Here is a 51,235-nt window from a genome sequence, read left to right on the forward strand (position 1 = left end):
GGTCTAGATACGCAGTCATTTATGACGAAAGTCATTTTTGTATTCTTGTCGAATCGAAGTTGCTTGATTCTAATCGTTTTTATAGTATATGGTAACCGAGTTTTTTGAGGCCGGTCAATATGAATCCCACTGATTCTTGCGCAAAAAAATGGCGGAACCGAGGAGTTCTTTCACATGGCGAAATACGGCGTGTTTTTTGAAAATAATCAAATTTTCAATTCAAGTGTTCCCTTACATCGTGATGGAGCGTGTGGGGCCAGTCTGATCGCCCATATATTGATCAGTCAGTTTCTGGTTTCCTATACAACTAACCGTTCAGGTGATACGTTGATATTGGAACCTGAGCAAATACTACAATTCTTAAACACGGATTCAATTAATTTTTTGCTATAGCTTGAAAAGCTATCGTTTACCCACAGGTAGACAAGCGCTTGCCTAACGCCAGCAACTCTACAAACAAAAGCTGTATTTGGATCTGTCTTTACGCAGAATAGCTATACACTTTTTGAGACTAACAGCAGATTAACTATACACCTTTTTTTTTAAACGTCGATTATGCTATACAGGCTTGAATTTTCGACTTTACAGTTTCATCGTGGATTTTCATCTGGTTTCCTCTCGCGCTTGTATATCTTCCAACGTTTCCGCAAAATGACATCTAACTGGTGGGCTTTTTCCGGAGTTAGAAAATCGCAACTAGCGTGCGGCCTATGATTGTTGTAAATTGGGATAATCCGGTTTACGGCAACCAATGCTTGCTGATGATATTCGAAGACCTTATCCAGCTCGAACTCGTCCTTCAATATCCCATTTACCCTTTCCGCTATCGCATTTTCGTAAGGATCACCCTTTTCGGTCATGCTGATCATGAAATTAGCCTCTCGAAGACATTTGATGTAGTCTCCACAGCAGTACTGAATTCCTGTCAGACCGGGTCGCCGGAGCGATGATGGATGATCTGCTTTTCCGGATACTGGCGCTGAGCAATTGCATCTTTTAGCGCTTTGAGCGGGCCACAATGCTCTAAGTTCGGGTGTAAGCAATAGCCCACAATTTTGCGTGAGTAGGCGTCTGTTATCAATGACAGATAGGAGAAGCCATTTCTTAACGCCACATAGGTTATGTCTGCCACCGCCCGGCGGCCCGGCCAAACTTCCTCTGGCGACTGAATATCGACTTCCTTGATCAAATTCGAGTACTTTTTCAGCCAATGCTTCGAAAAAGTGGTTATAGTTTTTCTCCTTTTTCGCCGAACTGTTAACCCGTATTCTGCTAACAGATCATGCAGCTTTTTAACACCAATTTTAATCTTATGCTGTGATAATGAGCTTTGAATCAGGCTAAGCATCTTTGGTGTCCCAGCTCAGGGCATTAACCGACGCTGCTGCTCAACAAGCTTCAAAACAATGGCATACTCGGCTGTTTGAGCTTTCAGATTCCATTCTTGGTCGTAGTAGGCGTGAAGGGTTTTACCAAACAGACCACAGAGCGTTTTAATGCCTATGTTAAACTCCTGGTGCATTATTCGGACTGTTTGGTGCCAGACTTTTTTCGAATATCAATTTTGAACTGTCCCTCTGCCAGGGTTATCATCGTTTACAGGGCAACAATTTTGAGCTGGGCGTCTTGCAAAGCCTTTTGAAGGGCTTCCTTCTCGCCGTCCGTTCTATCAAATTTCATTTTTGTCAAGGTCACAATAATATTCTTTTTCATATGTGACTTTTATCACTTTCCAGACAGACGAAGATTCTGAGCTTTGTATCATAATTGATTTAAAATGGAAATTGCAGCTTATATAGCATCTGTATTTATTGGTGTTTCACTTGGTTTGATCGGAGGAGGAGGATCCATACTGACCGTTCCGGTTCTGGTATACCTGTTTGGGATTAGTCCTCTCGTTTCAACATCTTATTCTCTTTTTATTGTGGGGTCGACCAGTCTTGTCGGAGCTTATAACAATTACCGGAAAGGTGCTGTGAAAATTAAAACTGCGCTACTGTTTGGGAGCACATCGATCACAACGGTTTTTCTAACGCGTAAATTTCTGATCCCGATGATCCCGAGAGATCTTTTTCAAATTGGAGGATTCCAGATTACTGAACCGTTGGTGACGATGATTCTTTTCGCAGTATTGATGGTAGCTGCATCCGTTGGTATGATTAAAAGTAGGGAAAGGAAACCAGGGTGCCTTGAATGTGATTTAAAAGGCAATATAATCAGGATGTTACTGAGCGGTGTAGGAATCGGACTGACCACCGGGATCCTTGGTGCAGGCGGCGGATTTCTTTTGATTCCAACCCTGGTACTAGTCCTTGGTATGCCAATGAAAGAAGCAGTCGGCACATCACTTCTGATTATCGCGCTGAATTCGCTGATCGGTTTTGCTGGCGATATGGGTCATTTTGAGATTGACTGGATATTTCTGCTAAAAATTACCGCCATCTCCATGGCTGGGATCCTGATCGGAGGCGCAGTCGCCAAAAGGTTAAATGCTGCTTATCTGAAAAAAGGTTTTGGCTGGTTTGTACTGGTAATGGGAGTTTATATTATATCAACCGAGCTAATGCATCTGAAATAAATTGCATGCGTTAAACAAAAACTATCTGTATGATGTACAGGAGAAAAAAGAAAGATCTGATTTTCGTGGGCATTCAAGTAGTGATGTTTATAGGTTATATGTCAGTGCCGTCTTTTTTAAATGCGACAGTAAATCAAATTATCAGGATGGTTGGCCTAGTTTTACTTGTCATTGGAACAGGTATTTTTCTGGCCGGGTTATTTAAGCTAAGAAAAAGCCTGACTCCTTTTCCGTCAGTTCGTTCTGATGGTCATCTGGTCACAAATGGTATTTACTACTTTATCCGCCATCCGCTTTACACAGGCATCATAGCTGGTCTGTTTGGTTATGGATTGTACCGCGGCCATACCGGTAAGTTAATTATTGTGGTGCTGCTTGCCGTGCTTTTTTATTTTAAATCCATCTATGAAGAGCGGATGCTTCTAACTGCATATCCGGATTATAAACAATACAGCCTGCAAACCGGAATGTTTCTGCCTAAATGGAAAAATGTTATTGATGTTTTGTTGGTGCGTGACAAATATCACTGACCAGCTGCCCTGACATGCCGAACTTTGCATAGTTAATTCAAATAGAACTTCAAATTTTGAGACTACAAGATATGGTAATCGAACAAATATATACTGGCTGCCTTTCACAAGGCGCGTATTATATCGAAAGTAATGGTGAGGCGGTCGTGATTGATCCACTTCGTGAGGTTGAACCTTACATCAACCGAGCTGAAAAAGACGGAGCCAAAATAAAGTACGTGCTCGAAACACATTTTCATGCTGACTTTGTATCAGGCCATATTGACCTTGCCAAAAAAACAGGTGCACAAATCGTGTTCGGGCCGACAGCTAAACCAGGCTTTGATGCACTTGTAGCCCAGGACGGTCAGGTTCTTGAAGTAGGAGATGTTTCCCTTAAAGTGCTACATACTCCTGGGCACACCATGGAAAGCACCTGTTATCTCTTAAAGGATGAGCAGGGCAAGGAAGTCGGAATCTTCACAGGTGATACGCTTTTTATTGGTGATGTAGGACGCCCGGACCTGGCGCAAAAAGTATCAGCCGATTTAACACAGCAAAAACTGGCAGAACACCTTTTTGATTCTTTACGGGAGAAAATTATGCCTTTGCCTGATGATATTATCGTGTATCCGGCTCACGGAGCAGGAAGTGCCTGTGGGAAAAATATGAGCAAGGAAACCACCGACACCCTGGGCAACCAGAAAATGTTCAACTATGCGTTGCGGGCTGATATGACCAAAGTGGAATTTGTAAAAGAGGTTACCAATGGCCTGATGCCGCCCCCGGCTTATTTTCCTGAAAATGTGATGATGAATATCAGGGGATATGAAAGTATTGATACGATACTTGAACGCGGAACGCATGCGCTGGATCCGGCTGCTTTTGAAGCGGCGGCTAATGAAACGGACGCGGTCATGATCGATACCAGGGATGCTGAGATTTTTGCAAAAGGTTTCATACCCAATTCCATCAACATAGGAATCAATGGAGGTTTCGCGCCGTGGGTGGGAACATTGGTACCGGACATTAAGCAGAGAATATTATTGGTGACCGATCCGGGTAGGGAGGAGGAAGTGGTGACCCGTCTTGCGCGCGTTGGCTATGACCATACCATCGGGTATTTGCAAGGTGGAGTAAGTGCCTGGATCACAGCTGGTAAAGAAGTAGATCAAATCGAATCGGTGAATGCCGATCATTTGAGCGAGCGTTTGAAAAATGATCCTTCCCTGATAGTTCTGGATGTTCGCAAAGCCAGTGAATTTGATTCAGAACATGTGATTGGTGCCGAAAATGTCCCGCTTGATTACCTCAATGATCAACTGGCTCAGATCGATAAAAACAAAACATACGCAGTGCACTGTGCGGGTGGTTACCGGTCGATGATCTTTAATTCCATTTTGAAAGCAAGAGGTTATGATAACCTGATCGATGTAAAAGGAGGGTTTAAGGCAATAAAAGAATCAGGCAAGTTTGAAGTGAGCAATTATGTTTGTCCAAGTACACTACTTTAAAAGATGATTATGGGTATTATATCGGCATTATTCGGAAATGACAAAACAGACTTCAAAAGCCTTATTGATAACGGCGCGCTTATCGTTGACGTACGCAGCGCGCAGGAATTTGCAACCGGGCACATTGATGGGAGCGTTAATATGCCACTTGATACGATCGGCTCCAAATCTGCGTTTTTGAAAAAAGAGGGAAAGCCAGTGATTACCTGCTGCCGGAGCGGAGCTCGCAGCGAGATTGCAGAAGAGGTTTTGAAAAAGGCTGGAATAGAGGTTTATAACGGGGGAGCCTGGGATAAACTTAGACAAAAAATTCAATAGAGACATTCTTAAAATTATGCTTGAAATAATAAGACAGCCCTGGCCCTGGTATGTGGCCGGGCCGCTGATCGGGCTTACCGTGCCTGCACTTTTGATATTGGGCAATAAATCCTTTGGGATTTCATCATCGCTCCGGCATGTTTGCGCCATGTGTGTCCCAGGGCAAATACCGTTTTTTCAATACGATTGGAAAAAGGAGTTGTGGAATATGTTTTTTGTGCTGGGTATCCTTTTAGGAGGGGTAATAGCGGTGACATTTCTTGCCAATCCCGAACCTATGCAGCTCAATCCAACGCTGGTAAAAGAATTAAGCGTATATGGCATAACAGATTTTTCATCGCTGGTGCCGGTTGATCTGGTGAGTTGGGAAAGGCTTATGACAATTCCGGGAGTGATCATGATGGTCGGTGGTGGTTTTCTGGTAGGATTTGGGGCACGTTATGCGGGCGGGTGCACAAGTGGGCACGCGATCATGGGGCTTTCAACACTGCAATGGCCTTCGCTGGTAGCAACATTCTGTTTTATGGTTGGGGGATTTGCGATGGCTAATTGGATATTGCCTTTGATATTAACGCTTTAAACAAATGGAAAAACAATTAAAAACCCATTGGGAAGATGTTTATAACACCAGAACATCCTATCAGGTAAGCTGGACGGAGCTCAAACCAGAGAATTCTCTTAGAATGATCCGGAATACTCGGGCACCCAAAAACAGCCCGGTAATCGATATTGGAGGAGGCGAAAGCATGCTCGTAGATTATATGTTAGACGAAGGTTATTCGAATATCACAGTTCTGGATATTTCGGAAGCAGCGATACAACGAGCTAAAATAAGATTAGGAGAGAAAGCGGAAAAAGTTACCTGGCTAGTAAGGGACATTCTGGATTTTAAACCAGAAACGAATTATACGATCTGGCACGATAGGGCCACCTTTCATTTTTTGACGACAGCGCAGCAAAAAGAAAAATATAGAAGCCTTGTTGAAAATATAACAACAAATGGCCACCTGATTTTGGGAACGTTTTCAATGTCCGGTCCCGAGAAATGCAGCGGATTGCCTGTATGTAGATACGATATGCCTACAATGGCCGACGTCTTCAAAGATTCGTTTGAGGTGAAAAACCATTTTTACGCAGATCATATTACCCCTTTTCAAACAATTCAAAATTTTCTTTTTGCACATTTTATCAAAACAAAAGATTAAAAAAAATATGTCATATTCATTAACAAGCCCAATTAAACAAAGCGAACATGATATCCGGGCCACGGATTCAATGTGTATTAATGAAAGTGAAAAGCAGCACAAATGGTATTACAATTTGAAATATCTTGTGGTAGGAATATTCTTTGGGGTATTATTTGTCAAGGCAGAAGTGATAAGCTGGTTCAGGATCCAGGAAATGTTCCGGCTGCAATCTTTTCATATGTATGGCATTATAGGCAGTGCAGTGGTGGTTGGGATGGTTTCCGTTTGGCTTATTAAGCGGTTTGATATCAAAACCCTTGCGGGGGAGCGTATTGCTTTTTCAGATAAGAAGTTTAATAAGGGACAGATATACGGAGGATTACTGTTCGGGCTGGGCTGGGGTTTGACCGGTGCTTGTCCGGGGCCGTTGTTTGCACAGATCGGAATGGGCGCAACTGTTGTCGTCGTCACTTTGGTGAGTGCAATTACAGGTACATGGGTTTATGGCAAATTCAGGAATCAACTACCTCACTAAGTGGCTAACACCATCAGTGAAGTAGCTTTCTAATCATTTTTTTACTGCCAATGGAATTGATTAGTGTTTAGATAACCTAAGTGAAAAGATATCGGTCTTGCCAGGGCACCTGTACTGGTCAAAAACCTGGTTCATCTTGACAAGGCAACGCTTTGGATAGGGTATGGTTCTTGTGGGTTGGCTAAAAATCTATGTTAGGCTCCAACTTCCCGAATTCGACTACAACAACAATCCCATGGAAGCCTTCCCTTTTAATCAGGCTAAGGAAAGATATAGTATGTGGAGTCTGAAGATCAAAGTGCTTCCATGGCCTTACTGGAATAAAATTCAAAAAGGAATAGCTTAATTGCTAAAAAGAGTATTTTATGAAGATCCAACAGTTTGAAGATAAATTTCTGGCGCATTACAGTTATGCCATTCTGAGCGAGTGTGAATCAAAAGTGGTATTGATCGATCCGGGGCGTAACCCGGAGCCGTATTATGATTTTGCAAAAGAGCATTATGCTAAGATTATCGCCGTTATTGAAACACATTCCCATGCTGATTTTGTGAGCAGTCATCTGGAGATTGCTCAGACGACCGGTGCTGCCGTTTATGCGAGTAAAAAAATCGAGGCTAAATATGAACTGACGTCCTTCGATGAGGGAGATGCGATAGCCTTTGGAAAGATTGTCTTGAAGGCCATCAACACGCCCGGCCATTCGGATGACAGCATATCGGTTCTTTTAGAGCATGATGGTAAACCCAAATATTTGTTCAGCGGGGACACCCTGTTCATTGGAGATTGTGGCCGACCGGATTTGAGAGAGTCTGGCGGAAACATGGACGCGCAAAGAGAAAAGTTGGCGGCCAAAATGTATTATTCGCTTCGAGATAAACTGATGCTTTTGCCTGATGATGTGATCCTGTATCCGGCGCATGGAGCTGGCACTTTATGCGGAAAAGCTTTGAGTGATGCGGCAAGCAGCACGATGGGAGAGCAAAAGGCAGAAAACTGGTCACTTCAACCCATGAGCGAAGAGGCTTTTGTAAAGGAACTGACATCTGACCAGCCTTTTATCCCGGCCTATTTTCCTTTTGATGTTGAATTGAATAAAAAAGGGGCATCCGGATTTGTTGATAGTACCGCTCAGGTAAAGGTTTCGGATTCAAAAACTAATCAGCTGGAAACTGGTATATGGATTGTAGACAGCCGCAGCCAGCAGGATTTTAAGGAGGGACATCTGGCCGGATCGATTAATATCATGGATGCAGCCAAGTTTGAGACCTGGCTGGGAAGCATGATAGATCCTTCGGAGGAATTTTATCTGGCTGCACAGGATACAGAAACTTTGGAGAGGCTTATAGGGCGCACGGCATCCATCGGGTACGAAACCAAAATCCGGGAAGCTTTTGTGTTAACAAGTGGAGAGCAAATCATGCAGCCCTTGGATCTGGAAAATTTTAAAAAAAACCAGGAACAGTATACGATTGTTGATATACGAAACGCCTCGGAAGTATCGGCGAATAAAATTTTCAGCAGTAGTATCCAGGTTCCGTTGGCTGATTTAAGAAGCAGGATTGACGAAATACCTCTTGATAAACCGATTGCTGTACATTGTGCGGGCGGATACCGGAGTGCGATCGGCAGTTCGTTGATCGCTTCTTTGGTCGGGGCGCATATCCCCGTATTTGACATCGGTGAGCACATTAAAGAATTTGATCAGCAGCCAGCAGCTCATTAATGATCATGTTTTTCAGGAATTTTTTCTATAAAAAACTGTTTTGATTCACTAAAAACCGATCGTTTGCGTTAATATGATTAAAGCAAACGGTCGGGCGGTGTAATCAGATACTTTTTCGTCTTGCATTATCAATTTTTACAGTGAAACAATACGATAAAAAGCATGAGATAAAGGGATGCAAGCCTGTCAGGGCGGTTATCTTTTTGTTTTTTGCTTTGTTTTTGTTGTCTAACTGTCAGATCAAGAAAACGCTGAGTATTGCGCTTTTAAATCATTCGGGAGCAGGGCAGACATCGGAAAGAATTGATAAGGGATTACCGGTTTCAGTAAAACTTTTAGAAAATGAGCCCTGTGCTTATCAAAAAAGCTCAGCCTATTCTGATCAGGATCTTCATACTGTATCAGAGACTGTCACGCTGCCGTCCGCTTCGATTTTTTTACTTTCCTATTTACCATTTCTGCTGATTTTTGACGGATTTTCAGGTGACGACCATGTCCCTTTGGCAAATCTGTTTAAAGTTTTACCTGCCGTTAGCGGCAGTCCTATCTACATCAAAAACAGATATCTTCTGATTTGAGCCTTTTTGTTTTTTCTGATTTTAATACGCATGTCCGGGTTGTCTAAGCCCGTGCCTGTTGTCGTTACATTTTAAACAGATTAAATATGATAAGGCATAAGCTTTGTCTGTCAGGCCTTTTACTGGTGCTTGTCAGTTCTTCTTTGCATGCACAAATCGGTCTGAGACTCTCCGAAATCTGGGACATGACTCTTTCGGACTACCCTGGGATCGATTTGAAAGAGGCGCAGCTGGAAGAGTCCCGGGTTGTAAAGCAGCTTACCAGAAATAATAACTTTTTGCCCTCCGTGCAATTGCAGCTCCAGAATTCTATGGGAAGCTACAAGAGCAGCAGCGGCTCCTTTTTTCCATTGCCGGGCGTGATCAACACCAATGGCAGGGCTTCCACGCTGCCCGGACAACCTGTGGCAGCTTTCAATACCTTCGGTTCGGTAGTGGCCGACTGGAAATTTTTTGAATTCGGCAGGAAAAGATTGGCCACGAAGGCTGCGGATCAGGGGATTGAGCGTGCAACAAGCGATCTGGATGCGCAGCAGCTGAAACTCAGAGCCCGGTCTACACAGCTGTATCTGAATATACTAAACAGTAAAGTTAATTTGATCTGGGCCTTAGAAAACGCAGCGCGGACAAAACAGATTTTCGAATTGTCAGCAAGTTTATCAGCAGCCGGCTTAAAACCGGGGGCGGATAGTTCTCTGGCGCTTTCATCGTATCTGCAGACACTTTCTGCTCAGGAGCAGTGGACGGCAAAGCTTGGATCGGATCTGACGGAGCTGACAGCGCTTGCGCAGAAAGCCGATACTGCGCAGGGGCTGGCTTATGGACCCTACTTAAATGCTGCGACTTTCAGAGATGACCAGATTCAAATTAGCGCGAATCACCCGTATTTGCAGGTGCTGGAAAGTACTGTCGAATATGGCCGGACCCAGGCAGCACTGGCGGGTCGCCGGGCACTTCCGACGGTTTCAGCAATCGGAGGACTTGCCCTCAGAGGCAGTGGCATTGCGCCAGATGGGCTCGTCGACAACCGCCTGGCAGCAGGCTATAACAACGGGTCTGCGAATTATCTGGTCGGTCTTGCCGTAACTTTTAATATTACTGGCGCATTTAACAGCAGTCTTGAAAGGGAACGTATAGTGCAGAAAGTCAGGGCTGATCAGGCAAATTATGCCATGCAGAAACTGGATATGGAAACAAATCTGAGTTCGGTAACCAAGCGTATCGCGGGGCAAAAGAAGCAGATTGTCAACGTTACGGCAGCGGTCAAAAATGCCCGGCTTGCTTACGATCTGTATATGTCAAGATACGAAAGCGGACTGATCAGCCTTACCCAATTGTTACAGATACAGTCTATTTTACAATTGGCCGAAAAAAACAATATAGATGCCCATCAGCAGCTGTGGGAACAGATTCTGGTGGAATCAGAAGCAACCGGCGATTTTTCCTATCTGCAAAACCAATTTAATTAGATACTATGAACCTTATAAGGCTTGCTTTGCGAAGACCTTTATCAATAATGGTAGCTGTTATTGGTATTGCCTATTTTTCGTTCACTGCGATCAGAAAGATCAATGTGGATATTTTCCCGAGCATCGAACTTCCGGCGATATACGTTGCCATGCCCTATGGAGGGCTGTCGCCAGCCTACATGGATGGTTTTATGGCCAATGAATTTCAGAAAGTCCTGATTTTTGTCAGCGGGGTAAAGGATATAGATTTTAAAAGTATTCAGGGATTTACGCTTATGAAGCTTACTTTTTACCCTGGTACAGATATGGCGCAGGCCTCGGGTGAGGTTTCCACGCAGGTATCCAGGGCGATGGGGTTTCTGCCGCCGGGCGCGGTCCCTCCCCAGGTGGTGCGTTTTGATGGCAGCTCAATCCCGATCGGACAGTTGGTTTTTGAAAGTCCGCAAAGATCGATCACGGAACTTCAAACGATGGCTCTGACCAAGATCAGGCCTATGTTTGTTTCCATTCCGGGCGTAACTGCCCCCGCGCCATTCGGAGGAAATATCAGAACGATGGTCGTCAAGGTCAATGCGGATCTTATGCAGTCTTATGGTCTTTCTGCGGAAGAGGTGACAACAGCCATTGCAAAGAATAATTTTCCTGCCCCGGCGGGAAATATCCGTATAGGCAACCAGAATCTGATGAGCCCGCTTAACTCGATTGCCAATGATCCGCAGGAGTTTTTAGATATTCCAATCCGGAAAGGTTCCGGAACCAATGTGTATGTAAAAGATATTGCCAGCGTGGAAGACGCAGCCGACATCACGACGGGTTATGCCATCATCAATGGAAAGCGTTCAGTGTATTTGCCTGTGATCAAAAAAGCAGATGCGTCTACGCTGAAAGTGGTGGAAAACCTGAAAGCGGCCATACCCATGCTTAAAGCGGCATTGCCGGAAGATGTGGATATACGATATGTTTTTGACCAGTCGGGTTATATCGAGCGTTCGCTTGAAAATCTGATCCATGAAGGCATATTGGGTGCCCTTCTGACCGGACTGATGGTGTTTCTTTTTCTGGGTGATTCCCGCGGTTCGCTGATCGTGGTGATGACCATCCCGATCGCGATTCTCTCCGCGGTGATCATGCTATATATGCTCGGGCAGACGATCAATGTGATGACTTTGAGCGGACTTGCGCTGGCTATCGGTATTCTGGTAGATGAAGCTACGGTAACCATTGAAAATATTCACCAGCATTTTGAAATGGATAAACCCAAGAAAAGGGCTATTCTGGATGCACTGCTGGAAATATCGGTTCCAAAGCTTCTGATCCTGTTATGTATCCTGGCAGTTCTGATCCCTTCTTTTATGATGAGCGGTATTCCAAAAGATATGTTCATGCCACTGTCGCTCGCTGTTGCTTTTGCGATGATTGCATCCTTTGTGGCTTCTCAAACCTTTGTGCCGATCATGGCCAACTGGATGATGAAACCGGAAAATTTAAAGAGCCATAAAAAGGTAAGAGGAGCAAAGCGGGCACGGTTTGGCTCTTTCAAGACCCACTATTTATCGCTGACCCGGCGCTTGCAAACAAGACCAACAGCGGTTATTATGGTTTATGCAATTCTGGTTGTCGTTATGGTAACGGGATCCTTTTTGACAGTCGGTACTGATATTCTGCCAGCCAGTAACAGCGGTGATATCCAGCTCAGGATCGTAGCCCCTGAGGGAAGCAGACTTGAAATGACTGAGGCATATCTTAAAAAAGTGACAGGTATCATTAAGAATGAGCTTCCTGAAAATGCCATTAAAATAAGCTCTGCTTTTGTGGGACTTCAACCTTCAGCCACGGCCATTAATCCGATCTTCCTGTTTACAAGCGGATCGCATGAGGCTGTTTTGCAGGTATCCATTGATCAGAATATTTTCAAAGAGCCCATTGCCGGCTTGAAGGAGCAAATCAGAAATCAGGTAAAAAAGCAGTTGCCTGAGTTGAAAATCAATTTTGAACCCATGGAACTGGTCGAGAAGATCATGAGCCAGGGAGCTATGACACCGATACAGATCAAAGTAGCGGCGGGGCAGTTGAAAGCGGCGAATCAGTATGCGATGAAACTGAAAAGTGAGATGGGCAAAATACCTTTTCTGCGGGATATACGCATTGCTGAGCCAGTCAATTATCCGAGTGTAAAAATCAACGTGAACAGACAACTTGCATCCCAGTTCGGGCTTACCATGGACGATGTTTCCAGGGCCCTGGCGATTGCCACATCATCCACCCGTTTTACAAATAAAAACCTTTGGGTCGATCCCAAATCGGATCTTGTTTTCCAGGTCCAGGTGCAGATTCCCGAATCGGATATGAGCTCGCTGGACAAACTGCGCTCATTACCACTTAAAGCAGGTGAGCCGCGTCCGGTACTGGAAGATGTTGCCACGCTGGAAATGGTCAAGCAGGCAGGCCAGGTGAATCGTCAGGGAGCGAACCGGTATGTGACGATCCTGGCCAATACAGATCACAAAGATCTGGGCGGAGCATCCGCAGCGGTCAGAAAAGTGCTGGCGGATGCTGGTGATGCGCCCCGTGGCGTGATCATTTCGACCGAAGGTCTTATGCAGCTGCTGGATGAGACCATGTCAGGACTTCAGACGGGTCTGGTGGTCGCGGTCGTTGTTATTTTCCTGATGCTTACGGCGTATTATCAGTCCTTTAAAATCTCTGCGCTGATACTTGCGGTGGTGCCGGCAGTGATTGGCGGAAGTATTCTGATGCTTCTTTTATTTGGGAGCACACTTAATTTACAATCTTACATGGGCATTATTATGTCGGTGGGCGTGTCGGTTTCCAATGCGGTGCTTTTGATAAACCAGGCCGAATACAATAGACTGACCCTGGGTATTCAGGCCCGGCAGGCGGGGCTTGCCGCAGCTTCTTCGCGCCTGCGGCCAATCGTGATGACCACACTGGCCATGATTGCTGGTATGGTACCGATGGCTTCCGGAATGGGAGAAGGCGGCGAGCAGGTAGCTCCATTGGGACAGGCTGTTATAGGAGGTCTGCTTCTATCAACACTTACCGTGCTTCTGGTGATGCCGCACCTGTTTACAAGCGTGATGGGCAAAGCAGGCAGGGATAGTCCATCGCTGGATCCGGATGATGTGGATGCCCAATTAATTGAACTTACTAAATGAATCAATCAAAAATGATGCATATAAATAAAAATTCACTGGTTCTTTTTCTAGGCGCGCTGCTCAGCATGGGTATAAATGGCTGTGGGAATAAGCCGGAAACCGAAAATCAGAATACACCAGAGGCGAAAAGGCCTGCGGCAGTACAGGTGGTCATGCCCCTAGAAGACCAGCCCGACTACAAGCTGACGCTGCCAGGCGAGCTCAAACCATATGAACAGGTTAGCTTATTTGCAAAAATCAAAGGGTTTGTAAAAACGATTTCCGTCGATCGGGGCAGTGTAGTAAGAAAGGGTCAGGTGCTGGCTGTTTTGGAAGCACCCGAAGTTTCACAGCGTTTTCAGTCTGCTAGATCGGATCAGCAGAAGTTTTACGAAGATTATATGCTAAGCCGTCAAATGTATGAAAGGATCTTAAAAGCTACCCGTAAGGATGGGTCTGTTGCGGCAATTGAGCTCGACAGGGCTAAAAGCAAATTAAGAAGCGACAGTGCCGCCTATCAGTCAGCTATATCAAATGCACGGTCTTTTGGTCAACTGGAACAATACTTAAAGATCATCTCACCATTTGACGGGGTCGTTGTGGAAAGGAATGTATCGGTCGGAGCGCTTGTCGGAGAAAATAATACCATGCCGCTGCTGGTAGTTGCACAAAACAAAAAACTGAGATTAACCGTGGCAATCCCGGAAAAACATGCACAGTCGCTTCGGAAAAATACCAAAATCGATTTTACTGTTTCCAATCGTCCGGGAAAAATATTTCATTCGGTTCTGTCCCGAAAAAGCCAGGTTCTCGAGCAGCAGAACCGCTCAGTAACAGCAGAATTTGACGTGGATAATAAAGATGGATCGCTCGACGGTGGAGAATATGCACAGGTGACCATGACCCTGCGGCGGCCCGATTCAACCTTATGGGTTCCTGCCAGTAGCGTGGTACACGCGCAGTCAGGTACCTTTGTGCTTGTCGTTGAAAACGACAGCGTAAAAAAAGTAGATGTTTCAGAAGGGACCCGAAAAGATTCACTTCAGGAAGTTTTTGGTTCCCTGACTAAAACAGATAAGGTTGTCAGAAGTGGGAATGAAGAGCTGCTGAATAGCGGGAAAGTTAAAGTCAATTAATGTACCTATTCAAATAAGATAAAATATGAAAAAGAAATGGTTTTCAGTATCCAATATCACTACGGCAGTGATGGTGGTATTTTTAGCTGCCATGGTCATAAGCCCCGAGGTAAAAGCATGGACAATTCAGACGCTGATGAAGGTAGGCCTGTTCCAGCCCAAAATCGACAAACAGCCCGATGCATCTTCGGCGGAAGTTTTACCCAATGTGTTCTTCCGGAAGGGTGATGGTAAAACGGTTGATCTGGCCTCTCTGAAAGGAAAAGTTATATTTATTAATTTCTGGGCCACCTGGTGCCCGCCCTGTATCGCCGAAATGCCCTCAATAAATGCGCTGTATGACAAATTCAAGGATAACGAAAATGTCGTCTTTTTAATGGTTGATGTGGATGGGAATTACCAGAAGTCGGACAGTTTTATGAAAAAGCATCATTACGCTTTGGAAGTCGTTAGCCCGGCTGGCGAGATACCACCCGTTTTTATCCAGGGGGCTGTTCCTACCACGGTGATCCTGGATAAGGATGGCAAAATGGTTTACCGGCAGGAAGGAGCAGCGGATTATAATAGTCCGGAGCTGGTGGACATGATCAGTAAATTGGCTGATTAGTGCTCTGTGACAAATGTCACTAATTTTCTTTACTGATTGGACGAAATTTGAGAACCACTTTGAAACGATTGATTCCCATAATATCTTAGATAAAATTGTAGATTATGAATAATTTACGAAAAAGTAGATCATACGCCGTTTATAGGATGAACCGCACGCTGATGATACTGATCGCATCTTTTTTAGGTAGCGCCGTTTTGGTTGTGATGTCTCCAGGTGTTTTTAGTTCAGATAAGTTTGGTGCAAATCACCTGAAAGCTGACACCCTTGCAGGTGCACAGAAGAAGGTTAACAAGCATACAGCTGGTACAGATGAGATGAAATTGATCTTATATGGTAAAGATTTGATTGCCAATACGTCCGGATATTTGGGCCCGAAGGGCAGTGTCATGCACATATCGAATGGGATGAACTGCCAGAATTGTCATCTGGATGCAGGAACAAGGCCAATGGGCAATAACTATTCGGCAGTTTACTCAACTTATCCCAAGTACCGGGCTAGATCCGCAAGTAAGGAGACAATCGTGAAGCGGATATCGGACTGCTTTGAAAGAAGTCTGAACGGAAAAAAGCCTGATAGCTCCAGTAGAGAAATGAAGGCAATGGTGGCTTATATGAAATGGATAGGAAAGGACGTGCCGAAAGGCGTTGTACCCGAAGGTGCAGGAATCAGTAAACTAGCTTATCTGGATCGGGCGGCCAACCCAAATACAGGTGGCGTGCTTTATAAAGAAAAGTGTGCGGTTTGCCATGGCGCCAAAGGGCAGGGCATCATCAATCCGGATGGAAAGTCGTTTATCTATCCGCCTCTTTGGGGAAACCGAAGCTACAACGATGGGGCAGGGCTATATAGAATTTCTACCTTTGCTGGTTTTGTGAAATACAATATGCCGTTTGGTGCAAGTCATGAAAATCCCATTCTGACCGATGAGCAGGCCTGGGATCTGGCAGCATTTGTAAACGCTCAGCCGCGGCCCCATAAAGATCAGGTAAACGACTGGAAGAACGTTTCTGAGAAACCAATAGATTTTCCATTTGGGCCTTACGCAGATACCTTCCCCGAAAAGCAGCATAAATATGGCCCCTTCAAGCCCATTGTTTCGGCCAGAACAGCTAAATAACAAACGTTTTATTTAAAATTATCCAAAAATGAAAAAGATCGCATCCGTTTTATTTGCAGCCTCGTTACTACTTTCGGTTGGTGTCAATGCTCAGATTAAGGCAATTAGCCCCTCCGAATTTCACGGGGCTGTGGCTGATAAAAAATTGTACAAAGTCGTTTACCAGCTCAACAGTGATGATGAGAAAGTCATTAAAGCCACGATGAAAAACATGATGAACGCATTAGAAGATCCGCGCCTGAAAGGGAAATTGGAAGCAGAGCTGGTTGTCCACGGGGGAGGCGTGGCTGTCTTCAAAAAAGATGGTCCGTATGAAGAGCAGTTAAAGGCATTGCAGGCGAAAGGAGTTATTTTGGCAGAATGTGAAAATACTCTCAGAGAGCGCAAGATCAGTAAAGACGAGCTCTTTGATTTCATATCATTTGTTCCCAGTGGCAACGGGGAGCTTATCATCCGTCAGCAGCAGGGATGGGCGATGGTGCACCCGTAATTTCTAATTTTTTATAGATAAATCAGTCGGGCTTATTTGCCTGACTGATTTTTTTGTTTTTATCACAACAAAGGCAGCTGGGTGATCTTGTTTTCACACCCGGCAGATTTCACCCCGGTTGGTACAACCAAATGACAGGTTTTGCCAAAGTGGAGGATTTTTAGCAGCGCATAACACCAGATTGATGGGCCTGAGCATTGATAGTATCCAAATGCACATCGCCTGGTCGAATATTGGATTGAATGGATTCATGGGTTGGGCTTATTCAGGTAAGATCCTGTCAGCAAAGGTGCATGTATTCCAACGGGTAAGTTTATATGCGAAGAGGGATTTGTTGCATGAATAACAGATTTGTTCTTTTCCAAATCATGATTGATTAAAGTGTTAAAAAATCTATAACCTTTAGGAAATGCTTACGATCGGCATGGAGTCGTTACTGGAAGTTGGGACTGTTACCTCCAAACCATTATCTTTCCTTGATGATGGATTACCTTTGCCAGAACACATCACTTTGGTCTTCTGAATCGATGATAGGCAACACGTTGGTGAGCAGTCAGATGATAGACCGGGTAATGGCAAGGGCTGGCAGAAAAGTATATGAAGTACCGGTTGGTTTTAAGTGGTGTGCGGATGGGCTGAGGGCCGGCTTTCTTGCGTTCTGCAGCGAAGAAAAGGCCAGAGCCTTTTTTGCCCGGGTGGATGGTGATGTGTGGACTAACGATAAAGATGGAATGATCGCCGCGCTGTTATCCGCCGAAATGCTGGCCGTTACAAAATAAGATCCGGGTGGTAGATACGATGAACTGAGTTAAGAATTGGTCAACTCTCACTATTGCCGTATTGAAGCGGTTGTCACAACAGCCTAAAAACAGTTGTCCATTTTACATCAGGCATACAATCTCCTACGGGTTAGTTTTTTTATTCTGTTTCAACTTTTTTATAAACAAACCCTTTTAGCTGGTAATTGGAAATGGAGATTTGCGCCGATAAGGCAATTTTTATCCATGAGACCAATTGGTCCTTGGTGATATTTTGAAAACTTATAGACTGCGCACATGCGACAAACCTAGCAGGTAATGCTAACAGCTTATCAAATAAAGCCATGTTTGGATTATCAACATGATACTGAGATTTATATGCAGCATTCGAATAAAATGCTTTCATTGCACCGCCATGTACTACCACGATCACGTCAATCTTATTTTTGGGAACACCGGCAGCAATCGAATCTCCCAATATTAAGGTGTTTATTTTTCGACAATGGTGCCGAGAACGATGCCAATGAGTAATAAGCTTACTTAAGAGATCGATCGTTCCTCTTAATTGTTAAAAATGCCTATAACAGTTTTATATAACCATTTTGAAATAAGGTGGTGTCGATCAAGCTTAAAGTGGATCAGTAAGGCCTCCTTTTGATTTTTCGAGGACCTCAAAATCCCATTAGGTCCTAAAATGGATCTCTCAGAGCTTGTTCTGAGATCAAAACGGATCTTAATTCACTTTCTTGGACTAATTTGCTCTTTTTATCAGTAATGGTCTTCTATGCCCTTACATGCGTCGAACAATCAAGCTCTCGATTGCAAAAGTTAAAAATTGGCTTCGTTTGGCAACGAAAGTTTACAAAAGGCTACAAAAGTTTGTATAAGTTCAAAAAAGTTTATCTGAACGTACGAGGTTAAAAATCAGCTGGTTTGTCCTGATCGCGGGGAGTAATTTGTATATCAAAATAGGTCGTTACGAAGTCCAAATAAACTCCTTTGATCTTTGAAGAGTGTCTTCAACTACCTGTGTTGCCGTGGTTGGCCAGATGTACCGTTGTATCACGGCTTCGACCCCAAAGGGTCTTCGTCGATGATCCAATGGAAGGATCTGGCCACCGAGGGCGGCTTTCCCCACCAGCTCGGAACTCGCGTGGGTGAGAGTCTGGAAAAGTATTAACAGGATTGTGTCAAACGAAAAGGATGGTGATGAAAGAGAACGACAAACGAAGCGAATGGCTGCATATCGGCTGACTGCCGCCAAATTAGAGCAGATCAGATCCGAGTTTAAACGCTGGATATGCCGCATTTTTGAATTTGGGAAGTAGCTTGTTCAAAATCACATTACAGGACTCCTCCATATCAAGAAAAGCGTGGGCTAAAGTTGCGGCCTCGGTTTTTTCATGGGTATTTAACGGATTTACTTTTTGAGACTTCGCGAATATCCCAGCTAACCAAGCTATTTTCTCGTTATGGCTCATGTACAAAAATTCTCGATACAGAAATAATTTATAATTTGGCGGTTTATCCAAACCCTGGAAATAGCCAAGTCCGAATAAGTTTCACCTTACCGCATCCTTCAATGATGTCTGTCAACATCATCGATCAAAATGGAAGAATGTTAAAATCCGTCATTAATAATGAACACGCTAAGGGTACTTTTACCTATCAAGCCAATGTTTCATCTTTACCAGCAGGTGTGTATTTATGTCAGTTGAAGGCAGATGATATTTCAATTGTTAAAAGAGTGATTATAACTAGGTAAGGCAAGCCTGGTCATACTCAAATTATTAAGTATGACCAGGGAAATATAACTTCTATGAAAGCTGGTATACAATTTCAATTACTCATTTTAACTGTTTTTCGGCATGCACACCCGATCCGGTGAAAACAGAGGAAGCCACAATCTCGATCATAACAGGAGAAATATCGTTGCCTGTCAGGGCTGATATTCAGCTTCCTCCCCTCGCATTCAAGCCTGATATCAGTCCCCTGCGTGATCCGAGTGATACAGCCGCCATCCGAGTGGTAGCACTTGGGGGCTCATTTCCAGCTGGCAGCCGCAACGGGGGACTTTTCCGCGAGGGCCAAATGACATCTATTCCCGAACAGATCGCGCATCAAATCCAATTGGAATCATTTGTTTCGCCTTTGTTCGAACGAGAGCAGGGCAATGGAAGCGGCTATCTTGTCTATGACCGCCAGGCAGAGCTGCCATCTTGGAAAAGAGTAACCAATCAGACAGCAGTAATTTCAAAGGATCCGTTTCTCTTGACGCCCTTTAAAGGGTCTCGGGTAGACAATTTATCGTGGCCGGAGGGGCCGCGGGAGACTTCCGATTCATCCAACAGCTTGTTTGGTTACCCTGAAGGCAAGACTTACTTCAGCTACCTGTCCCGATTTTACTCTGACAAGGGTACCGACGAAACTCCATTCAACTACTTCACTTCCACCATTCCAGGAAAAACGCACTTGTTACTGCATTTTGAAGATCTGGATACTTGGGTAGGTCTAGCCACTGATACGAAGTTTCTTCGTATCCAGGAAAAATTGCATGAGGCATACTTTTACCCCAAACATGGATTTATCAGATACAACCTGGCGCTGGGAAGAAAAATTGTTTTATACAATTATCCTGACTTCCTTGACTTTCCTTATTTCCATTTGTATTCCGCAAAGCAGTTGATGTTGAAAAATAATACGTCAGAACAAACCCTGAGTGACAGCACATTGCTGATCCCTACCGATGATATTAAAAGAGCATTTGCCAGTGATCAGAAAGCTGTTCTGTTGGATGAAGATTTGATATCTGCTGACGAAGCAGCGCAATTCCGGATTCTCGTCAAAAATAATTCGAATATCAATACCACTCCTTTTTTTGCCAAGTTGTATAATATACCAATGGTGGATTTGTATAGCCTTTACAAGACTATTTTGGCGGGGAAATATTATACAGAAGACGGACTGTTTATAAATCCGGCATTCCTGGAAGGTAATTTCTTTTTTGAAGACGGAATAGACCCCACCGCAATCGGGAGCGCGGTAATCGCTAATGAAACCATCAACAAGATAAATGAAGGCTATAAGACCAGGATACCGCTGATAAATGTCTCAGAGCTAGCCAAACGACTTTGATGCACTCTCAAAGATTCATGTTCACTAGCATTGAGACGTGTTGAATGTACAACATGACAACCTTTCGATTTCAGTATTCCATGAAACGGTTGTTTAAGCGACTATTCCCAGTAGTAACAAAGTTGTTTTCGATTGTTAAACGAGAAGACAGAACAATTCTTTCTCGTTTGCTTCAGAGCATTGAGGTCTATCTATTTCTTCAGGTTCTAACAAAGCAAGCGGCTAAAATAAACCCTAGAGTTCCTCTCTATATAATTCACGATAACATTGTCAGAACCGAGCATTGTGTCCCTGTTGTGAAGAAAGTCATGAAAGAGGTATTAATCAAATACGACGGTGTTGTTCTGAGGAGCGATGGGTTCCTTCGGAGTTACCTTCTACTGCGACCGGCGTAAAATATGTAGCATATTTAGGCGATTTTGGTCGTTCAGGTTAAAGTTAAAGAAAGTGCAAATGCTTAACACGTTTTAATAATGGCATGGTTGTAGGCATAAATGCTCCGTATTTTGGTTCGGGGTACTTTATCGGTAGAAAATAACCTCGTGTCAGGTGGTCTGAACGTATCTGGGCATCATGGGTGGTAAAGCTATATTGATGCTAAACAATACGCCAGTATTTAAGTTTGCGTTATAAGAAAAGGTCGCCTTAACGAGCGGCTGAGTTCGATCGTGAATTTTAATCCAGCGCCTTAGCATTCTCTTCCGGGATAGTGACAATTTAAATTGCTACACGAAAGTCGTGACGGTTTTTCTCCCCTTTTAGTTTACCCCATATAAGGTATTGTAGCGTTTCCGTAAATCTCCCAATATTTCTTAAGATAGTCAGCGTGAGTAAATGTCATGCTCATTTTGTCATTTTGTTTTCCCACTCGTTGCAGTGTCAGCTTTTCTTCGAAGGACGACTAACTGATTCGCGTTAAGACTAGAGGAAGTGGAAAATGAATTTCGATGACCACAAAGTCCTTGAGAGTGTGTTTTCTCGATCTTAATTACCGTTAAATCAATTTATCAAAAAAGATTATCAATGGTTTGACAGTTTCGGGTATTGTAGATATATTATCATAATTATATAGAAGTAGTTATATGTATCGAAGATTTACCTAGTATTTTTAACTCTCATTATTCGAGTCTATGTTACCTAGCTTACCGGGAATTTTACTTAACAAACATTGTTTTAACGCCTCAATTAATTTTTTCTTCGTAGACAATGTTAAAAATTCTCCATGACGAGTCTTCCGCGAATTAGTAGTTGGTGTTGGATTTCTTTGGATGTATCCAGGCAGGAAGAATGCCCGGGCACAATGATGATATATTGATCTGCACCTTACTTAAACCGCCACGCCTTCACTTAGCGGATTGGAAGAATATGCCTAATACTTTTCAGCTCTTATTCTCTGACCCTTTTTGGAAAGCTCAGAATTCAACTGTATTGTAAGAAAATGTGTTTTCTGATGTCTTTTCTTTTGATTCATTTTTCGCTGCTTTTTTAAACCAAGCTAACTAATCCAATAAAATGCGTTCAAGGCATCATTTTCAAAGATTCGATTTTGTATCGGAGATCGATTTTTATAATCCAAAGACAAACTCATCCTAATAACCATTGAGCTTCGATTTTAACTGGTTGTCCTAATAACCTTTATCGGGAGAGCTATATCTTTTATATTTTGAGTAAACGTATATGTATAATAGTTATGAAGAAACTTTTATTTGTCATGATGTTGAATGTGGTATTTATAACAAGTACCCACGGGCAAACGTGGGAGAAAATAGGACCACGAATTACAAAAAATTACAGGCTAGCGGATGGGCCTGAAATTGACTACGGCTCGGAAAAAACGCCTTCTCCAAGGACGGACCAGGTTACCTGGGCAAGTGCGAATGGAGGATTGTGGCTTTTTGGTGGCATTGGATTTGATGAAAACAAGCAATGGGGGATCTTTAGGGATTTATGGAACTATAACAGTTCAACTGACACTTGGACTTTGGTTTGGGGCGAACGTAATATAACCAGTCCTGTCGAAAAAGTTACCGACGATATTCCACTCCCACGAAAAGAGGCTGCTGCCTGGATTGATAATAATGGAGATTTGTGGATGTATGGCGGTCGTCAATTCGGAGACCTCTTACACCTTGACGACTTTTGGAAATTTGACTTAAAGACGAAATCATGGGCAAAGATATCGGGAAAAAGCAAATACAACGAGATTGCTGAGAGAGGTGATCTGAAATCTGAAAATAAAAACAACACTCCTGGGAGTCGCTCTCTTGCTACTTCCTGGACGGATGATAATGGTGATTTGTGGCTTTTTGGAGGTGTATCATATATAAGCGACGAAAAGTCAGTCAACGGATTTTATAATGATGTATGGAAATTCAATTTAAAAAAGTTGGCCTGGCAATGGGTTTCTGGGCAAGATAAGCCAAATCAACCGACAAAGAAAAATAAGAAAGACGAATTAGGTGTTACGCTGCCACAGCCGAGAGCTGCCGCGGCCAGCTGGTTTGATAAGTCCACAAACAGAATAATTATTTACGGTGGTATGGGCTATGATAGCTTAGCACTAGGCGCGGGTAACCTGTCTGACATGTGGGCATACTCCCTTGAAAAAGATCAATGGCAATTTATTGGAGGAAGTGATGAATTCAATCAAAATTATCGCTTGGCAAATGTCGTTTCGGAAGATAAAGACAATCTTCCTGGATTTCGTATTAATGCTTTAAGTTGGACGGAGAAAGGATTCCTATACCTTTCAGGAGGGCAAAATATATTCCGTTCCGAACAGATAGAGATAGACAAAAACTTATGGGCCTATTCATTGGAAAGTGGATTCTGGAAAATGATACCTCAAACAGAAATAAGTATTGTGGCATCAGGCTCAGCATTTACTGATGGTAAAGGAAGTCTTTACGTTTTCGGAGGAAAATCGTTTGACGAAAAGTCGCTCAAAACATATCCAGTTAATAGCACTTTTAAATTGAAGCTTTAAACTCAAGCACTACCCATTGTTGTCTTATGAAAAAGATATTACTCGTTTTGTTAATAATTTTTTGTCTTACGGAAAAAGACTTCGCTCAACAAGCAAAAGGTGAAAAAATTATATTTCCCTCACCACAGGCAGCCCAACTAGGCAAGTTCGGCGGCTTTAATGTAAATCATTCCTCCGGCTCTCCCAACGTTTCAATTCCGATTTACACGGCTAAGGAAGGAGACATAGAAATACCTATTTCGCTGGCCTATCATTATACAGGCCTCAGACCAGCCGATTTGCCTGGCTGGTGCGGAACTGGGTGGTCCTTGGCTGCTAATGGTGTGATATCAAGAGTCGTCAAAGGAAGGCGTGATGAACTTCCCAATATTGGATATATTGCCCGTGCGGCAGCAATCAAGGACGTGGTAGATGACGGTGGTCCCAATGGAACGAAATTTCAAAATCTAGATATCCTGGAGAACGCGTATGATAATTATCCCGATATATTCAGTTTTCAATTTATGGGCTATTCAGGGAAATTCGTCTTCGATGAATCTGGAGTTCCCCAAATTTTGTCAGACCAGAAATTACAAATAACCTATGTCGTTGGAACAGAAGGGACATACAGTGGCGCTAATTCTATCATTAGTTGGACTATAATAAGTGAGGATGGCAGTAAATTTACGTTTGGGAAATATGATCTCTCGTCAACGATGGAAACAGGTAATACCTGGGACACTTCCAGCTGGCACCTGACAGAAGTTTTGAACGTTAAGGGTGACAAGGTTACTTTTGAATATACAACAATCGACACATCCAAAAAACGATTACAACTTGGAAGAACAGAAAGGATTGCTGTAAATAATTCAAACGTATCTCAGTCATCGACGTATTCATTAAACCTGGCAAATAATCCGTCGCACGAGGTTTACTTACAGAAAATAGGTGGAAGTACATGGGAAATTAACTTCAACTCTTCTGTATATACGAAGACACTATCTACTAGCGAGGTATCCAGTGGAAGAAGGCTGGATAATATTCAAATCGTGTCCAAAATCCCATCCAGTACATTAATTAAAGAGTTTTCCTTTGTTTTCAATTCAGCAATGCAATTGCAATCCGTGGGTGAAACCGGCCTCCCTCCCTATCAACTGGCATATTATGGTACAATACCAAACGGCGTAGACGGGTATACGACCCAAGTTGACTATTGGGGATACTACAATGGACAAACGAATACGTCTCTTATACCAGGAGACTTTAGCAATGACCTTGAACCTAGAGTCGACTTAACGAAAATCGGCGCTCTTCAGCGTATAACTTACCCCACTCAAGGCTATACAATATTTCAATATGAACAAAATGACTATAGTTATGTTCAGGGAGCTTATATTTCAAAATCTAAAATCATAGTTGAAAATTATACATATTCCTGGCAGCGATCCTCAGGCGGCATGACAACTGGTGCTAATCCTTCATTCACCTTGTCAGAAACCACTCGAGTCGATATTAAAGTCAATGTGTTGCCCAACAATACCATCTCAGTTTGTAGTAGCCTAAATCAACAGGAATTCTCGCTAAATTTACCCATGGGCACCTATACAGGAGAAATGCTTTTTGGTGACAATGCATTTTACCCATGTAATCAAAATTTCAATACCGTAGGCTTTAATATAGGTCTTTCTGTAAAGGTCTTTCGTAAACAGGGGATAAACGTTGGAGATTACGGCGGTGTTCGGGTGTCAAACATTACTGATTATGACGCTTCCGGAACTTCGATTTCCAGTAGGTCTTATAATTATAAGGCTGTTAACGACCCAGCAGTTTCAAGTGGATTTATATCAAGTGAACCTGTCTATAATCTTGACTTATCTTATATTGTTGGGACGAGTAGGATATATTCCTCACAGCCCTTTAACCCAACGGCAATGGGTACGCACTATTACAAGGATGTTAAAGAGACGAATGAACAATTCATTACACAATATTCATACACCTCACATTTAGACCAAATTGACAATAAAGGTGAGTATTCTTTTACTTCCCACAAAGCTGTGAGTGGCTATTTTGTTGTTCAGCTCTCTTCGTTTTTAGAGCTTGGTAATTTCAAGAGCTATGATTTTATGCGGTCTTTAATAAAAAGAATCACCGTGACCGATTTGGCAGGAACGCTAAAAGAAGACAGGGGTTTTGGTTATATAAACACAGACCGTATAGTAGCTCCGGCTTTACATCATGAATATTTACTGTCATATGAGACCCCACTTCCTCTGAGTGGTCAGATGGATAGTTGGAGACTGTATTACGATAAGGCACTTTATGTAGTTGGGGGATGGCCAAGGAAAGTGAGTGAAACTATTGTTACGTATGGTTCCAACGGAGCAAATCCTGTAACAACACAAAAAACATTTTCGTACGGGTCAAACCACTTGCAATTGAGTCAGCAAACGATTACCAAAAGTGATGGCACGATCGAGGAAACTAATTTTAAATATCCTTTGGATTACCTGTCTGGTGGTAATACTGATTTACAGTCGATGATTACTGCCAATATGGTTACCTACCCGGTCGAGCAAACAACCTATTCAGTTACCTCCCCAACGAATAAGAAGATAACAGATGCGACAGTAACTACCTATAAGTCGTTCACTGGTAATTCTAATAAACCAACCTTGATTTTACCTTATAAGCATTTCAAATTTAATGGCTTTAACGGGTCAATATCTTCGTTTGCTTCTTATAGCGGGGCTTCGAATGAAACGGCATCTACTTCGTACCGAGAAACACTGAAATACACAAACTATGATACTCAAGGCAATCCGCTAAGTTTAATTATCAATGGAGCTGACAACATATCGTATTTATGGGCCTATAAAGGCCAATATCCCGTCGCGGAAATTAAAAACGCAGATAATGCGCAAGTCTTAACTGCTTTAGGCGGTACTTCGTTTGGAAGTATGGCAGCAATGACAGACTCTCCGACTATTAAAACCAAACTGGATGCTGTGCGCACGGCTTTGCCGTCGGCGTTTGTCACTTCTTACACCTATATCCCTTTGGTTGGGGTATCTATAGTCACGGATCCTGCAGGGAAATCTTTGTACTATGATTATGATGGTTTGGAAAGACTTGCCAACATCCGTAATAGTGCTGGTGGGGCTATCCGAAACAGTTATTGCTACAACTACGCAGGACAAATGGTTAGCTGTGGAAGTATAGTTGCCACTGGTACCGTAACTCCCCCAACCGTTTCACTACTGGCAGACGGAGTTGCATGTAATTACGATGTTACAGCGGTTATTTCGAATGCTACCCCAAAAATGGGAGGTGCACTTACACTTACTGCAAACTGTGGAACTCCGGATTGTTCAGGTGTCACCTTTACTTCGAGTGGCAATGGGCTTCTCGCTGGTACGGGATCCCCTCGATCCTTTAATGCACCGGGTGTAACAGGCACTTTTAGATATATAATTACCAGCACAAAGCCTGGTTGTACCACTCAAAAGGATACCGTTGCTATTAATGTTATTGAAGGGGGGACTTTGGTTTTGGCGAATGGATGCTACACGATTGGGACGTATGCAAGTTTGATTCAGCCAGTAACAAATACTGTGAATGCCTATGTAAAGGCATTTGACCCTTCCAGTTCAAACGATCAAATATGGAAGGTGGAAAGCACCGATACAGAAAAATACAAAATAACCTCCGTAACATCCGGCCTGGTCTTAAATCCGGAAGGTAACCTAGCGGGTGGATTAGTAAAAAATCAACTTAAAACCTGGGTTAACGCTGACTATCAGAAATGGTATATTTCTTCTTGGACAGGAGCAGGTGGTGGTTATCAAGTCGCCAATAAATCTAATCCAACAATACCTTTACAGAACGCTGGTGGTGTGGGAACAGGTACTTTTATCGACTTTAATGCGACCTTAGGAGGTGGGCACCAACGGTATACGTTTACCTCTGTAACCTGTCCAACTGCCCGGATGTCAGCGGAAGCCAAGCAACCGGTTATTGCGCAGGAGGAAATTAGTATGGTGATATTCCCTAACCCAGTAAAAGAATTCTTGCAGATTCAGGTAACAGGAGAGAATGCCGTAACCAATGTCGAGATTCTTAACGGAACAGGTGCAGCAGTAATGACAGCTACCCAAGTTCCTGCTGATGGGTTAGATATACATGAGCTTTCAGGTGGAGTATACCTGGTTAAGATCATGTTCGCGGATGGAAGTGGTAAAACATACAAAATTGTTAAAGAATAGACCTCAAACCTGACATCTCATGAAAAAATATCTAATATTCCTCCTACTATTTTGGGCCAAAAGTGTTTGGGGGCAAACCGGAGAAAAGAATTATATATTGACGCGCAATTACAAGCAGACGGGCTCCGCAGTCAACGACGTCAGTAAAGTCAACATACAGGTTCAATATTTGGATGGGCTGGGCAGACCCTGGCAAACGGTGGCGGTAGGTCAAAGTACCACAGGTAAAGATATCATAGTACCCATTGAGTATGACGCGCTTGGGAGGCAGGCAAAGAATTTTCTGCCATTCCAGTCAAGTGTAGCAACTGGCATTTTTACGGACAACGCTACATCACTTCAAAGTTCATTTTATCAGAGTACCACCCCGGGTTTGGAAACAACAGATTCTAGAGGTTTTTCGGAAACTGTCTTTGACCCATCTCCTTTTGAGAGACCTAACTCCGTACGTGCTGCCGGTACACTAAGTGCGACGGCAACAATTACCTATGGCACCAATACGGCCAGCGAGGTCAAAAAGTATGGTTATACGCCTAACTCGACCATTACTTCTACAATTGTGCAGAACGGGTATTATGCAGCGGGTACACTTTATAAAACGGTTACTACCGATGAGAATCAGAAGCTAATGACCGAGTATAAGGATATGAGCGGAAGAGTAATTTTAAGGAATGCTGGAAGCGATATCCCTACTTATTATGTTTATGACGACTACGGACAGCTTCGCGGGGTTTTGCAACCACAATATCAGGATGCCAACTCGGTTAGCTATGCATTTTTTTACTCTTATGATCAGCGGGGCAGGGTTATAACTAAAAAAGTACCATCGGCCGATCCGGTAAACATGGTATATGACAACTATGACCGATTAGTGATGACACAGGATGCGGTTCAAATGGGTGCTGGTAAATGGTCGTTCATAAAATATGATGCGCTCGGCCGCGTAGCTTATACGGGCGAGTTTTCGTCTACTGCTAATCGAGCTGCGCATCAGGCGTTATTTGACGCAAGCACCGCGCATCATGAAAGCACTTCAGGTAGTGGTATCGGATATACGCTGTCAACAACGCTTCCATCAGTAGCGGAAACTGACGTGAGGACTGTTAATTATTATGACAATTACAGCTTTCCTTCCGCACGCGCCTACACAAACCAGCTGGGTGTAACAACTACTTCCTTGGTGAAAGGTCAACAGACCGGAAGCAGGACGCGTATGCTCAACGCTGGTGCCCAATGGCTTGTCAGTACCACTTACTATGATACGGAATATCGACCTGTTCAGCTCATTCGGGACCTGTTCGATTTGGGAACGATCACTACTGAACGTGTATCAACAAAATACAAATATGACCTGGCACCAGTTGTTGATGTGGAGTGGACAGAACATTTAAACTCACCTACCGCAACCATAGCGACTAACCGAGTTGTTAAAACTTTCACCTATGATCATGCTGACCGGCTTTTGAGCGTAAAAGAGAACATAAGTGTTGGGTCCGTATCCAAAGAAGTAACTACGCTTGCTCAACGTTACAATGTTCTGGGTCAATTGCAAAGTAAGTGGTTCCAATCTGCTAATGGGCAAGAATTCAGGAGAAAAACAAATTATACCAATAACATTCGGGGATGGCAAACGGACGCCAAAACAGTTTATAAGCAAACTGCGGCAACTGAACTACCGTTTTATACGATAAAACTCTCTTATGTCAATGGGAGTAATTACACCAATGGGAACATTAGCAAGATGGAGTGGGGAGGCAAAGATGACGCAGGATTCACCGCAGGTTTGTCTTACACTTATGATGGGATTAATCGGCTGAAATCTGCTGTTAAACCTGCAGGGGCATCTTATACGTACAACGAAAGCGAAACCGGTATAAATTATTTTAGGAATGGAAATATACAGAATTTAGTAAGGGCTGGGGCGGCAGTGGATAACTTAACTTATACATATGCAGGCAACCGGCTTTCGAGCATCAGTGATGCTTCTGGTAATAACACGGGTGTGAAGAACGGAAGCAGCAGTTTTACTTATGATAACAACGGTAATATGCTCAACGATGGGAACCGTGGAGCGATTCTGACCTACAATATGCTAAACCTGCCAAACACAGTGACGATAGCGAGCAAGATCTTTACCTACGACTACGATGCAGCTGGTAGCAAGCATAAGTACGCAGGCGATACTGTTAACGTTAAATATGCCGGCGTTTTTGAGTATGATGCAAACAATGTTGTAAAAAGGATCTCTTCCTCGGAAGGGCAAGCGTTGTTCAGAAGTGGAGCGATTAACTTTAATTACTATGTTAAAGATCATTTAGGCAACGCGAGAGTGGTTTTTAACGAGGCAGGTGCTATATTGCAGAAGACGGATTACTATCCCTTTGGACTTGAAATCGATCGGAATAATCCGGCTGTAAGTCAGGCGGCAAGGAATAACACAAACAGGTACAACTTCCTGGGGAAAGAAACCCAGGCAGGAATTGGGTATATTGATTTGCAGGCAAGGTTCTATGATCCGGCGGTTGGTAGGTTTCTGGCGGTTGACCCGGTTACAGAGGGTCAGGATGCTTTTTCGCCGTATCACTATTCGTTTAATAATCCGATACGGTTCTCCGATCCTGATGGAAGATGGCCAGGTGAAGGACTTTGGAAGTCATTTAAAAAATGGTATAACACGCCATTGACAAAGGGTCAGCAAGAAATCAGCAGGGCTGCAAGTATTAGTGGTGCTCCGTCCAAGACTGAAGGTGAGGTACTTAAAAATTCACTGACCTTAGGTCTCTCACATGCCGTAGCAGGTTGGCAACCGGGTAGTTTTAGGCGTCCAGCTAATATGTATAAACAGGGGGCGAGCGGGCCGAATACATCGGGAAAGACTTCAAGCTCTGTACCTGAAACTGCTCCCGCACCTTCAAATGTTGTTCAAGGCGAGGGAACATTTATTGTTTCAGAGCGTGGGACAGCTGCTTCAACGAGCCAAGAAAGAATGAAATCAGCATTTGAAAATGCTGGCTTGCCAAGTCAACCAACAGAAAGTGCTGGCACCCAGTATACATTACCAAATGGAAGTACGGTGCGAACCATGGAACCATCGGGCCAGGCACCCAAAAGGGCTTCGTTTGAAAATAAAAATGGGCAGCCAGTTGATATGGATGGAAGAACAGTCAACCCTCCCCAAGGCCTGACACCACAGGAGAGAAAGGAATATATAAGAGATAGAACTCATATTAAGCAAGAATAACTATGGTCGCAAGGTTAGTAACATTATTTAATAAACATCATGATTTGGGAGCAATAGCTAACGCCGAATGGGATGATTATAATTTGAGTATTTATGGTGAAAACTGGTCACTAAATTCTACTTCTGCATGGCGAATTGTATCTGATAAAGGTTTCTTCGGAATTAATGACAGTGAATCAAAAACGGAATTAGAACTTTTGAAGGGAACAAAAATTATTGCCGTAGAACCCTTGGGAGAACTCGATATTGATTTCTCCCTGTTATTGGACAATAATAGGAAAGTTCAGATTTTTTGTACTACTTATTTTGAACCTTGGATTTTCAGATTTAAAAATGATATTACGTTAGTCGCATTCGTGTAGCCCTCGTTGTCGCTTGGATGTTGGCTCTACCGAGTGAGAAATTTCGAGAAGGGCATCCGGCGAGTGGTTGGAATGTGCCAGTTATTCTTCTTGGTTTATCTCAGCGTCGACTCTACCCGTAAAGTGCGAAAGCGCTTCAAAAAGGGCATTGAGTTGTAAAAAGGAATAAGGGATGGAAATAAAAAGCCCTCAAAGCAAGTCCTGATGGGATGAGCTTTGAGGGCTTTTGGTGTGTAAGCGGGCTGCTTTACATAGCGTATGGCTGTTTGTTTCTAAAATCCCTGATAAAAGCATCAAGCAGGGCAAAGACGACTTTCTTTTCATCTTCCGGAAGTTGTTCAATGGCTTGCAGCCGTTGAATATTTTTTTTGTCCAGGGAAGCACTTAGCCCTTCACCTAACAGGTAATCCAGGGTTACACCCAAAGCGTCTGCGATACGCTTTGCAAACTCGGTAAAGGGTGTTCCTCGATTCTTATTACCGTTAAATCAATTTATTAAATAAGATTATCGTTGGTTTGACAGTTTTAAGTATTGTAGATATATTACCATACTTAAATAGAAGTAGTTGCGCACATCGAGGATTTTCCTAGTATTTATTTCACTCTCAATGTTCTAGTCTATGTTACCTAACTCACCGGGAATTTTACTTAATAGACATTGTTTTAACTCCTCAATTAATTTTTTCTTCGTAGACAATGTTAAAAATTCTCCATGACGAGTCTTCCGCGAATTAGTTGTTGGTGTTGGATTCCTTTCGATGTATCCAGGCAGGAAGAATGCCCGGGCATAATGATGATATATTGATCTGCACCTTACTTAGACCACAACGCCTTCACTTAGCGGATAGGAAGAATATGCCTAATATTTTTCTGCTCTCATTCTCTGACCGTTTTTGGAAGGGTCAGAATACACATCTATCGTAATGAAATGTGTTTCTGTCGCCCTTTCTTTTGATTCATTTTTTGCTGCTTTTTTCATATAAGCTAACTAATTCAATAATGCGTCCAGGCTAGCCAATAAATTTATTGATTTCAGAAATGAGACTGAAAGTATTTTGGTGAAAATACGGGCGCAGAACCCGTGTAAAGTCTTCGCGTAATCTCGTTTGAACAATCCTTTACAAACAATTTTTCACATTCTATAACTCAAACTTTTACCTATGGAAATTAAATGTCTTTATCTCAGTGGTATCGTTCTTGCAATTTCGGTTGCCAGCTCCCCGCCGCCGCACAAAACCAACACGTTTTCATTAGTCCCAATACTGGAAAAGACAAAAAGCGGTACTAAAATTCAAGATGACGCAAAATCATCAACTTTAGTCTCCTTTGTTTCACCCATTATATTTTAGAACAAATCAATCAGAACAAGTCGATTACATTTCTGAACTAAAGACGGGGCTCTGGAGGCCCAAAGATCAAGTCTCAAAAGAGGCCGTTAGTTTATTGGGCTTGAATAATGAACTTAAAATGATTGCGGTTGGGGGTGGATTAACCGCCGGAGCGTGTAATGGCGGATTATATCGTGAGGCTCAGCTCGCTGCTTATCCAAATCTGGTAGCCGCTCAACTTGGCATTGCCGATTTTTCCACGCCAGTTTTTGGACCCGAAGAAGCAAATGGTACAGGGTTTCTGATTTTAACAAAGGATGAAAATGAATTTCCAAACTATCAGCAGGTTACTAATAATACAGCGCGCTTCGATAGTCAGATTTCAGAAGAACCCCCTATTTTTAATTCCACTTTTAATAGTACTCAAAATATATCCGCTCCAGGTTTGAGTTCTGACGGCCTTTCTGGTACTTGGGCTCCCTGGATGAAAGGCGCCGTTGTAAACGGCTCTACCGGGTTGTCTTGGGCTAACTACATGCCATTCTTATGGAGATTTTCTCCTAAATCATTCTACGAGCAATCAACCCTCTCAAACTACATTCAGAATCAGGTCGATTTCAATTTTTTTATTCTTGAAGACATTCATGAACGTTTTTTGAATGTACTTAAAGTCAGAGAACAAATTGGGCTGTCGGATCTTATAGGTGATCTAACAACTGGTACAGATGCTGAATTGAGAACTATTAAACTTTTGACAAAAGGCGGCAAAAAGGGTGTGTTATTTACGATTCCAAATTTCTATAGCCTTGCTGCTTATAATTGGTATACTCCAGAATTTCTCAAAGAGCACAGTTCTGAAATCAAAATCAGCGTCAAACATCCTTCTGGTCACGTTGAGACTATAAATACGGACGAACCCTATTGGTTACTTCCCACGCCTTCTATTGATTCTTCATATAGAAACTTAGTCAGTGGATCGATGTTCGAAAAAACCTTCAAAGGCAGGGACGTTCTTACCAGGCAAGAATTTTTAGAATACAATATAGCAGTGAAAACTTACAATGAGAAAATAAAGAAATGGGCCGAAGAATTTAATCTGGCAGTGGTGGATATTGAGAGAATCTATGGCCAAATTCATGAAGGAACATACAACGTTGACGAACGGATTAAGATAGATGGCGGCCCACGGGGAAATTTCTTTTCTTCTGACGGGATTTATCCAACTGCATTGGGGCAGGCACTCATAGCTAATGAGGTACTGAGGGCTCTCAACCAAAAATATAAAGTTAATGCCCCCCTGATTGACATAACCTATTATGCCAAAACTATAAATCTAAAAATCTAATAGCTTAACACATGAAAAAATTTATATTTTTAAGCCTACTATGTGGCTTTGGCGTAATAAGTTGGACCATTTGCTTGGCACAAGGTGGGTCACAATTGGATTTGACATGGCCAGCTCAAAACTCTGTTACACAGCGAAATGGGAGTAATACGGCTTCTGTTGCTATTGCCGGACAATTACGGATGGTAGGCGGCGGAGCATTACCAAGTCAACTGACGTACCATGTATCTTCTGTGCCTGCAACTGGTGGAATCGGCCCGGTAGTGGCTACTGGCAATTTGACGCTGGGTACGGTTGGGGAATTCTATCAATTAGCAACCCTTTCGAAGGGGTGGTACTACATAGATATAGAAGGACTGTTTCCTGGCTCCAGTACCCCCGTACCTTTATGGGGTAGCAAATTTGGAGTGGGAGACGTATTTGTAATAGCAGGACAATCCAATGGAAAAGGATATGGCTTAACTACTTGGGATTTGCCCGAGACATCCTCTGTACCTGAATGGGTCGTGGCTATAAATGAAGGGAACGAGTGCATTATGGGCTATCCATCAAGCTCTTACCTCAACTTTAGTAAAATAAATCTATACAATCGCATATCCCCAACCGGTGAAAACAGCTGGTGCTATGCGGTCTTGGGTAAACTTATCTCTGATGCAAACGGTGGAATGCCAGTTGCTTTTTTCAATACAGCTTATGGGGGTAGTGGGATTAAAAACTGGTACCAATCCAGCACAGGAGGAGCTACAAATGACTTGTATTCTGGGCAGCAATATTGCTCGAACTTTACGGCAATTAGCCCTACTCCGAGCTATTTTGTTGGTCAACCTTTTACAACTTTAAAAAATACTTTAAACTTTTACGCCTCAATGTTTGGAGTGAGGGCAGTACTTTGGCATCAGGGAGACACAGAAACCTCCAAATCGACTGTAGATGGAGCTATTAAAGATGCTGCCACTTACCAGTCCTACTTGAACACCGTTATTGCCCAATCTCGCTCAGTTTTTAATAGTAGCTTGTCCTGGATGATCCCCAAAGTCTCTTATGATCACGGTAGTACTACTTCAACAGTCTTAACAGGTCAGGGGAATGTGGCTGCTGGTACTAATAATTTTCTGGGGCCAAATACAGACCTGTGGACAGCAGCATACAGAGACCCTGGAGATAATACTCATTTCAAGGAAAGTAGCTCAACCGGACTTACTGTACTTGCTACCGATTGGAAGACAAAGATTGACGCTTCGTCTACAACAGCATTTTCGAGAATCACGGCAAACGCCCCTCCCCAAATTACAGTGAGCAAAAGCGGCAGTAACAGGACGCTTGTTGCTACCTCAGGAGGTAGTGAATACCGGTGGGGGCTTGATATCAATACGGCAACTAGTACCGGAACCACAAATTCTATAACATTCTCCAGTCCGTCAAACATGGTATTACGTTGCTTCAAGAAGGTTGGAAATAACTGGACGGCTTCGGCAAGGATTACCATAGGGCCAAGCACCTACTGCACCTCGTGTCGGGAAAACTCAGAGGAATTGGCCCAAACAGAAGAAGAACTGATGGGTATTGGATTCCTGCTTTACCCCAATCCTGTCGGCCATGAACTGACGATAGAATTTGATGTACCTCAAGGAGATAATGTTAAGCTTGAGCTTATCGACGAACAAGGTCGAACTCTAAAAACAATAGCCGAAGGTCCACATGCCAAAGGTCACTTTAGATATCCGATGATCAGGTTTAATTCTCCGTCTACAAAAATTGCTTTTTGCAGAATTACAATCGGTCAAAAAGCATACACAAAGAAAATGATAATCAGTGACGGAAAATTTTGACGGTTTGTAGTAATTTTTTTAACGACCATGCTATCCCGTAAATCAGGTAGGATGGTCGCTAAAATATAAATATATAGCCTCGTGGTTAAATTACCATTAATACTTTGTTTCTATCTTTAAGTATATAACTTCATTAAGCCATGAATTCAAAATATATCTTTATCAACATAGTTTTGGGGTTAAGCATAGTGGCTTTCACTTCTGGATGTAAGAATAGAGAGGAGATTGTGGATCCTAAAGAGGAGATTTCCGATTCAGTGGTTGTGGTAATCCCGGACACGGTAGAAATTGAAGTGCCATCTGGTAAAACGATCATCGACGTAAGAACGTTAAGGATTACTTCAAAGTTTTATGATTTGATTTCTGGAACTACAACCTACAACTCTCCCCTCACGATCTCTAATTGGTTCACAACTGATATAACAATCCCCAATTACGGCAGATTATTAAAAAACGGGGAAGAAATTCAAATGCTCGCCATCGGGGGTGGGTTAACAGCCGGTGCCCAAAACGGTGGACTATATCGCGACGGTCAACTGACTGCATATCCAAACCTTGTGGCAAAGCAGCTGGGCATGGCAGGTTTTAACACGCCCGCATTCGAGCCAGAATACATGAACGGCACTGGGTTTGATATAAAGGAAAATGATTTGTCCCTAAAAAGAGTAACCAACAATTTGGGGACACTAAAAGAGGAAATAAATGGATATCCACCTGTCTTCAGCCCGTACAATGGGAAAGTGCATAATTTCTCCACTCCCTGGTTGAGTACCCTTGATATTTTCGATAATACCTGGGATCCTTTCATGATTGGAAAGGTAGAAACTTACAACGGAGTTTCCTGGCACAACTTTCTTCCTTACATCGCGCGTATGATCCCTCTTGAACATTTTAGCGGATCCACCTTATGGGAATATATCTGGGATAATCAACCCTATAATTTTTTCATCCTGGAAGATGTCAGCGAGGTATTTTTATATGCTATTAGGACAAGTGAAAGAAGGGAGATAGGTCTCAGCAGTTTGATTGGTGATATTCAAACAGGGCAGAACTATCCGTTTAAGGCGATGAGGGCGCTGAGTCAAAAGGGGCAAAAGGGAGTGGTTTTTACGGTGCCTTATTTTAAGGATATGGGGGTGGCCAGTATGGAGTTTCCGCTGCCTCTGCTCAACGAGAGGGAAAGGGCAGAATACGAGATTGCAGTGACAATAACCAATAAACATATGAAGGAATGGGCGGCTCACTTTGACCTTGCCATTGTGGATCTGAATTCGTTATATGCACAAATTAACCAGGGGACATACAAAACAGAGCAAGATATCACTATAAGCGGTGGGAAAAATGGCAACTTCTTCTCCTCAGATGGTCTTTACCCTACTATTTTGGGACAGGCTGTAATTGCTAATGAAGTTTGTAAAGCTATAAATCATCAATATCAATCGGATGTTCCTTTAGTTGATATCAAAGCGTACTGTTCTACTATTGGGTATCCGATCAATCAATAATCCGGCGGCCGGTCTGAAGTACGCCGCCGAGTCGGCGAGATTAAGAAAGCGAACAAAGATTGGATTATTAAATCAGTGGATGTAGGGTTTATTTCCGAGGCTACTCTATCTAAACTTTCAACTAAAATACCTTTAAGGGCATACGCCGGAACGAAGGATTGCCATTTTCAGGAGATATATCAGATGCCAGACTGGGCATCGTCCCGAAACCTTTCATATCAGAGAGGCGGAAAATGGTCCCGAGCAAGTTTTAGCTGCTCCGCTGGCAGGAAAGTATGAATAAATCGGCTATTCAGCGCCCCTAATATATGAGCAGGTATTAGTGAATATAATATTTTGCTTATAGAATATTATTTAAAGTTGTTTAGTTGGTTCTAGCATCTTCCTAGTTTTGGTACGATATGGGGAAAACTGATTTGATATCAATATCCATTTGGTAGAAATTCAAAAGTCGGCAACCTTCTTTTTTTATTTGAAAATTTGTAACTTTAACCAAAGATTAGCAGCAAAATCAAAATCTGGTGAGCATTTGGTGAGCACAGATTTTGAAAGCATTTAAAGTATTGATAGTGAGCGTTTTGCGAGATGAATTCATTTCCCGTCCAGACCGCCAGATAATGAATCAAAATTAGTTAAAAGCTTGCAAATCATAGGTTTGCAAGCTTTTTTGTTTTCCTCCCCCCAGTCAAATCATTCAAATTCTCTCAATCCTTAGGGGATAAATTCGGTTACTCGAAAGGGTTACCCGGTCTGGGTAACCGAATTTGCCATAAGGATCTATTAATCAGCAGGTTGTTCGGTAAATGAACATCTTGACTGAAGCCAGATTGAAAAGTAGATTTGATAACCAAAAATAAGATTGAGTGTATGGAAACGAGACTAAGTATTCTGTTTTATGGCAAGAGGGCAAAGATTACCAAGGAAGGTTTGATGCCGATTTATTTACGTGTTACGATTGGAGGGGAAAGGTTTGAAACAAGTACGCACCGGTATGTTCAGCCAGAAAAGTGGTCTGTGGCGGCCAGCCGTGTGAAAGGTAATTCATCTGATGCGAGAACGATAAACACTTACCTGGACAGCCTGCTTGGAAAAGTGTATACTTATCAGCAGGCGCTAATCAGTGAAAGCAAGGGAATCAATATTAAAAACTTCGCTGCCAAATGGTCTGGAGAGAAACAAAAGCCTGTTATGCTCTTAGAGATATTTGACTTGCATAATCAGCAATTAAAGGAATTGTTGGGAAAGGGATATGCTCCTGCGACTCTGACCAAATACAAAACAACCCGGCAGTACACTGAACAGTTTATTCAATGGAAGTATAAAGAGAAGGATATAAGCCTAATATCCCTTGATTATGAGTTTATCGCAGAATACGAATTCTGGCTTAAAACTCAGAAGAAATGTGCACATAACACGACGATGAAGTATCTGATCAACTTTAAGAAGGTGGTTTTGATAGGAGTGAAGAAAGGATGGATTCCCAAGGACCCGTTTGCCGGATACAAAATGACCCGTGAAAACGTCAATCGCAGTGCATTGAGCGAGAAGGAATTATCAAGAATTGCCGGGAAGGATTTTGAGAACGTCCGGCTGAATCAGGTTCGTGACATCTTCGTTTTCTGTTGTTACACCGGTCTCGCCTATATTGACGTCAGTAAACTGAGCCCAAAGAACATCATCGACGGTTACGGTGGAGAAAAATGGTTGACCATCAGACGACAAAAAACTGATTCTGAATCGAGGATTCCGTTACTCGCACCAGCGTGCAAAATACTGGATACTTATACGGATCACCCCCAATGCCAGAAAAGCAATACCCTGCTTCCTGTACTTTCGAACCAGAAAATGAATTCTTATCTAAAAGAAATTGGCGATTTGTGCAGGATTGACCAGCCGATCACATTTCATTTGGCTCGTCATACTTTTGCTACAACCGTTACTTTAACCAACGGTGTTCCGATTGAAAGTGTCTCGAAGATGCTAGGCCACAGCAGTATTAAGACGACTCAGATCTATGCTAAGATTGTGGACAAGAAGATTAGTGAGGATATGCAAATTTTAAGATCCAAGCTCTCTTTATCGAGTTGAAGTAACTGGTACTCGAAGTTTTTGATTTCTAAATATGTCTGATCGAGGAACCGGCAGCTTTCAACAACTTCCGGGGAGAATCAAAACACTTAAAAGGAAGTATCATGATGTATTTCGTTACATTCGCTGAATGGACAATGGATCTTCATACAAAGCAAACGAGGTATATCTAATAAGCTTGAAAACGCAGAAGCGGCACAATGAGTTGTTTTCGAACCTGGAGGTTTTTGTGAAAAGTTATCCTGCCTATCGGCTGGAGGAGTTGGAGAAAAACTTCGCCTTCGGAAAAACAGTGTTTGAGGACGAGCAGATTTATATGGAAAAGAAGGCCATCGTCAGTATTCCGAAACCTGGGTTTCCACCGGCTTTTTTCTGGGATTTCGACTACGACAGAATTGACTGAGATTCCAATTCAACGATGGTTATTCAGCGTATTCTAGAGCGGGGCTTGCAGCCGCATTGGGACGAGCTTGTAAGATTTTATGGGACTGACCGAATTGTAGAAGGACTCAATGACAAGATATCCTTACTTGCTGGCTAAATGATCGATCATGCTTCCTCTTTTTTTAACCTGCAAAAAGAGGAAATGCTATGTTACAAACGCAATCAGTCACAGCCGAAACTCTCGCTTTGACCAAAAAATTAATGGCCCATGCCAGATTTTCAGATTTATACTAGTAAATGGAACGGCATTTGCCCTCAGGATTGGACATAGTTCATCGATAGACATTGATTCGTTTAGGAGCGAACCTTTTAATGAACAAGGAATCGCATCTATTCAAGAAAATGACTTCGGGGCAAAGTTTGTCAAGGTTTTACTAATGGTGATTTATGCTGAATTAAAGGTGTCAAGATGGTTCTGATCTTATGTTCTTAACTTTTATTGGTTCTCTTGAAAATGTCAATGGTATCAGACGAGTGTCGCTTACGAATATAAGGGTAATGAAACTGCATGCAATAGTACTGACATCATTGTCTTTGTAGTAGTAGCTGGTTTGCCTTATGTCGAACGTATAGATGCGCAGACTGCGGATAGTCACCCGATACACGAAGACAAACTACCAGTCAATAATCTTTGCGGAGAATTTTGAATCCGGGATGGGCGGATGGGTAAGTACTTTTAGCCTGATACACAAGTCATTTACTCCACGATATTTGACGACAGTCAGAACAGACCCAGTTGTGAGCCCTTTGATCTTCTCCTGTCGGGATGAATAAGAATACTCGAATGCCTCTTTGTACCGATCAACAAGGGAGTTGTCATTGTCACTATAATCGGGAATAATAAATTTTCCGAAAGTTATTTTAGTGAACTATTTTGACAAATACCTATCAAAATTGGGTTTCGTGCAGCTAAAGAATTTGGTGTCTTAAAACGGTCAATTCCGCAGTAAAAGTCAATATTCCTCAATGTTGAGACCATTGGCTTGGTTTAGTAATCTGTTTACCTATTGTGCTCCGAAAGGGGAATTCTTGCAGCTATTCTTGCTTTTTTGGAAACGTCACATCTTTGAAAGTTTAAAATGATTATATTAACACTAGTGTAGCCTTTTGATACATGAATGTAAACCTCTTGTAATATTTATGTCTAACAAATCATATCAATTAGGTGAGCTTATTTCAACTAAATTTCATGAAAGCTCTGGACTTAGAGTAAGATTTACGAATCATTATGCATTTGCCAATACTACTGAGTTTTATGCTATTCCCAAGCCCAAAAAAAAATCTGACGGTAATCAGAAACCCGAATTTTTTAATCATAAGGTTTACAACTTGGTAGATGGAGTTTCGAAAATTGTGAGAGGCAAGGAAACAGACATCATTATTTCCCCATTTCCTCCCAATACATGGGAGAATATATATTCTGTTAAAGTAACACCTTCAAATGAGAGAGACTATGTCGGGTTTATTTCTGATTTTACTAATAAGCTTGTGGCTAAAAAAATTAACATTTTAAGCCTTCAAAGCAACCCTACTTTTTCTGAAGAACCCTATTCCTTTTGGCTTTTATTGGATTTGACAAACTTCGATCATATTACTGACATTGACCGAGAGATTGAAAATTTGCCCGTGCCTTTAGATGAGGAAGATCAATACCACTATGAGAAGAGAATGGTATTGATAAAAGAGAAATTGCATGATGTTCTGAGTGAAATCATCAAAATAACAGAGGTAAGGGGGGTACAACTTTTGTACAATTTTTCCAAAAGAATGAGGTCAGAATATCCAGAATTCTGGGATGGAATACTGGAGAACAAGGAACATATTAAGTTTCGGGTAAAAGATAATAGTGGATTTATTCCTAAATATGTGACAGAATCATTAATTGAGTTAGGAGAAAATTTTTTGCAATATGCCATTGTTTCAAGTCCTCATCAGAAGTCATACTTCATTCTAAGGATATTTGATGGGTCAGACCTAATGTATCTGGATGTTATGAATAAGGACGAAGTAGGTTCGATAAAGAATATATCTAAAGTAATAAAAAAAAATGAAGGTAACATCCTTACTGCTACAGCACAAATCGAGAAAGTAAAAGGGAGGCATTGCCACTATTTTGTTCTGATTCAAAATAATCCGAGGAGATCTGAAAACATGTTGGTGGAATTGAATGAACTTGTCCAGGTATCTGGTATTGTAGTATATAACTGCTCGCCAAGTATTCGGTCAAATCTAGGAACTGGTAGGATCAAGAAAAGCAGGGAAATAACGATAATTCCTGAAAACAGTTTCTTCGCAAGTCTGAATCGGAAAATTATTAATTTTATGGAAAAAAATGATTTGTCGAAAAGCAAGCTTAAAACTGACACATACCTGAATATTATGTGGGCTGGATTAATTTATATTGCGGGAGCATTAACAAGCAGAATCGTAACTTTTGTTGCTGAGTTGTGGTAATTTAAATGACCACCCTCTCGAATTTAAGCAAACTGATTATTGCCAACGGGAAATATTTTTTTAAGTGGATAACTTTTAGATCATGTCACGCTAAACAATGGGCTTTTCTTGTCCTTATTGCTAGCTAAGGCGTTGAGTCAGGTCATCCATTTTGAAGCAAATGCACATTAACTCGATCCATCTTAACTTTCTATAACTTGCTAATCACGCGGATGATACCATTGTCGATTAAATCGATAACAGCTTGGTTAGCCTTAGCGGAATTATGGTTTGTACTCCCCAAGTAAAAACGCAAGGTGGCAGCTCTCATTCGGCATGACAGGGTTCTGAAGGAAACCAATTTGATTGGAAAAAGAAACACTCTCTACAGTTGGAAACACACCGGGGCCGTAAATGCCTATCGCTCCGGTGTGGGAATAAAACAGCTACAAGTGCTTTTAAGGCATAGTACTGTTCAAATGACTGATATTTATTTGAAGTCGTTGGGGCTTCGGACTGATCCGAATTTGGAGAATTATGCTTGGTGATACTTAAAAAAAACGAGTATGGATATTAATGAACAGACGTTGTCAAATGACTCACACATATTGATGCTTGTTAGAAGGTCGCAACGTGAATTTAACAAATGTTTTTATGAGAATGGGAAGATGTATTTAAATACCGCCAAGTTTTTTAGAACAGTTGAAGGACCTGATGGAATGATGGATGAAGAAGAGGGCTGTATCTGGAGAAATGTACTGAATGACGCCACAGTTAGCATCAGGCCAGTTGATAGCACTGAAGAATATGAAACACTAGGAAATGCTTCAACGGTGCGAATGAATCAGTGGAGTCCCCAGTTTTTCAATCTGTTTTGCCTGACCGCGGTTTTTGAACATCAATTCAAGGAGAATTCGGCGGTAACAATTGGTGAAATGTCAGGTTTTGGTCATTCTGTTGTTATTATATATAATCCCAGAGAGTTTATTAGTCGTGTGATCGATAAATTGGTTTTATTAGGATATTATGTGCAATGTAAGTTGGTCGAGTATTATGATGAAGGTCACTTTGGCGAAACTGGGTTGTTTAGAAAATCAAGGCGGTTTATAAATCAGGTAGAGTATCGTATTTGTGTGACCAATTCCGTAGATGAGCACCTTGAATTCGAAATAGGTTCTCTGGCAGATATTGCTGTTTTGCAAGATGTTGGTGACGAATTTGTTTTAGATTATGAAGACGCAAATTTCCCACATATATTAATTGTAAATTAACACAAGCCAAGGGGCCGAAGGCTCCCTAGCTTGAGCTTTTTCTTCGATATTTTCTTTAAAGCCAGCAAGGGAAGCTCCATCTGAATCTAATAGACTTCAATAAACTGTGCTTCCTGCGAGTATGGTCGCGCGATAGGGCCAAGGCCACTCTGAAAGGCCCCAAAAAAAATGTGTCAGTGGTCAGTCAGGTTGATTAGTCGCTGGTAGTCGAAAAGGAAAAAGAAAAAGGGGGCGAAGCCCCCTTACTTCTTAAAAAGGTAGGATCATATCCCAAACAAGATTCATGAGAGTGTTCAGGAACTCTTTCTTTTCCTTGCTCTGGGCGGCTTCCCGCTTCTCGTAGAGATGGATAGCTAGGGCTTCCAATTTGTCTAGGAGTTGTGTTCTTTCTAAAGTATCCATGTTTATCGATGTTAAACCTGCCAGAACCGTTCTAGCATTGGACGACAATCAGGTGTTAGGTCGGATAGATGCAAGAGCGGGAGTAAAAAATACTCTTTTTCATTTTTCTTGAAAAAGGAAGATTTTTTGCTCCCGACGAAGTGAACTCTTGCTTCTTTCCGACCGGGCACTAGATTTGTTCAGTGCTTGAATGGTGATAGTTTGCTCACGGGCGACAAAAAGGTGTTTGAATAGTCGACCAAACCTGGCTGGCCAAGTGCCCGGCGATCATTTTGAGGTCTTGCGGAACTGTCGGGCACCTAGGCAGACGGGATTTCGGGCCTATATCTCCGAAACCACACTTTTCTATTTTTTCTGTACATTTTTCTTGAGTTGATTCTCAACAAATGTTATTATTAGAATCATAAAAATGTTGCTAATAATAACATGAAGAAAAAGTATTCGCTTGCTGCGCATGCGATCCATTCCCGTATTCAGCTCGTTCGCAAGCGGTTGTACTGGCGGTCTTTCTTTGGGTCGGCAGAGATATTGAGTTATAATCAGGATTATTTTTTCAAGGCTGGGAAGGCTGCTTTGATTGATAATGGTTTGTCATCCGGGCCAGAGGATTTTCGTCAGGCTGTGGAGTTGTTGATGGAGTCGGTCAGGCAGGAAGGTGTTGAAGGGTATTTTGTGGTAATAGAAAAGGATTATGTCAAGCGGACGGAAACGGCGGTGATGATTTCAGAAGATGGTAAGGCGGTTGTGCCTTTCGACGGTGTGGCGCGGATGACAAATCCGGAGGCTTCTGCATTGGCTGATAAAATCCGCGCTTTGCATAAGCAAAAGCATATTTTTTTGGAAAAGCGCTGGGCTTTGCCCAGTGACAAGAAATAAGGAATATGTGTACCGGATTCGTGGCGATCAGTAAAATGCCTGAGATCAAGGCGAAAATTGAACTGACAAAGGTTTGATTTGGTAGCAGGTATGGAATTTGTGTTTCTTTCGTAGAAGCAATATCTTTAATTGGTAACTAATTAATAATCAGCCGTATGTGCTATCACGTTTCCAACGAACATGACGCGGATGAAATCCAGCGTGAATTCAAACTTCCGGAAGTCAAGCTGGAAAAATTCAATAAGCGGTTTGATTTCAATGGTTTTGACAAACCTTATCTGCCAGTCATTAGTAAGGAGAATCCGAAGGTGCTTACAGAATACAGGTGGGGGCTGATACCGGAATGGGTGAAGGAAGAAAAGGAATGGAGGGCGAACACGCTGAATGCCAGAAATGACGAATTGTTTTCCAAAACTTCGTATCGGAATTACTGGAAAAACCGTTGCCTCGTAATTTGCACAGGCTTTTTTGAGCCACATTATCCAGTGGTGGGAGGTAAAGATCATGAGTCGTGGTATATCAAACCGAAGCATAAGAAATTCTTCGCACTTGGGGCAATATATTCAGTCTGGAAGGGTATACCCACATTCAGTATAGTGACAACGGACGCAAGTCCGTTGATGGCCGAAGTCCATAACGATGGTAAGCGTCAGCCGTTGGTACTGACCGGGGACGCTGCTTTGTCGTGGCTGGTTCCAGATCTGACGATGCCGGAAATGGAAAGTTTGATGTTGTTTCAGTATCCGGATGAAAATCTGGTGACGTACCGGACGGTCGACGGGATATACAATGCGCGTGCGGATACTAACATTCCGGCTGCAATTCAGCCATATGAGCGTCCGGGCTGGGATGTTGACCAGTTTTTCGGGCTTAAATAGTCAGAGGGAAATTGTTTTTACAATTTCCCTTTTTTTATCTGTCCGGCTGCCTTTCGAAGATATCCTTTTCAGTCGACCAAGGTCGAACTGTCTTTTGCGGGCTGGTTTGTGCGAAAAAAGGTGATTCGGTGCCGACCAACTTCGAGTCGGGGTCGGTAGGTTGGGGTTGCATCGCGCCCAGGCCATTTTGCCCAGAAGGGGGTGCGGGGGAGGGTAAAATGGCCATAAGGGGCGCACAACACGACGCAATGCGCGCCACAACCAATGAACCCCGCAAGAAAATCAGGTGGCGCGCATTGCCGACGGCGGCAGGGCCGTGAAGAGCCGTAGGGCACCGGAATTGCAAGGGGCATGACAGCCATTTTTCATGGCTGGCGTGACTCTTGCCCGGCCTTCACGGACCAACAACGGAGACCCCTAGACCGCGTGCGGCTGGATTGTGCGTGGAAAAGGCGGGCTACTTCCGCAAGGCGGGACAGCATGCCTGGCATGGAAGGCAAATAAACGAATAACCTTAACGAACGACGGTTGTGCGGCAGGAGGTCGGGAGCGTTTGGAAAACATGACTGCCCGATTTTTCATCGGGCTGTCTGTTGTGGGTTTGCAGATATTTCTATTTGCCGGGATGTTTGCTCGCGTGGAAGACACCACCTGTGCTTTTTTCAAGCACTGGTGGTGTGTGCGGTGGGGTTTTTTTTGAGCAAGGCTTTGAATTTTGCAGTTACCAATAGTAGTTTTTGGTCAGGTTTCTTCTTTAATAAAGCTGGTGTGAACTCGACACTAAACTTTCCTTCGATCAATTCATTTTGAGTTGTATAGTATTCTAATTCCAATGTTAAATCAGGTATCTTACTATCTTCACTAGCATTTTTCATTATATATTCTAGCCTTTTTCCTGTTCCATTGAATAAGATTGCTAGAGCATGGAAGTATAAATTAGGAGGTTCTATTTCAACAGAACTGTCTTTGTTCAACACCATTAATAACTGAGGATCTTCTTTTTGGTCAATATATGCAGTATCGTATATAATTTGATTTTCGATTATCTTTTTTACTTCTTCGATATCATATTTCCAAGATGCTTGTATGTTGGTAGCAATAGAGGCTCCTAGATTAGTGATTCTAAATATAGAATTTGTTTTAGAATCCTGTTCTTCGTCACTGTTAAAATATGATAAAGTGGTAGAAGTATATAAATCATTATCATGAATTTCCTTTTGATTTATATTCTCAAAGTAAAATAGAGCGATATGGTGAGGAAACAAATATGGTTTCTTAGAGGCTTGACTATTTTGGTATTGTCGATAAGTGAATAAAAGACTAATAGTTGTTGTTCCGAACGTCAGTGATCCAATATATCGAAGAATTTTTTCATCATTAATAGTTTTGTCAATATCAAGATATTGACATTCATTCCAACAGAATAAGATTGTGATTATTAAAAAGAAAGCTAAGTATATTAATAAAACAGAGTTCTTGGGGAAAAAATATTTCAATTTATCATTGAGATTTTTCATTTGTTTTATGATATTATTTTGTAGTTTTTTTTTATTTAAATTGTTTATTTTTTCTCAAATTGCCGAAAAACTGACGCTGATGCTAAAAGTATTTGTGTCTATTTGCTCAATGGAGGCTAAGAATAAAACTTTGAATTTCTTTGTAATTAATTTTCTCATTTTGTCGTTATATTTGATTTCCAATTCTAACGAAGGAATGCGGGTTAGGTTTTGTAAATTGTTATTGTCAATAATACGGGTGAATATGCTATCAAACATCGATGGTAGGCACTTTATGTATTCGCCGGGGAATTTAATTTTGGCTATGCCATCGCTTCTTAGAATTAGGATACTCGGAGATACCTCATTTCCAAAAATAAAATTAAACGCTTGGTTTGTATCGTTAAGGATTGTGTCAACTGCATTTTGATCGTAATGCCAGCTAGTGGAAAGATTTAAAGCGACGGATGTTCCACAATTAATTATTTCAAATGCGTTGTCGTCGTGCAAGACAGGATTTGAAATTTTTAAAGAAGTGACTATATCTTTATCAAAATTTGGATTTGGTTCGCCATAAGAGCGTGTAACGATTAGCGATGTATTCAATGGGTATATGTCAGGTAGAGTACTAATTGTCGATAATCTATATTGATTATAGGTCAAATTAATACCTGCAACTGTTAATGCAAAGGCTAAAATTCCGAAAAAGTTGTAAACTTTTTCATGATCAATTTTTTTGTTTATATTGATATACTGCAGTTCTCCCCAGAGAAAAGTGACTATTATTATTAAAACAAAACCGCCCAATAATATGGCGGTTATTTTATTGTTTCGCGAGTCCAATAGTTTTTCCATCGTTGATCTTATCTTTTAAACTAAAACTCCACCCCATACCCAAACCTTCCTTTGTAATCGACCGTAGTATCAATACTCACCGGGCGTTTTTCATGCTCGGCTGATACTCTGATCAACAGTTTACCATCTGGAATGTTGGAAAAGTGGATTGTTTCGGATTGTTCGTGGTTGATATCAAAAGGCCGCGTGTAGAACTGGTTACTGTCTGGAAGGGTATAAAAATATATCATCGCATAGTCCGTGTTGGTGATCGTTATTTCGAGGTCACGGTAGGGGCCGATATCGTTGCAGGATGTAAGGCAGGAAAAAATAAAAAGGGCGAGACTTTTTAGCTTGTTCATATGTTCAGGATGTTGATGAATCCGCTGATAATCACTTGAGAATCAGCTTTTTTGTTTGACTTTAAATTCTGGATCTGGATACTTATTTTTTGAGAATTATCTTCTATTTTCGGAAAGTTTGCCAAGTCGGTTTTCAATTTTTGAAGCTCCTTTGTTGCTTTTTCGCGCTCGTAGAGTTCCATTTCCGATATCTCGCGTGTTAGCGATTGAATTGCGTTCTGCAAATGCGCTTTGGAGCTATACAACTCACGTTGTTTTTTTAGCTCGTTGGTAAGTTCTAATTGAAGAAGTCGGCGTTTGCCTTCCGTATTTGAGGTATCGGTTTCCTGCTGATTTTTGATTGTAAAATCTAAAACAGGATCGACTATATATGTCAGTTCTGCGCGTGAAGCTGTTTCCGGCTTGTTTTCCTTCGTGAAGGAAAACGGTTTGCTGGATTGGAGTGTAACGGAAATGATCGGTTTTTGAGCGATCAGTTTTTGAAGACTGTCTGGTGAAATGTTGGAAAAGAATATTTCGCGGGTTGCCATCATTTGTTTGGTACGGGCTGGTATGAGATTGATGATCCGGTCCGTTTTTCCGATGGTCACAAATTGTTGTTTGTCCCATATAATTGCCTCGTTTTCGGACGATTTTACCAATATCCCGGAGCCTGAAAATTCTTTCCCTGTTTCGTTTCGAAACTGATAGGTTACGGAAAGTAACGTTTCGGACTGTACGCTTTCCTGATGCAAATGTTTGAGGTCGGCAAACTGTCGGTTGAAAGTATTCCAGAATCCGTTGGCAAAGAGGTTTTGGCATGTAATGCCCAACAGGATAAAGATTGCGAAGCAGGCTGCTTCGGTTTTCAGATCAGAGCTGCGCAGGCGCATATCCGGGTTGCCGGGAATTACGCATGGATTCTTTTTGAATGGATAAAACAGGGGTACGCCCTGTTTTGTCAGCATATCGAAAAGGAGGTGCGAGAAGTATGCGAATGCAAAAACGAGGGTGAAAGCATATCCGCGCGAAAGTGGACGCAGTTTGTGTTTAGATCGACGAATTGTTTAGTTTCTCCGAAAACTAATTTATCGATTCAAGCATGTATGTTGGCTGCGGGTCTAATCGTCGTTCCTCGTCAACAGTCTAATAACAGCGTTCCGTTCTTGCGGCGATATGCTAACACGATACCCATTCTTGAGTATAATTTGATTTCCATCAATTCGCTCGATTTGAAGCCGGTTAACGATGTAGGATTTGTGAGTTCTAACAAAAGGGGGAGTAGGTAATTTCCTTTCAAACTCTGTCAACGACTGCCGGGTTGTTATATTTTCGTTGTCGTTGTAGATAATTTTAACATAGTTTTTGGCGCCTTCCAAAAAAGCAATACTGTTGTAATCAATTCGAATCATTTTTTTTTCGGATTTTATCCATAATGCATCGTTATTGACGTCCTGACCGACCTGCTCGTTGATTGGGATTAAATTTTGAGATTCGGTCTCATTGTCAATATCGCTTACAGAATCTGTGTGTGTTTGATGATCCTCCCATGCCTTGGTTACTGCCTTGCTGAATGCCTCGAAATTCACAGGTTTTGAAAGAAAATAGGTTACCCTGTAATGGTAACTTTCCACCGCGAAAGATACGTGTGCAGAAATGAGGATGATACTTGTTTTAGGCAGTTCCAGGATGTCAATCAGTTGAAGTCCTGTTAAATTCGGCATCGCGACATCTAAAAATATGATATCCGGTTGAAGAATTGGAAGAGTTGATATCGCGTCAATTGAATTGTATATACTACCACGAAATTGAAGCCAAGGGATTTTATCGATATAGAATTTGAGTATCTGATGCGCTGGAGTCTCGTCGTCAATAATGACGCAGGAGAGTGATGTAGAGCCGTCCATATACGTGAGTGGTTAAATTAATAACTACATCGAAGATCTGTGCGGCATTTCTTTGATGATTCTGACTAATCCAAAAATAAGTATTTATCGGTTACACGCAAAATTTAAGAGTGGATGAATTTTGTATTTTGAGTCACCAGTCGAGATTGACACAATAAATTATAATCGATCTCAATTTTAGATTTGTGGTATCAAACCCTATCACCAAGTAGTGAAACGAGATAACATGGTTTACTAAGATTTGATCCCAAAAGAAGCGTGTTATCCAATCTCTGTGACACTTGATGTTCAAACCAACCATTTTAGCCCAGTTATTTCTGTTGACTAAGGCTGACAACTAGTTTTAAAGATGACAAAAGGGAGCTGCAGAGGATTTTCGACCCAAATAACAAGTCAAAAAGTGCAGCTAAGGTGGTGGCCCGTATGATTTTCAGTCAGGTGAGGCCTGCCAAAAGAGTTCGGCATAACAGCGGCGAGTGGAAATTCGTTACCTGAGATTTCGCCGCTGACTTAACAGCACTTATTCCGCTTCCTTTTGGCTTTAAGGCGGGCCACCCGAGAGGTGCTTTCTTTTTTTCTTGTTTTTTTCTTTGGGTCAAAATTTTGTTTGG

General features: G+C 42.2%; 41 protein-coding genes. 32 read left to right on the top strand and 9 right to left on the bottom strand.

Annotation, left to right across the window (positions count from 1 at the left end; all coding sequences use genetic code 11):
- Positions 1-590: 590 nt before the first annotated feature.
- Both AC1XUD_RS25740 and AC1XUD_RS25745 read right to left on the bottom strand, forming a co-directional pair.
- Positions 591-860 (bottom strand): integrase core domain-containing protein, encoded by a 270-nt coding sequence (locus tag AC1XUD_RS25740; protein ID WP_483363924.1) that lies wholly within the window; start codon positions 858-860, stop codon positions 591-593.
- Positions 861-925: 65 nt separating this feature from the next.
- On the bottom strand, positions 926-1,348 hold the full coding sequence (locus AC1XUD_RS25745) for a transposase (protein WP_483363925.1): 423 nt from the start codon (positions 1,346-1,348) through the stop codon (positions 926-928).
- Positions 1,349-1,777: 429 nt separating this feature from the next.
- Here AC1XUD_RS25745 and AC1XUD_RS25750 point away from each other — a divergent pair, with 429 nt between their 5' ends.
- From AC1XUD_RS25750 to AC1XUD_RS25825, 16 genes are all read left to right on the top strand, one after another.
- Positions 1,778-2,578 carry a sulfite exporter TauE/SafE family protein gene (locus tag AC1XUD_RS25750; RefSeq protein WP_483363926.1) on the top strand — a complete coding sequence of 267 codons (801 nt, stop codon included), beginning with the start codon at positions 1,778-1,780 and terminating at the stop codon, positions 2,576-2,578.
- Positions 2,579-2,607: 29 nt separating this feature from the next.
- Positions 2,608-3,108 carry a methyltransferase family protein gene (locus AC1XUD_RS25755; RefSeq protein WP_483363927.1) on the top strand — a complete coding sequence of 167 codons (501 nt, stop codon included), beginning with the start codon at positions 2,608-2,610 and terminating at the stop codon, positions 3,106-3,108.
- Between the two features lie 71 nt (positions 3,109-3,179).
- Positions 3,180-4,601 (top strand): MBL fold metallo-hydrolase, encoded by a 1,422-nt coding sequence (locus tag AC1XUD_RS25760; RefSeq protein WP_483363928.1) that lies wholly within the window; start codon positions 3,180-3,182, stop codon positions 4,599-4,601.
- A gap of 9 nt (positions 4,602-4,610) precedes the next feature.
- Positions 4,611-4,919: a rhodanese-like domain-containing protein gene (locus AC1XUD_RS25765; protein WP_483363929.1), complete on the top strand. Its 309-nt coding sequence runs from the start codon at positions 4,611-4,613 to the stop codon at positions 4,917-4,919.
- A gap of 16 nt (positions 4,920-4,935) precedes the next feature.
- Positions 4,936-5,499 carry a YeeE/YedE family protein gene (locus tag AC1XUD_RS25770; RefSeq protein ID WP_483363930.1) on the top strand — a complete coding sequence of 188 codons (564 nt, stop codon included), beginning with the start codon at positions 4,936-4,938 and terminating at the stop codon, positions 5,497-5,499.
- Between the two features lie 4 nt (positions 5,500-5,503).
- A complete protein-coding gene (locus AC1XUD_RS25775) occupies positions 5,504-6,124 on the top strand; it encodes a class I SAM-dependent methyltransferase (RefSeq protein ID WP_483363931.1) in 621 nt (206 codons plus the stop codon).
- A 70-nt stretch (positions 6,125-6,194) separates the two neighbouring features.
- The gene (locus AC1XUD_RS25780) at positions 6,195-6,641 is read left to right on the top strand and encodes a DUF6691 family protein (RefSeq protein ID WP_483363963.1); all 447 of its coding nucleotides are present in this window, start codon (positions 6,195-6,197) and stop codon (positions 6,639-6,641) included.
- A gap of 365 nt (positions 6,642-7,006) precedes the next feature.
- Positions 7,007-8,365: an MBL fold metallo-hydrolase gene (locus tag AC1XUD_RS25785; protein ID WP_483363932.1), complete on the top strand. Its 1,359-nt coding sequence runs from the start codon at positions 7,007-7,009 to the stop codon at positions 8,363-8,365.
- A 140-nt stretch (positions 8,366-8,505) separates the two neighbouring features.
- Positions 8,506-8,943: a hypothetical protein gene (locus AC1XUD_RS25790; protein WP_483363933.1), complete on the top strand. Its 438-nt coding sequence runs from the start codon at positions 8,506-8,508 to the stop codon at positions 8,941-8,943.
- A gap of 86 nt (positions 8,944-9,029) precedes the next feature.
- Positions 9,030-10,412, top strand: coding sequence for a TolC family protein (locus AC1XUD_RS25795; RefSeq protein WP_483363934.1), 1,383 nt, complete (start codon positions 9,030-9,032; stop codon positions 10,410-10,412).
- Positions 10,413-10,417: 5 nt separating this feature from the next.
- Positions 10,418-13,588, top strand: coding sequence for an efflux RND transporter permease subunit (locus tag AC1XUD_RS25800; RefSeq protein WP_483363935.1), 3,171 nt, complete (start codon positions 10,418-10,420; stop codon positions 13,586-13,588).
- Positions 13,589-13,599: 11 nt separating this feature from the next.
- Entirely contained in the window at positions 13,600-14,703 is a 1,104-nt protein-coding gene (locus AC1XUD_RS25805) for an efflux RND transporter periplasmic adaptor subunit (protein ID WP_483363936.1), read from the top strand.
- A gap of 25 nt (positions 14,704-14,728) precedes the next feature.
- Positions 14,729-15,310: a TlpA family protein disulfide reductase gene (locus AC1XUD_RS25810; RefSeq protein ID WP_483363937.1), complete on the top strand. Its 582-nt coding sequence runs from the start codon at positions 14,729-14,731 to the stop codon at positions 15,308-15,310.
- 104 nt (positions 15,311-15,414) lie between these two features.
- Positions 15,415-16,431 carry a c-type cytochrome gene (locus AC1XUD_RS25815; protein WP_483363938.1) on the top strand — a complete coding sequence of 339 codons (1,017 nt, stop codon included), beginning with the start codon at positions 15,415-15,417 and terminating at the stop codon, positions 16,429-16,431.
- Positions 16,432-16,459: 28 nt separating this feature from the next.
- Positions 16,460-16,921 carry a DsrE family protein gene (locus AC1XUD_RS25820; RefSeq protein WP_483363939.1) on the top strand — a complete coding sequence of 154 codons (462 nt, stop codon included), beginning with the start codon at positions 16,460-16,462 and terminating at the stop codon, positions 16,919-16,921.
- Positions 16,922-17,364: 443 nt separating this feature from the next.
- Entirely contained in the window at positions 17,365-17,700 is a 336-nt protein-coding gene (locus AC1XUD_RS25825; RefSeq protein WP_483363940.1) for a hypothetical protein, read from the top strand.
- 139 nt (positions 17,701-17,839) lie between these two features.
- Here AC1XUD_RS25825 and AC1XUD_RS25830 read toward each other — a convergent pair whose 3' ends face one another.
- On the bottom strand, positions 17,840-18,157 hold the full coding sequence (locus tag AC1XUD_RS25830; protein WP_483363941.1) for a DsrE family protein: 318 nt from the start codon (positions 18,155-18,157) through the stop codon (positions 17,840-17,842).
- Between the two features lie 787 nt (positions 18,158-18,944).
- A complete protein-coding gene (locus tag AC1XUD_RS25835; RefSeq protein WP_483363942.1) occupies positions 18,945-19,160 on the bottom strand; it encodes a hypothetical protein in 216 nt (71 codons plus the stop codon).
- Positions 19,161-19,195: 35 nt separating this feature from the next.
- Here AC1XUD_RS25835 and AC1XUD_RS25840 point away from each other — a divergent pair, with 35 nt between their 5' ends.
- From AC1XUD_RS25840 to AC1XUD_RS25915, 16 genes are all read left to right on the top strand, one after another.
- On the top strand, positions 19,196-19,444 hold the full coding sequence (locus tag AC1XUD_RS25840) for a T9SS type A sorting domain-containing protein (protein WP_483363943.1): 249 nt from the start codon (positions 19,196-19,198) through the stop codon (positions 19,442-19,444).
- 119 nt (positions 19,445-19,563) lie between these two features.
- Positions 19,564-20,814 carry a hypothetical protein gene (locus AC1XUD_RS25845; protein WP_483363944.1) on the top strand — a complete coding sequence of 417 codons (1,251 nt, stop codon included), beginning with the start codon at positions 19,564-19,566 and terminating at the stop codon, positions 20,812-20,814.
- 1,690 nt (positions 20,815-22,504) lie between these two features.
- On the top strand, positions 22,505-23,800 hold the full coding sequence (locus tag AC1XUD_RS25850) for a Kelch repeat-containing protein (RefSeq protein WP_483363945.1): 1,296 nt from the start codon (positions 22,505-22,507) through the stop codon (positions 23,798-23,800).
- 26 nt (positions 23,801-23,826) lie between these two features.
- Positions 23,827-28,044 (top strand): T9SS type A sorting domain-containing protein, encoded by a 4,218-nt coding sequence (locus tag AC1XUD_RS25855; protein ID WP_483363946.1) that lies wholly within the window; start codon positions 23,827-23,829, stop codon positions 28,042-28,044.
- 19 nt (positions 28,045-28,063) lie between these two features.
- Positions 28,064-31,285 (top strand): DUF6443 domain-containing protein, encoded by a 3,222-nt coding sequence (locus AC1XUD_RS25860; RefSeq protein ID WP_483363947.1) that lies wholly within the window; start codon positions 28,064-28,066, stop codon positions 31,283-31,285.
- Positions 31,286-31,287: 2 nt separating this feature from the next.
- Positions 31,288-31,647: a hypothetical protein gene (locus AC1XUD_RS25865; RefSeq protein WP_483363948.1), complete on the top strand. Its 360-nt coding sequence runs from the start codon at positions 31,288-31,290 to the stop codon at positions 31,645-31,647.
- Between the two features lie 1,467 nt (positions 31,648-33,114).
- The gene (locus AC1XUD_RS25870) at positions 33,115-34,320 is read left to right on the top strand and encodes a hypothetical protein (RefSeq protein ID WP_483363949.1); all 1,206 of its coding nucleotides are present in this window, start codon (positions 33,115-33,117) and stop codon (positions 34,318-34,320) included.
- 11 nt (positions 34,321-34,331) lie between these two features.
- Positions 34,332-36,149 carry a sialate O-acetylesterase gene (locus AC1XUD_RS25875; RefSeq protein ID WP_483363950.1) on the top strand — a complete coding sequence of 606 codons (1,818 nt, stop codon included), beginning with the start codon at positions 34,332-34,334 and terminating at the stop codon, positions 36,147-36,149.
- A 140-nt stretch (positions 36,150-36,289) separates the two neighbouring features.
- Entirely contained in the window at positions 36,290-37,654 is a 1,365-nt protein-coding gene (locus AC1XUD_RS25880) for a hypothetical protein (protein ID WP_483363951.1), read from the top strand.
- An 867-nt stretch (positions 37,655-38,521) separates the two neighbouring features.
- Positions 38,522-39,742, top strand: coding sequence for a site-specific integrase (locus AC1XUD_RS25885; protein ID WP_483363952.1), 1,221 nt, complete (start codon positions 38,522-38,524; stop codon positions 39,740-39,742).
- A gap of 130 nt (positions 39,743-39,872) precedes the next feature.
- Positions 39,873-40,145 carry a hypothetical protein gene (locus AC1XUD_RS25890; RefSeq protein WP_483363953.1) on the top strand — a complete coding sequence of 91 codons (273 nt, stop codon included), beginning with the start codon at positions 39,873-39,875 and terminating at the stop codon, positions 40,143-40,145.
- A gap of 15 nt (positions 40,146-40,160) precedes the next feature.
- Positions 40,161-40,283: a DUF6922 domain-containing protein gene (locus AC1XUD_RS25895; protein WP_483363954.1), complete on the top strand. Its 123-nt coding sequence runs from the start codon at positions 40,161-40,163 to the stop codon at positions 40,281-40,283.
- A gap of 1,043 nt (positions 40,284-41,326) precedes the next feature.
- Entirely contained in the window at positions 41,327-42,640 is a 1,314-nt protein-coding gene (locus tag AC1XUD_RS25900; protein WP_483363955.1) for a hypothetical protein, read from the top strand.
- 545 nt (positions 42,641-43,185) lie between these two features.
- Positions 43,186-43,890, top strand: coding sequence for a hypothetical protein (locus tag AC1XUD_RS25905; RefSeq protein ID WP_483363956.1), 705 nt, complete (start codon positions 43,186-43,188; stop codon positions 43,888-43,890).
- Between the two features lie 828 nt (positions 43,891-44,718).
- A complete protein-coding gene (locus AC1XUD_RS25910) occupies positions 44,719-45,168 on the top strand; it encodes a hypothetical protein (protein ID WP_483363957.1) in 450 nt (149 codons plus the stop codon).
- Between the two features lie 155 nt (positions 45,169-45,323).
- Entirely contained in the window at positions 45,324-46,046 is a 723-nt protein-coding gene (locus tag AC1XUD_RS25915) for an SOS response-associated peptidase (RefSeq protein WP_483363958.1), read from the top strand.
- 662 nt (positions 46,047-46,708) lie between these two features.
- Here AC1XUD_RS25915 and AC1XUD_RS25920 read toward each other — a convergent pair.
- From AC1XUD_RS25920 to AC1XUD_RS25940, 5 genes are read right to left on the bottom strand one after another with little or no spacing between them, the layout of a single operon-like run.
- Positions 46,709-47,563 (bottom strand): hypothetical protein, encoded by an 855-nt coding sequence (locus tag AC1XUD_RS25920; protein ID WP_483363959.1) that lies wholly within the window; start codon positions 47,561-47,563, stop codon positions 46,709-46,711.
- A 54-nt stretch (positions 47,564-47,617) separates the two neighbouring features.
- Positions 47,618-48,397 (bottom strand): hypothetical protein, encoded by a 780-nt coding sequence (locus AC1XUD_RS25925; protein ID WP_483363960.1) that lies wholly within the window; start codon positions 48,395-48,397, stop codon positions 47,618-47,620.
- Between the two features lie 20 nt (positions 48,398-48,417).
- Positions 48,418-48,738: a hypothetical protein gene (locus tag AC1XUD_RS25930; protein WP_483363961.1), complete on the bottom strand. Its 321-nt coding sequence runs from the start codon at positions 48,736-48,738 to the stop codon at positions 48,418-48,420.
- Positions 48,735-49,781, bottom strand: a complete 1,047-nt coding sequence (locus AC1XUD_RS25935; protein ID WP_483363964.1) for a metal-dependent hydrolase — start codon at positions 49,779-49,781, stop codon at positions 48,735-48,737. Before AC1XUD_RS25935 ends, AC1XUD_RS25930 begins: the two co-directional genes overlap by 4 nt.
- Positions 49,782-49,838: 57 nt before the next feature.
- Positions 49,839-50,624: a LytR/AlgR family response regulator transcription factor gene (locus AC1XUD_RS25940; protein ID WP_483363962.1), complete on the bottom strand. Its 786-nt coding sequence runs from the start codon at positions 50,622-50,624 to the stop codon at positions 49,839-49,841.
- Positions 50,625-51,235: the final 611 nt, after the last annotated feature.

This window comes from Dyadobacter sp. HNCC25DJ184, from assembly GCF_056895215.1.

Excerpts from the sequence above, each read along its gene's own strand:
- AC1XUD_RS25800 (WP_483363935.1), top strand. The coding sequence starts at position 10,418 with ATGAACCTTATAAGGCTTGCTTTGCGAAGACCTTTATCAATAATGGTA.
- AC1XUD_RS25770 (WP_483363930.1), top strand. The coding sequence starts at position 4,936 with ATGCTTGAAATAATAAGACAGCCCTGGCCCTGGTATGTGGCCGGGCCG.
- AC1XUD_RS25860 (WP_483363947.1), top strand. The coding sequence starts at position 28,064 with ATGAAAAAATATCTAATATTCCTCCTACTATTTTGGGCCAAAAGTGTT.
- AC1XUD_RS25875 (WP_483363950.1), top strand. The coding sequence starts at position 34,332 with ATGAAAAAATTTATATTTTTAAGCCTACTATGTGGCTTTGGCGTAATA.
- AC1XUD_RS25810 (WP_483363937.1), top strand. The coding sequence starts at position 14,729 with ATGAAAAAGAAATGGTTTTCAGTATCCAATATCACTACGGCAGTGATG.
- AC1XUD_RS25915 (WP_483363958.1), top strand. The coding sequence starts at position 45,324 with ATGTGCTATCACGTTTCCAACGAACATGACGCGGATGAAATCCAGCGT.
- AC1XUD_RS25805 (WP_483363936.1), top strand. The coding sequence starts at position 13,600 with ATGATGCATATAAATAAAAATTCACTGGTTCTTTTTCTAGGCGCGCTG.
- AC1XUD_RS25870 (WP_483363949.1), top strand. The coding sequence starts at position 33,115 with ATGATTGCGGTTGGGGGTGGATTAACCGCCGGAGCGTGTAATGGCGGA.
- AC1XUD_RS25925 (WP_483363960.1), bottom strand. The coding sequence starts at position 48,397 with ATGGAAAAACTATTGGACTCGCGAAACAATAAAATAACCGCCATATTA.
- AC1XUD_RS25900 (WP_483363955.1), top strand. The coding sequence starts at position 41,327 with ATGTCTAACAAATCATATCAATTAGGTGAGCTTATTTCAACTAAATTT.
- AC1XUD_RS25760 (WP_483363928.1), top strand. The coding sequence starts at position 3,180 with ATGGTAATCGAACAAATATATACTGGCTGCCTTTCACAAGGCGCGTAT.
- AC1XUD_RS25775 (WP_483363931.1), top strand. The coding sequence starts at position 5,504 with ATGGAAAAACAATTAAAAACCCATTGGGAAGATGTTTATAACACCAGA.
- AC1XUD_RS25895 (WP_483363954.1), top strand. The coding sequence starts at position 40,161 with ATGGTTATTCAGCGTATTCTAGAGCGGGGCTTGCAGCCGCATTGGGAC.
- AC1XUD_RS25905 (WP_483363956.1), top strand. The coding sequence starts at position 43,186 with ATGGATATTAATGAACAGACGTTGTCAAATGACTCACACATATTGATG.
- AC1XUD_RS25890 (WP_483363953.1), top strand. The coding sequence starts at position 39,873 with ATGGACAATGGATCTTCATACAAAGCAAACGAGGTATATCTAATAAGC.
- AC1XUD_RS25740 (WP_483363924.1), bottom strand. The coding sequence starts at position 860 with ATGACCGAAAAGGGTGATCCTTACGAAAATGCGATAGCGGAAAGGGTA.
- AC1XUD_RS25785 (WP_483363932.1), top strand. The coding sequence starts at position 7,007 with ATGAAGATCCAACAGTTTGAAGATAAATTTCTGGCGCATTACAGTTAT.
- AC1XUD_RS25885 (WP_483363952.1), top strand. The coding sequence starts at position 38,522 with ATGGAAACGAGACTAAGTATTCTGTTTTATGGCAAGAGGGCAAAGATT.
- AC1XUD_RS25780 (WP_483363963.1), top strand. The coding sequence starts at position 6,195 with ATGTGTATTAATGAAAGTGAAAAGCAGCACAAATGGTATTACAATTTG.
- AC1XUD_RS25795 (WP_483363934.1), top strand. The coding sequence starts at position 9,030 with ATGATAAGGCATAAGCTTTGTCTGTCAGGCCTTTTACTGGTGCTTGTC.
- AC1XUD_RS25820 (WP_483363939.1), top strand. The coding sequence starts at position 16,460 with ATGAAAAAGATCGCATCCGTTTTATTTGCAGCCTCGTTACTACTTTCG.
- AC1XUD_RS25910 (WP_483363957.1), top strand. The coding sequence starts at position 44,719 with ATGAAGAAAAAGTATTCGCTTGCTGCGCATGCGATCCATTCCCGTATT.
- AC1XUD_RS25745 (WP_483363925.1), bottom strand. The coding sequence starts at position 1,348 with ATGCTTAGCCTGATTCAAAGCTCATTATCACAGCATAAGATTAAAATT.
- AC1XUD_RS25880 (WP_483363951.1), top strand. The coding sequence starts at position 36,290 with ATGAATTCAAAATATATCTTTATCAACATAGTTTTGGGGTTAAGCATA.
- AC1XUD_RS25815 (WP_483363938.1), top strand. The coding sequence starts at position 15,415 with ATGAATAATTTACGAAAAAGTAGATCATACGCCGTTTATAGGATGAAC.
- AC1XUD_RS25920 (WP_483363959.1), bottom strand. The coding sequence starts at position 47,563 with ATGAAAAATCTCAATGATAAATTGAAATATTTTTTCCCCAAGAACTCT.
- AC1XUD_RS25855 (WP_483363946.1), top strand. The coding sequence starts at position 23,827 with ATGAAAAAGATATTACTCGTTTTGTTAATAATTTTTTGTCTTACGGAA.
- AC1XUD_RS25765 (WP_483363929.1), top strand. The coding sequence starts at position 4,611 with ATGGGTATTATATCGGCATTATTCGGAAATGACAAAACAGACTTCAAA.
- AC1XUD_RS25865 (WP_483363948.1), top strand. The coding sequence starts at position 31,288 with ATGGTCGCAAGGTTAGTAACATTATTTAATAAACATCATGATTTGGGA.
- AC1XUD_RS25755 (WP_483363927.1), top strand. The coding sequence starts at position 2,608 with ATGATGTACAGGAGAAAAAAGAAAGATCTGATTTTCGTGGGCATTCAA.
- AC1XUD_RS25750 (WP_483363926.1), top strand. The coding sequence starts at position 1,778 with ATGGAAATTGCAGCTTATATAGCATCTGTATTTATTGGTGTTTCACTT.
- AC1XUD_RS25930 (WP_483363961.1), bottom strand. The coding sequence starts at position 48,738 with ATGAACAAGCTAAAAAGTCTCGCCCTTTTTATTTTTTCCTGCCTTACA.
- AC1XUD_RS25940 (WP_483363962.1), bottom strand. The coding sequence starts at position 50,624 with ATGGACGGCTCTACATCACTCTCCTGCGTCATTATTGACGACGAGACT.
- AC1XUD_RS25850 (WP_483363945.1), top strand. The coding sequence starts at position 22,505 with ATGAAGAAACTTTTATTTGTCATGATGTTGAATGTGGTATTTATAACA.
- AC1XUD_RS25835 (WP_483363942.1), bottom strand. The coding sequence starts at position 19,160 with ATGAGCCATAACGAGAAAATAGCTTGGTTAGCTGGGATATTCGCGAAG.